Below are 57671 nucleotides of genomic sequence, written 5' to 3'. Positions count from 1 at the left end.
TTTTTCTGGCTGTTTCCTCAGATTCCGGGACTTCTATGGGCTGAACAACACGGATATGCCAGATACGGGAAAGGCCTTTTTTCAGATTCAACGATTGCTCCCGGACAGCTCTTCAGATTAAACAGGTCTGTCGCTCGGGCTGAAACCAAAATAAAGGACTTTTGGGGTAGTCATGAGGGGAAAGGCATCATCATTTTCTGTCAGAAAGAGTCCGAATTTGCCGGATTATGCGGATCGGGCAAAGGGGCTGGTTGCAGCATCGGTACCCCCTGGCGGTCGTGGATTGTTCTGAACGCAGATGGTTTAAATGAGGATGTTATTGCCCATGAAATGTGTCATATAGAGCTGATGACCCGCCTGGGTTGGTGGAACGTTAAAACGGATATTCCGACCTGGCTTGATGAGGGCCTTGCCTTGCAGGTAGATGACCGCTTTGTCAGCGAAAAAGACAGCATTCAACGCTACATTGATTATAAAGCCGAACTTGAAATGTACAGCAATGGAAATCAGTGGGAAATACCCCTGACAGAACTGGAGACCAATAAGCAGTTTTTCGGAGATGAGTACAGAACCCGACTCGCCTATCTGACAGCGGCGACGGAAGTCTCGAAAATCCTGACAAAAACCTCTAAAAAAGAATTCTTACAAACCCTCGAAAGAGATCGTACCTTCGTGCCTCGAGGCAGTACCTTCGTGCCTGAAGGCACGAAGCCGCGTAAACCCATGCCTTGAGGCACAAAAAATACCGTAAATCCATGCCTCGAGGCATGGATCGACAAAAAATAAGACCATGAAAATAGCCTTCTTCAGCACCAAGTCTTACGACAAAACCTCTTTCGGCAACTTCGTTGAAGGAAGCGGGCACGAAATCACGTTTTTCGAACTTGCTCTCAGCGAGATAACCGCCCCGCTGGCCGGCGGCTTTGACGCCGTTTGTGTTTTTGTGAATGACAAACTGGACGAAAAAACCATCGGCATTATCGCAGAGCAGGGGGTAAAGGTCATTGCGTTACGTTGTGCCGGGTTTAATAATGTAGACCTGGAAGCGGCAAAGAAACATGAGCTAAAAGTAGTAAGAGTACCGGCTTATTCTCCTGAGGCTGTGGCAGAACATGCCCTGGCTTTGATGATGACGCTCAACCGCAAGACCCACAAGGCCTTCAACAGAATCAGAGAAAACAACTTTTCGATCGAAAATCTGACCGGGTTTAACCTGCATGGAAAGACTGTGGGGGTTATCGGCACCGGATTGATTGGCTCGGCTTTCATCAGGATCATGCGGGGCTTCGGGTGCAGCATCCTGGCATCTGATGTCAGAGAATCTGAAGAATTGAAAAGCTTAGGGGTGACTTATGTTCCCGTTTCGGAGTTGTTGAGTAAAAGCGATGTCATCTCACTTCATTGTCCTTTGCTTCCGGATACCCATCACCTGATCAACGCTGCTTCTTTAGACCAGATGAAAGACGGGGTTATGCTTATCAATACCAGCAGGGGAGGTTTGGTCAATACAGGAGATGCCATAGACGCCTTAAAAACCGGGAAACTCGGATACCTGGGGATTGATGTCTACGAACAGGAAGCAGGGATTTTCTTCAAGGACAGCTCTGAAACCATATTGCAGGATGATGTGATCGCCAGGCTGATGACTTTTCCGAATGTGCTGATAACAGGCCATCAGGGTTTCCTTACCCATGAGGCCCTTGAGCAGATTGCTAAAATTACCCTGCAAAATCTGAGCGATTTTGAGCGGGGTGTTGAATTAAAAAACAAGATTTTTTAATTGATGTAGGTCGGTGCCTCGAGGCACCGACCTACATCAATCTTGAGGCACGGATCTACGAAGGGTTATCCATTTTTTTGAAATGCCGGATCATTCCCCCATAATCTAAACCCATCGCTAATCCTTTGACAGCCATGCTGATACGCTTGGTTTTGGTCTCTATGGTTTTGGCTGATTCTATCCAGTTGCTGAAATATTTCTGATGGCTGCTCGAAAGGCTGTTGAACTTTTCAGAGGCAGCTTCGTCCAGTTCGAGACATTCTATCAGGTCCGGGGAGATGATGAATTCATCTGTATCTTCTTCAAGAGAGACCTCCACGCTTGCTCCTTCCTCCTTTCTGATGCCTTTTCGCATGGTGGCGTTAACAGGGATAATATAGGCCCCTTCACCCATGGGCAATACCGCCACCATCTTGATTTTATGATGATCAATGCTTCCTTTGACCCGGTAAGAAACCTTCACGCCGGGTTTGACCTGAGCAGCAATGTCAGCCGGAATTTCAATGAAAGTCCAGCCCGTTTTTTCGCCCATCTTCTCAAACCTCAGCAGCGTTGTCCGAAATGTTATCATAATATTTTCTTAGCTGAAAAATCAGAATATTGGATGTAAATCAATGTAGATACATTAATATTGTGAATCCCAAATGGATATTTTTCCGTTTAAAAGTATTAAATCTCCACTAATATATAAAAAATAATATTTTACTTCTTTAGTCATACTTTTGTTATCTGAATCTGATTAATAAATTATTTAGTATTATGCTTCAATTCCTTAAATATGTTTTGGCCACCATCATCGGGCTATTTTTGTTCATGGTACTTTCCTTTTTTATACTTGTGGGGATAGGTTCTGCTTTTTCGAGCGGAAGTGAAGCAACAACTGTTAAATCCAACTCGGTTTTAAAACTGGAACTTAACCGTATGATTGCCGAAACGGCTGCTGATGACGATCCCTTTACAGAGATTTTCGATAACCAGCCTTCGAAAGTAGGTTTGAATAAATTGAAAGAGGCTATTGCCAATGCCAAACTGGACGACAATATCAAGGGGATCATGATTGACCTTCAGTATCCTATGGCCGGTTTTGCCACCCTCGAAGAAATCAGAAATGCCCTGATAGACTTTAAGAAATCAGGTAAGTTTGTTTATACCTATGGTGAAGTGATGACAGAGCAGGCCATTTACCTCGCTTCGGTAGCCGACAGAAGCTTTTTGAATACTGCGGGTGGTCTGGAGTTTAACGGACTGAGTGCCGAGATATCCTTCATGAAAGGCTTGTTCGATAAAATCGGTGTGAAGCCCGTGATATTCAGGGTGGGAGAGTACAAGAGTGCCGTAGAGCCGTTTATCAGGACAGACATGAGTCCTGAAAACAAAGAGCAGATATCTTCTTATATCAACTCGATTGCGAACCATATCTATGGTAAAATTTCAGAATCAAGAGGCATTCCGAGAGCTGAGCTGGACGAAATCCTTAACAAAGGCCTGATCCAGACTCCCCAGGATGCTGTAAAATATAAACTGATCACGGATGTAGGTTATGTCGATGAATTTGAAGCTGCTGTGAAAAAGAAGCTTGGACAAAAAAGCGACGATAAGGTAGCTTATATTACCCTTGGTAAATACCTGAAAGCTCCGAAAAAAGTGAAAGAAGGCGACCGTGATAACAGGATTGCCGTGATCGTAGGAGACGGTGAGATCGTTTCGGGTGAAGGCAGCAGCGAAAGCATAGGATCGGATACCTTCCTGAAAGAAATTCAGAAAGCGAGAAAAGACAAGAAAGTGAAAGCAGTGGTGTTGAGGATCAACTCTCCGGGCGGAAGTGCCCTGGCCTCTGATATCATGTGGAGAGAAATTGAGCTCACCAAAAAAGTGAAACCGGTGATCGCTTCCATGGGTGACTATGCGGCCTCAGGTGGTTATTATATGGCTATGGGTTGTGATACCATCGTGGCACACCCGACCACAGTGACCGGATCGATCGGTATCTTCGGAATGCTGTTTAATGCACAGGAATTGCTGAACAATAAGCTTGGAATTACTTTTGACGGCGTAAAAACCCACCAGTTTGCTGATTCTCCTTCGCTTACCCGCGAAATGAGTGATGCTGAGAAAATGATGATCCAGAATTCAGTGAACAGGGGCTATGAAACTTTTACCTCGAAAGCTGCTCAGGGCAGAAAAATGAACATTGATAAACTGAAATCCCTGGCGGGTGGTCGTGTCTGGACCGGACAACAGGCTAAAGCCAATGGTTTGGTTGACGTATTAGGCGGACTGGATGACGCCATTGCCATTGCTGCCAAAAAAGTGAAGCTGAAGCAAGGCGAGTACCAGGTAAAATACTTCCCGACACCTAAGAGTGACCTGGAACAATTCATGGAGAAATTCGGTAAATCAGGCGAAGAAGAAAGATTAAAAGAATACCTGGGTGTGCTGGCACCTTATGCAAAAGAAGTTAAGAACCTGGGTAAAATGGAGAAGTTGCAAACCAAACTGCCTTATACCCTTGTCATTAAATAAGTTGACGCTATCGGGCGAATCCCAAAAAAGTGAAAATGTGTTATTGATAAAAACCTCTTCGTTATGAAGGGGTTTTTTCTTTTGAGGAGGGCTGCGTTGGTCAATGTTTTGTACCTTACTTCAGGAAATTCAAAAGATAAGAGATGCCCGAAAGGGGGTTTTGCAGATGAATATGGGGGATTGGCAGAATCCTTTTTATGCAGGGATACTTTTCAATCAATTTTGGTGCAAATCAAATCAATTGTATCATGAAAAAAACATTCGTCCTTTTACTCTTGCTTGTGCTGAACCAGGAATTCGGACAGGCCAACTCATCTGATAAAGATGCCGTCAGGGATCCGGCATTTTCTGAAGCGATTCAGCGGGCCGGACATTTTATAGATTCTCTGAGGCTCAGACAGGATATTCCCGGGGTTTCAATAGGTGTCGGTATGAGCGGCGTAAACATCAATTTACCCGAAATGGAAAAGATTGCCAACTTTTTTCTCCTGATAAAAAGATGAAAAAATCAACTGTATTTCTGTTACACCTGGGCTACTGGTTGCTTTACTGCCTCATGTTCAGCGTGATGTTTACTCTTTCCAGGTCTACGATTCAGTCCGCATTTGCTGATTGGGATGACGGTCTTTTCTTAGGTATTTTTGGGGTAATCAATGGCCTTTTCGGCTTCTATATCTTTTACCTGTGGCTGGTTCCGCGATATCTCAACCATCAGAAAGTGAAGGCCTTTATCAGCCTGGGGCTGGGTGTGAGCCTGGTTGTGGGAGCTTTTTGTGCCTGGCTCATGTTACTGACCACCGGTCTTGTCATCTGGTTTGTGCTGGATGCTAATAAATTCTTTGTAATGGACTGGGAGTCTCAGCTGATTTTTGCCGGAGTTTTCACGCTTTTGTCGATGATCAACGGGGCCATCGGAACAGTCATGAGAGGGTTTATTACCTGGTATGGAGATATTCACCTGAAAGAACTTGAAGCGAATAGGACATTGAAAACAGAGCTGGCTTTGATAAAAGCCCAGATCAATCCTCATTTCCTGTTTAATACCCTTAACAACATCGATGTGCTGATCGAACATGATGCTAAGAAAGCATCTCTTTATCTGAATAAATTATCTGACCTGCTTCGCTTTGTATTGTATGAAACGCAAAGCGACCTGATCCCGCTCAGCCTTGAGATTGATCACATTAAAAAGTATGTGGAACTTCAGAAACTAAGGACCACTAATGATAATTACATAACTTTACACATAAGCGGTGAAACAGAAGGCCTGAAGATACACCCTATGCTGATTATTCCTTTTATCGAAAACGCCTTTAAATTTGCTACCAATAAAAAGCTTAATGAGGCCATTGAAATTGAGCTGGCAATCAAAGGGAAACAGCTTTCTTTCAGGTGTAAAAACCTTTTTGATCCTGAAAAATCATCAAATGAAAGCCACGGCGGGCTGGGAAATCATCTGCTAAGGCAAAGGCTGGATTTTTTGTTTAAACAGAAATATACGCTGGAAACGCTGAGCCATAAAAACAGCTATACCGTAAACCTGACTTTACCATTGAAATAATGATGAAATGCCTGTTAGTGGAAGACGAGCCGCTGGCGATGCTGAGGCTTAAAGAGTATGTAGGGAGAGTGCCGTTTCTGAGCCTGGTACACGCCGTCGACAATGGTCTGGAAGCCATTGCTTTGCTTCAGCATGAGCCTGTAGACCTGATTTTCCTGGATGTTGAAATGGACGGTTTTTCAGGGCTTCAGCTGTTGGAAACCCTGACAAAACGCCCCGCGGTGATCTTAACCACGGCTTTTGATCAGTATGCTCTGAAAGCCTTTGATCTGCAGGTGACGGATTATCTTTTAAAGCCTTACACCTTTGAGCGGTTTATGCAGGCAGTCGTCCGGGCCAGGGAAGGATTTGCAGTTCCTGAGAAACCGGCTGACAAGGCATTTATTTTTGTAAAGACAGAATACCGGCTGCAAAAAGTAAACACTGAAGAGATCCTTTATATAGAAGGCATGCGGGACTATCGCCGGATACATCTTGAAAGCGGGAAAATCATGACCCTCGAAACCTTCGGGGAGCTGGAGCAGAAACTTGGGTCTTCGCTTTTTTGCAGGGTGCATAAATCTTTCCTGGTAAACCTCTCCAAAACCGAGTCGGTAGAACGCGACCGGATCAAAATCGGGGAGGTACTCATTCCCGTCTCTGATACTTACCGGGAGCATTTTTATCAGCTGATAGGACGTTCTGCAAAGTCCTGATGCACCCACTGAAAAGCCTTTCCTGAAGGAGAGGCTTTTTGGTTTTCTGCCTTGTCCGCCTGTGGACATATTTTGTCCGGAATTGTACATTATTTCCTGATGTTTTCGTTGTAAATATTTGATAGTCATAGTGTTATAATATTGGCATTTTATTTGTACGACAAAATAGAAACTAATAAGAAGGTTTATGAAACGCACGTATTTGGGAGAATTTGAAGAGATGGTTTTACTGATGGTAGCCATACTGGATCAGGAGGCCTACGGAGTAACGGTCAATCAGGCTCTTGAAGAGCATACCGGCCGGATAGTAGCCTTCGGGACCGTTCATAATACCCTCATCCGCCTTGAAGAAAAGGGTTTTGTGAATTCAAAACTGGGTGGTGCCACCGCTGAAAGAGGCGGGAGGCGGAAACGCCTTTTCCAGGTGACGGCTCTTGGAAGCCGCACCTTGCAGGAAATGCATGAGCTTCGCCAGGACCTCTGGCAAATGGTGCCTCCACACACGCTTCGACTGAGCAGATTATGAAAATGAACGATACCCGACCACCACGCTGGGCACAATGGTTGCTCCGTCAGCTTCATCCGGAAGACACCCTCGAAGAAGTGGAGGGTGACCTGGAAGAACTGTATGATTATTGGTTCCAACGTAATGGTAAAACACTGGCGGTGCTGCGTTACCTCTTCAGTGTAATATCGGTACTGCCGCCCTTTGTAAGAAAAAGAAAAAATGAAAAAGACTATTATACACCTTCAAACCTTCATCCTGATATGATAAGGAATTATTTTAAAATTGCCTGGAGAAACCTCCTGAAAAACAAAGGCTATGCCTCCATTAACATCCTGGGCTTGTCTATCGGCATGGCCGTTTGTCTTCTGATCATGCTCTTTGTACAGCATGAACTCAGTTTTGACCAGTATCATACCAACGCCGGCAAGATTTACCGGGCTAACATGGAGATTAAGTTTGGCAATAACCATATTGATCTGGTGGTAGTCAATCCGAATTTCGGGGAAACCGCCAAAAATGACATTGCTGCCGTCGAAGACTTTGTAAGGCTGAGGTGGTCTGACGGATTTTTGATTAAAAAGGGGAATGAGAACATCCGTGAAAACCGGATAGCTTTTGCTGACAACTCATTATTTTCAATTTTTTCATTCCCGTTTCTTGACGGAAATCCTCAAACGGCTCTTACTGAGCCCAATACCATCGTTATCAATGAATCTATTGCCCGCAAATATTTCAACTCTACGCAAGCAGTAGGCAAAACACTCATCATCAATGATACCCAGCACCGCCGTGTTTCCGGGGTGATTAAGGACATTCCCGAAAACACCCACTTCCAGTTCAGGATGTTTATTCCGATGTTTGAAGATGGAGGTTCGAAAGAAAAAATATGGGCGGGAAGCCAGAACTACAATACTTATATACTGGCCCGGGAAGGCGTAAGTGCCGCCCATCTGAATACAGAATTAAGCAGGATGCTGGATAAAAACCTGGATTCAAATCTTCAGAAGGTCTTGGGGAAGTCTTTGTCGCAGTTTAAAGCCCAGGGTGATTTCTTTCATGTTTCGCTGACGCCCCTAGCTGATATTCATTTGTATTCCAATAAAACCGGCGAGCTGGATGGCAACGGAAACCTTCAGTATGTGTATGTGTTTTCTGCCATAGCCCTGTTTATCCTGGTAATCGCCTGTATCAATTTCATGAACCTTGCCACCGCCCGCATGTCGGGAAGGGCCAAAGAGGTAGGTTTGCGTAAAAGCATGGGCTCGCTGCGGAGTAGTCTGATTATGCAGTTCCTGTCCGAATCAATGCTCACGACTGTTTTTTCGATGGTCCTGGCAGTAAGCCTGGCCCTGCTGGCATTGCCGGTATTCAATGAACTGACAGACAAACAAATCCAGGTGGCCTTTCTGGCACACCCTGCGGTAGTTATTGCTTTAATAACACTTACGTTCATTGTGGGGCTGTTGGCAGGGGCTTATCCGGCCTTTTATTTTTCCGGTTTTCAGCCTGTAAAAGTACTGAAAGGCACCCTGGAGAATTCATTCAAAAAATCCATGCTGCGAAACGGACTGGTGGTTTTTCAGTTTTCAGCCTCTATTGTGCTGATTGTCGGAACGATCGTGGTATATCAGCAGATGGATTATATCCGGGGGAAAGACATCGGTTACAGCCGGGAGCAAATGCTGGTCATTAATAATACAAATCAGCTCGGTGACCAGGTGCAGAGTTTTAAAAATCAGTTGCTGACCGTTCCCGGGGTTCGGAACGTAACGGTAACGGGTTTTCTGCCCACCAATTATTACCGGAATAATAATTCTTTCTTCCCGACCCAGGCCCTTGATACCAAAGATGCCGTTTCGATGCAAAAATGGGAGGTAGATGAAAACTACATCAATACCATGAACATGAAGATCGTTGCGGGCAGAAACTTTGACAAAACCATGGGCACCGACAGCAACGCCATGATCATCAATGAGGCAGCTGCTAAGTTTATGGGGCAAAAAAATGTGCTCAACAAAGTATTCTATAACATCAGAGACGAAGAAACAAAGACCCTCAACGGCTACAGGATAGTCGGCGTGGTGAAAGATTTTAATTTTTCCTCTCTGCGTGACGAGGTAAAGCCACTGGCCATGATCTATCGTAAAAACAACGCAGGTATCAGCGTCAGGCTGCAGAGCAGCGACCTTCCGGCATTGATCGGGCAGATAGGCGATAAGTGGAAACTCTTTTCTCCGGGGCTGCCATTTGAATACAGTTTTATGGATGACGATTTCAACACACTGTATAAAGGGGAAGAGAAAGTAGGCAATATTTTTACCGTTTTTACCCTCCTGGCTTTGTTTATCGGTTGTATGGGCCTTTTCGGCTTAGCCACCTTCATGGCCGAGCAACGCACCAAAGAAATAGGTATCCGCAAGGTTTTGGGAGCCAGCGTGATGGGGATAACGTCCCTGTTGTCTATCAACTTCGTGAAATTGGTCTTTGTGGCGATTCTGATTGCCTGTCCGCTGGCCTATTATTTTATGGATAAATGGCTGGCCGGGTTTGCCTACCGGATCCACATTGAGTGGTGGGTGTTTGTGGTAGCGGGTGCTCTAGCCCTGGTCATTACCATACTGACGGTAAGCTGGCAGGCCATTAAAGCCGCCCTGATGAATCCGGTAAGATCATTAAGAAGCGAATAGTAATGAATAAGCAATCATCCCCGCCCCGCTGGGCCCAGAAAATGCTGGCATGGTTTCATCCGGAAGACACCCTAGAAGAAGTGGAGGGTGACCTGGAAGAACTGTACGGTTACTGGTACCAGCGTCACGGTAAAACGCCGGCGGTGCTGCGTTACCTGTTCAGTGTGATATCGGTATTGCCGCCCTTTGTAAGAAAAAGAAAACATGAAAAAGACTATTATACACCTTCAAAATTCAGCCCGGATATGATACGTAATTATCTTAAAGTTGCCCTGAGAAACCTGATCCGGAACAAGACTTACTCAGCCCTTAATATAGGTGGTCTGGCTACCGGAATGGCCGTGGCCATGATGATCGGTTTATGGATATATGATGAGTTATCCTTCAATAAACACCATGAAAATTATGACCGTATAGCCAAGGTGATGCAGGGTGCCACGGTCAACGGCGATTTTGGTGCCGGGGAATACATGCCCTTGCCGCTGGCTACTATATTAAAAACAGATTTTGCGGCTGATTTCAGCCATGTGGTTCTTTCTTCATGGACACAGGAGCACATCATTGCCCACGGCGAAAAGAAATTTACAAAGAAAGGCAACTTCATGAGTCCTGATGCCCCGGAGATGTTTACTTTAAAAATGGTCAGAGGCAGCCGGGAGGGTCTGAAGGATGTATCGACTGTTTTATTGTCGGAATCTGTTTCGCAAACGCTGTTTGGTGAAGATGACCCCCTGGGCAAAATCGTGAAGATTGACAACAAGCTGAATGTTAAAGTCACCGGGGTTTATGAAGACCTGCCGTACAATTCGGATTTTCACGAGATGACTTTTATAGCCCCTTGGGATTTGTATCTTTTATCTGAGCCGTGGATCAAAAACAATGGCGGTTGGGAGAATAATTCCTGGCAGATACTGGCACAGATTTCACCTGCGTCTGATTTTGAGGCTGTTTCAAATAAAATCAGGGACCTGAGGCGGATCAATGTGCCGGAAACTGCCTACATGAAGCCTGTGATTTTCCTGCAGCCCATGAGCCGCTGGCACCTGTATGGTGAATGGGACAAATCCGGTAATCCGGAAGGTCGCATCCAGTACGTCTGGTTGTTCGGGATCATCGGGGTGTTCGTATTGCTGCTGGCCTGTATTAACTTTATGAACCTCTCAACGGCCCGCTCGGAGAAACGGGCCAAGGAAGTCGGTATCCGGAAAGCCGTAGGGTCATTCCGTTCCCAGCTGATCAGCCAGTTTTTCAGTGAGTCCCTGCTCATGGTGGCCATTGCGTTTGTATTGTCGCTTGTGCTGGTGCTGGCGATGCTCCCACTTTTTAATGAAGTAGCTGACAAGCAGCTGTCCTTCCCATGGAAAGAACCCCTTTTTTGGGCATCCGGCTTAAGTTTCAGTTTACTGACGGGTATTGTTTCAGGAAGTTACCCGGCCATTTACCTGTCTTCATTCCAGGCGGTCAAAGTACTCAAGGGAACATTCAGGGCCGGCCGGTTTGCTTCGGTTCCCCGCCAGGCCCTGGTGGTGATGCAGTTTACCGTTTCGGTGACACTCATTATAGGTACTCTTGTGGTCTTTCGTCAGATTCAACACGCCAAAAACAGACCTGTAGGATATGAGAGAAACGGATTGATCACCGTCGGTATGAATACACCGGAGTTGTTTGGCGTTTACAATCCCCTCAGGGGTGAACTCCTGAAAACCGGGGCTGTGGTGGAAATGTCCACTTCTTCTTCCCCTGCCACGCGTTTGGGCTCACAGCAGATAGGATTCGAATGGGAGGGCAAAGACCCTGCTTTCAAGGAACAGTTCGGAATTGTTGCGATCAGTCATGATTTTGGTAAAACAGTAGGATGGCAATTTCTGGAAGGCCGTGATTTTTCGAGGTCTTTCTCCACCGATTCCTCAGGAGTGGTGATCAACGAAACAGCCGTGAAATACATGGGACTGAAAGACCCAGTCGGAAAGATCATTAAATGGAACGGGAGACCTTTGAAGATATTGGGCGTAATCAGGGATATGGTCATGTCTTCACCGTTTAGTCCTGTATATCAGACAGTTTTTATAATCGATTATGGCTGGGCCGGAGTGATCAACCTCAGGCTCAATCCTGAGATGAGCAGCAGCGAGTCCCTGTCCAGGGTAGAAACTGTATTCCGGAAGTTTAACCCGGGTAGTCCCTTTGACTATAAATTTACAGACCAGCAGTATGCCCTGAAATTTGCGGCAGAGGAACGCATCGGTACACTGGCTTCTGTTTTTGCAGCACTGGCGGTCTTTATCTCGTGTCTCGGTTTATTTGGTCTGGCATCGTTTATGGCCGAGCAACGGACGAAGGAAATGGGTGTCCGTAAAGTGCTGGGAGCTTCTGTCTTTAACCTGTGGGCATTACTTTCAAAAGACTTTGTGATGCTGGTTATGATCGCCTTTATGATTGCCACGCCCGTGGCCTGGTATCTGCTGGACAACTGGCTTCAGAAATATGAATACCGTACCGGGATTTCCTGGTGGATTTTTATCTTATCCGGGGCAGGTACGCTCCTAATTACCTTGCTTACCGTAAGTTTTCAAAGCATCAAAGCCGCCCTGATGAACCCGGTAAAAAGTTTGCGTAGTGAATGAAAATAGTAATGGCTCTCAAGGTTTGATATTATAAAAGAGAAAAGTGTGAAATGTCAAAAAAACCCTTCCAATCTGAAGGGATTTTTTTGTTTATTTAAAAAAAGCTCTCATTTCAGGCTTAAATTTTATTCATTCGTAAGTATAATTTTGAATTTAATCAATAATGCCATGTGTTATTGTAATGTATCTGAAGATGCATTAAAATAATTAGTAAAAATCGGTTGGAATTGAAATACGGATTACTAAATTTGGAATTATTAATACTAAACCAAAGAAAATATGCTAAGCCGCGTAGCGAATTCGATATACTGGATGAACAGGTATATAGAGAGAGTGGAGAATTATGCACGCTTCATGAGCGTAAACATCAATTTATCCTATGATGTGCCTGGCTTATTTGCAGATAAGTGGGACTCTATCCTCACCTCGACGGGTGATTATGAAAGTTTTCGTATGTGCTATGACAGGGCCGACAAAGACAAGATTGTCGATTTCATGACCTTTGACCTGAGAAATCCCAACTCCATGTTCAGGAGCCTGGGTGAAGCCCGCGAAAATGCCAGGACCATCCGTGAAACCTTACCCAAAGAAGTGTGGGAGCATCTCAACAGCTTTTACCTTGAAGTGAAAACCTTCTCTGAAAAGAAAGACCGTGAGATCGATAACAGCAATGACTTTTACGAGTACATCAAGAAAGGTTGCCAGCTGTTTTTCGGAATGATGGACGCCACTTATACCCGGAATGAAGGCTACCAGTTTGCCAGTCTCGGTAAATTCCTTGAGCGTGCAGACAAGACCTCCAGGTTTCTCGATATCAGGTATTTTCAGTTCGACGCCGCTTCAGAGATCAAGACCCCTACGCCGCAGGAACTGCTGATATGGTCTGCCGTTTTAAAGTCGGTGAGTGCCCTGAATATGTACCGCCAGCAGTACAAAACCCTCAAGCCCCAGTTTATCATCGAACTGCTGATCAAGGACCGGGATTTTCCGAGGGCCATTTGCTATTGCATCAAGAAAGCAGAGTATGCTCTTTATCGTATATCAGGGTACCGTCCCCAGGACAGCTACTCCAATTCAGCTGAAAAAGAGATCAGTAAGCTTAAGTGTGACATAGATTTTACCGAAACATCAGACATCCTGTCAAAGGGCATTCATAAATATCTGGATGAATTTCAGACCAGAAATAACAGGATTGACCTGGAAATTTTTAAAACCTATTTTGAACTTGAAAGCACAAAACAATGAATTTATTAGTCGATATTTGTGCATAACTTTGTAAATTAATAATAAGAGAATGACATTTTGTTTAGGAGTAAAAGTGGCTCAGGGTTTGATCGGAATTGCAGACAGAAGAATAACCTCGGGTAATGAAGTATCAAGTAAAAAGAAGGTTTTTACGCATCAGATAAAAAACCATTCGATGTTTATCATGACTGCAGGACTCAGGTCTGTCCGTGACAAAGCCATCACTTATTTTCAGGAAGTTCTTGCGGAAGAAGATCATCGTTTTGATAAATTATATAAAGCCGTTAATTCATTCGGCAACCAGGTAAAGCGGGTGGCTCACGAAGACAAGCAGTCGCTGGTAGGTGCCGGACTGAACTTTGACCTTTCAGCCATCGTAGGCGGTCAGCTTGAAAACGACGAAGAGCATAAGTTGTTCCTTTTATATCCTGAAGGCAACTGGATCGAAGTAACACAAGGTTCGCCTTTTATCATCATCGGGAATTCCGGATACGGCAAGCCTATACTTTACAGGAACATTAAATATAGCTCTACTTTTGAAGAAGTACTTAAACTCGGGTTTCTGGCTTTTGACTCTACCCGGGTAAGTGCCAATGATGTTGATTTTCCGCTCGATATAGTATTGTATGAAAAGGACAGTTTTAACATGATAGAGCATACCTATGAAAAAACAGACCTGGAGCATATATCTTATCAGTGGAATGCCCTCTTGAACGCCTCTGTGCAAAAACTCCCTAATGATTGGATTGATCCGATCTTAAGAAAAAAATAATTATGGTTCTGGAAATTGAACATCAATTGGTTTACAGCTATTCTGAAAGTGTCAGCCTGACTCCTCATATACTCTATCTTACACCCAGGCCGACACCGTACCAGTCGATTGTTTCACATAAAATTGACATCGATCCGAAACCAAGCCTTTTAGTAAAGAATATTGACCAGGAAGGCAATATACAGCACATTTGTTTTGTCAACGAAGGGGTAGAGCGGATCAGCATCAAGGCTACCATGACAGTGGACACCCAATTGTTCAATTCCTTTGATTTTGTGTTTTATCCTTTTGAATCCAATAAGCTGCCCTTTGTTTATCCCGACAAAGCCAAGCCGTTTCAGGAAACCTATATCAATAATAAAAAGGTAGATGAAAGCGTAAAAAAACTGGGTATTGAAATAGCGGAAAAAGTAAATTTCAGTACGATGGATTTTTTGATCAACCTCTGCCAATACATTAACGAGAACTTTCGTTATGAGATGCGTGAAAGGGGAGTGGCCTACGATTCGAAGGTTACTTTAGAGTTGAAATCCGGTTCATGCCGTGACTTTTCCGTGCTGATGATGGATGTTTGCTCGAGCATGGGCATCATGGCCAGGTTTGTGAGTGGTTATTTTTTCGGAAGCGAATTGCACGAACATGAGCTGCACGCCTGGGTGGAAGTATTGCTGCCCGGCGGAGGCTGGAGGGGCTTTGACCCGACAGAAGGGAAAGTAGTCAATCATAATTACATAGCCCTGGCGTCATCCATAGAGGCAGAATGGATCAACCCGGTTCGGGGAAATTTCAGATCGAAAAATGTGGTAAAATCCGAATTATCCACCCATGTAGCGATCAACAGAGTGGATATCTGAAGCCGGCTCCGGAGAGGACTGCGGTATATATATTAACAAAAAATGATGTGACTTTTCCTTCATCATTTTTGCTTTAATTCTAAATTTAAGTTGGTATTTCTTTGTATGTTTGTACGATTTTTAATTACTAAAAAAAATTCTGCGTGACCTTAATAAAATCAATTTCGGGAATTAGAGGTACCATTGGAGGGAAAAGCGGAGAGAGCCTCACGCCGTTGGACATTGTTAAATTTTCGGCGGGATTTGCTTCATTGATCCTGAAAAAGAATCCTCAGACAAAAAAAATTATTATCGGAAGAGATGCCAGGCCGTCAGGTAAAATGGTGACCGACCTGGTAAGTTCTACCCTGATCAGCATGGGTTTTGATGTGCTGGATCTCGGATTATCCACTACCCCAACTGTTGAAATCGCTGTCCCGGCTGAAAACGCCTGCGGAGGAATTATCCTTACTGCCAGTCATAATCCCGTGCAATGGAATGCCCTCAAGCTGCTTAACGAAAAAGGAGAGTTCATTTCAGGAACTGAAGGCGAAGAGCTGCTGAAAATTGTAGAGGATGAAGACTTTGTTTTTGCCGATGTAAAACACCTTGGTGCTTATTCAACAGACGATACTTATGTGACCAGACACATCGAAATGATACTGGCCCTTCCGGCCGTTGATGTGGAGGCGATCAGAAATGCGGACTTCAGTGTGGTGGTTGATGCCGTCAACTCATCAGGAGGAATCGCCGTGCCGCAACTGCTTGAAGCATTGGGTGTGACTAAAGTTAAAAAATTGAACTGTGAGCCTACCGGCAACTTCGCCCATAACCCGGAGCCGCTTCCTGAAAATCTCAGGGAAATATCCTTTGAGCTTCAGAAAGGGGACTATGACCTGGGTATAGTGGTTGACCCGGACGTTGACCGTCTGGCGTTGATTTGTGAGAACGGAGAGCCTTTTGGAGAAGAATATACCCTGGTGGCCATTGCCGACTATATATTAAGCCTGAACAAGAAGAAGAAGCAAACCACGGTTTCGAATATGTCTTCTACGATGGCCCTTAAGGATGTGACCGTTAAGCACGGCGGAGAGTATTTTTCTGCTGCAGTAGGAGAGGTTAACGTCGTTGAAAAAATGAAAGAAATGGCATCTATCATTGGTGGTGAAGGAAACGGCGGTATCATCTACCCTGAACTTCATTACGGACGCGATGCCCTGGTCGGAATAGCCCTGTTCCTTTCTCAGCTGGCCAAGTTCGACAAACCTGTCGGATTCCTGAGAAAGAAATATCCCAATTATTTCATTGCCAAGAAAAAAATCGAGCTTAATCCTGAGATCAATGTAGACGGTATCCTGGAAAGTATCAAAAAGAAATATGCCAAATATGAAATTGATACCCGCGATGGTGTGAAAATCTATTTTGACAAAGAATGGATACATTTGAGAAAATCAAATACCGAACCCATCATCAGGATTTATGCTGAAACCGAATTTGAAACCAAATCGGATAATCTCGCAGATAAGATCATCCTGGATATAAAAGAGCTGGTGACGAACCACGCCTGATTTTAAAGAAAAAAGCCCCCTGGTCGTTCAGATCAGGGGGCTTTTTTTTGTCTTTGCTACTCCGGACTACTTGCCGTTATCTCGAAAACCTTGATTGCTGAACCAGCAAAAAAACAGGCTGACTGCAGAGTTGCAGCCAGCCTGAATATTAGCTCAAGTGTCAGTATTACTGTTTTTTAGCCCACCACAGCGGGGTAAGTGTCGCATCTTCTCCGCCCAGGAAGCCCAACGCTTGCTGGTAGCCTTTTGCGTTGCTTGCAGGCAGGCTTGAAGGGTATTTCAAACGCTGGGGGAAGAATTTGACATTACTGGTCATATAATTGCTGCTGTTGAGAGCCGGTAAATTAACCAATGGGTTTTCAACTGCCGGGTTTTCAAAGAAAGGCAGTCCGAGTCTGCGGTGGTCACTCCACGCTTCCAGTGGCAGCCACGGGGTCTGAGCGATAAACTTCTGTGTAATGATCTTAGTCAGCAGGTCATTTTTAACGGCACCGGCTTTGTACAGGTCATTTTTAGGGTAAGTTTTTGTTGTAGTACCCGGAGTATTGGTGTAACCGTCAACATACGTTACCGCATAGCTTGCAGGAGGTTCTGCAGTATGCGTCCAGCTCACGGAAGTCCCTACTTTATTGTAGTCAGTAGAAGCTTTGTACTGGGCTCCAAGGTTTGAAACACCCCAGTAAGCAAGACTGGCATCGATACCGGCTTCATAGGCTGCTTGTCCGCTCATTGGCACACTCCATCCTCTCACAGCCGCTTCAGCCAGCAGGAAGTAAGTTTCCCACGAAGCGAAGAAAATTCTTTTGCTTGAACTGTTACGGAACTGTTGTCCGTGACGGGGAATAGCCCCGTTAAACGACCAGATGTTATTCTTGGATCCTTTGGTTCCCCAGTCTCCATTGGAAGGTGCGTTCCAGGTGTTTTTGGCGTCCAGGGTTTTTACGGTGGCACCAGCCGCATTTACCAGCGTACGCTCAGTGGTTTTAGCCGTATTGTCCCACGATGGATACGCGTTGAAATCAGAGTTGCTGATATCTCCCGGAATAATATAGGTTTTATATGCCCTTGGGTCAATAGAATAAGGAAGACCATCAAGCCAGTAGCCAGCAGAAGGGTCGTTGGTCATCGTAGTGAAGTGATCAGACAGTTTCAGGCCGATATAATTCTGTGGCTTTACGAAAGGAACCTGATCAGCTTTCACAAGGCTTGCTGATTTAATCCCACCTAATCCCTGGTAAAGGTTATTGATCGTAGATGACATCAGGAAGGAGTTCCACTCACGGGTCATGACGCCGGTAAGGGCATCCCAGCCTGGTTTTTCTGCTATCTGGAAGGTTTCATCCGCACCGGTAAGCAACGGTTTTGCAGCAGCAGCTTCAAATTCCGATTTAGCCTTGGCAGGATCTACCTCTGAAAGACGCATAGCCAGTCTCAATCGCATAGAGTTGGCATATTTCTGCCATTTGGCAAAGTTAAATCCATAAGCCTGGTCATATTTGGAAATAGAACTGCCGCTCACCGAAACATCCATCTTCGTAGAAGCATCTTTCAGCTCTTCCAGAAGGTAATAGTATACCGTCTTCACATCAGAAAACTCAGGGTTGGAGCCCTGGAATCCGTTGATAGGAATAGGTCCGAAATTGTCGGTAAGCTCACTTAAAAGATAGGCTCTCCAGATACGCGAAACCTGCAGCAGGTTATTGGTATAAGGCTTGATGTTGCCGTCTTTGATTTGTTTCTCGGCGACCTGCACCGCTGCATAAATGCTGTTTAACCATCCACCCAGGTAACCTGAGCCGTAGTAATCGCTTGACCAGCCGTCGTTATAACCACCGGTGGAAATTCCGCCGCCAAATTGCTGGTGACCGGCTGTTTTCCAGTACAGTACAAAGATCCTTTCAGCGATATGCGGGTCTTGCTGACTTCCGATAATTGACCCGTTTATAAAGTATTCAACCTGTACCTGGCTTTCGGTGGCCAGGTAGGGGTCGGCGTTGATCTCGTCAAAATCCGAACAGGCGGTAGCAGACAGCATCAGTACTGCTGCTGGAATAATCGCCCTTTTTAAAAATGCTTTCATATTAATAATGTTTTATATAGCCAAAAATGCTGAATTAAAAGCCAAGGGTTAAAGAAACAAGGAAAGATCTCATGGTAGGGAATGCACCGTTTTCAAACCCTACGGCATTAGAACCGGTAGCGAAAACAGATTCAGGGTCAATACCATTAAGATGGCTCTTTATCATCCAGACGTTGTTGCATGATGCACTGATCTTGCCTTTCTGAAGGCCTTTGCCCAACAGTTTTTTCGGAAGTTCATAGCTCAGCATAACATTCCTTAAGCGGATATTGGTAGCATCATAGATATATGCCTCACCAACACCAAGGTTGTTTAAGGTAGATACCGAGCTCCAGTATTGCTGCTGGGTGATAGATTTGGAGTTGGAAGCAAGTTTTCCGTCATTGGCTAAAACAACACCGCCCAATACAAAATCAGGTCTTGCTCCTCCCGGTGCTGTCACTGCTGCAGTTCCGGCAGATTGAAGTCCTACATTAGAGGCCGAGAATATTTCTCCACCCAAACGGGCGTCTACAAGGAACGACAAGCCTATTCCTTTATAAGTGAAATTGTTTGAAATACCCAACAGCCCTTTTGCCTGCTGGTTACCCAGCTTGACAATCTCAGCGTCACGTTGCGGAAGTCCGTCAGCCGTCAGTAGCAACTGACCGAAATACGGGCTGGCAGCGTCTTTAACACGAAGGAATCTTGTACCGTAAATGTCACCGTACAAGCCATCTGTAGCGGCTCTGATAAACAAGTCGTCAAATGCACCTAATTGGTATTGATTCACCCCCAATCCGCTGGCGATATCGATGATTTTGTTCTCATTTTTAGAGAAATTGGCGGTAAGATTCCAGTTTACAGAACCCGGGCTGTTTAAGATGCTGACATCAGCCATTAACTCTATCCCTTTGTTCTGGATATTTCCGGCATTCACTTTCATGCTTGAGTAACCACTCAGCGGATCCATAGGAATGTCGATCAGTTGTCTGGTGGCATTGGATTTATACCAGGTAAAATCAAATCTCAGACGGTTTTCAAAAAACCTGAGTTCTGTTCCTAATTCTAGGTTTTTGATCAGCTCACTTTTTACATTAGAGTCTTTCAACAGCGACTGTCTTACGGCAATAGTGTTGCTCAGAGGATCCTTTGAAATGGTGAATCCGTTAAACAACTGGTAAGGAGCAAGGTCATTACCCACTGTAGCGTATGAGGCACGCACTTTAGCATAATTCAACCATGAAGGAGATCCCGAACCCAGGTTTTCCAGCATGTCTGTTATAACATAAGAAAGGCTGTAAGAAGGATAGAAATATGATCTGTTCTGTTCGATAAGAGCAGATGACCAGTCGTTTCTGGCGGTTACATCAAAGTAGATCCAGCCGTCATAGTTCAGGCCAAGGGAGCTGTAAACCGAGTTGATTTTTTTCCTGCTGTAGCCCGGGCTGATCGTTGCTGCACCTGCGGCGTTGGTAGGAGAAAAGAGGTTCGGTACTTCCAGAGCACCGGTATTTACTGATAATGAGCTGAATTTCTGCTCCATCAGGTTGCCTCCGACAGTGAATACACCACCAAGTTTACCGATAACATTCTCTTTTCTTGCTTTGATGAGACCGCTATAGTTAAGCTCACTGAATGTTTGCTTGCCCATGGCATAAGAGTTGGCAAGCGGTCCGCCTGCATACGTTTTTCTTTCGGTATTGGTGGTATACAAGTCACCACCCGCTTTGATTTCAGCATCCAGCCAATCGGTAAAGGCATATTTCAATGACCCGTTCATGATATAACGGTTTCTTGTATCGTTGTTCAGGTTATACTGACTCAGCCAGTAAGGGTTTGACTGTGAACCCGGAGCACCAGGGTACCAGAGCATACCCCCGAACTTGTTGGTGGCGGCACTGAAATCCGAGACATCCAGACTTCGCGGTAACATATACAGGACATACACGCTGCTGTTGTCCCTTCCGTTAATAGGGCGGTTGTAGCCGGATGTATTGTTGTAAGACATTTTTACATCACTGGTCCAGCGGTTATCCTTGCCAAAGTGCGTAGTTGCTTTTGACGTAAAATTGGCACGGGTCAACTTGTTGCCGGGGATAATACTCCTGTCTTCCAGGTAGCTGAGAGAGGAGAAAACCGCAGTAGAACCATATTGCTGCTGTAAGGCAAGGCTGTAGTTCTGATTTGAACCTGAACGCAGGGCCTGGTTTACATTGTCATAAATTTTCAGAGGCGATTGTGTCCCGTCCCATTTGGTAACGTTCTGGCCTTCTGCCTTTGGTCCCCAGCTGGTGGTACTCATCGGGTTAAAGATGTTGTTTAAACCTTGTCCGAATGTATTCTGAAGTTCCGGCTTCACAAAGATGCCTTCAGTTCCGAGGGTAGTTGAAAACGTAATACCCAGACCAGGCTGCTTGCGTCCGGATTTGGTAGTAATCAGGATTACCCCGTTTCCGGCCCTTGAACCGTACAAGGCTGCCGCTGACGGACCTTTCAATACGCTCATGGTTTCAATGTCGTCAGCACTGATATCTCCGAGACCGTTACCCATATCAAGGCCGGCACCCCAGTAACCGTTTTCGGTTGTACCTGTAAAGTTATCAATAGGAATTCCATCCACCACAATTAGTGGCTGGTTTGTACCTGTAAGAGAAGTATTTCCCCTCAATACTATTTTGGAAGACCCTCCGGCACCATTACTGGAACGTACCACCTGCAAACCAGCTACTTTACCTGTCAGGGCATTGGCAAGGTTGGTTTCGCGGGCATCAGTCAGAGTAGAACCCTTAACTTCCTGGATAGCATACCCCAATGATTTTTTCTCACGCTGGATTCCCAGGGCAGTTACGACAATTTCAGAAAGCTGATTTTCATCTTCCACCAACGAAATCTCGAAATAAGTTTTGTTTCCGACAGGAATCTCCTGCTTTGTAAAACCGATAAAAGAAACAACAAGGACACTTTTAGAAGGATCGGCCACACTCAGACTGAATTTTCCCTCAGCATTAGTTGAGGTGCCAAGGGTACTCCCCTTTAACAACACACTCACACCTGGCAGTGGAGGACCGTCGGTTCCCCCCGTGATTTTTCCTGTAACTACCGTCCCTTGGGCGAAGATCCGGGAGGCACTCAGGAACAAGAAAATAAATAGACTTGCTCTCATTAATTAAATAATTTAGGTTTGAAATAGAAAAATATACATTTTTTTAATTTGTACAAACTGATTTTGAAAATATATTTTTTTCTGGCCTTAGTTTTTAATAAAACTAAGTAATTGATTGATAGCGTCCAATTTCATGTTGGAAAAGTCTAATGCAGGTGAAAACGTGTTATTTGCGGCTGAACGAATATATGTATTCTCCTTCACCCGGCAAATTTATGTGGGATATTCCCGGTTATATTATCATTCATAACTGCCTGAGTCCAATTTTGCAGCAGTAATATATTCTTTATCAGTGTCCGGGCCATTTCTGAGATGACCGAACGCTTGTCCGGGACAGTTTTCTCCCGGCACCTGTCTGATGATTTGTTCAGAAACTCCAGAAATCACAGTTTTATAAAATGCAGGAGATGGTTCGCAGCCAATAATCGTCAGTTGAAAAACCCCTCTTTTTCATCCGGTTTCTCTGATTTCTCATTTTCTTTTCTGCGGTCTGAAAAGGCTTATTTGTGTAATTGTTTTATTATCAGTGTTTTAGTTGTTTTCCTTGTTGATGATAAACGGCATTCTCATTTTCATCTTTAAGTTAATATGAAAATATTAATATCAAAAAGTATTTTTTAGAATATATTTTTTAACAAACATTGATTTTTTATTAAAAAAAATTAATAATTTTACCGGGTTAACAATTTTAAACCCAAAACTGTTTAGTATGAGAAATCATTTACCCAAGTTGGTGCTATTCCTGCTCATGGTCATGAGCTTACCGGCATTAGCCCAAACCATTACCGGTAAAGTAACCTCCAATGGAGAGGCTTTGCCTGGTGTATCCGTCGTTGTAAAAGGGAAATCCGCTGGTACAATCACAGATACGGAAGGAAAATTCTCACTGAGTGTTCCTGATCTCCAGAGTACCCTTGTGGTATCATTCATCGGCTTTACTACACAAACTATCCCTGTGGCAGGCCGCTCGATTATTGACATAGAAATGGTAGAAGATTCAAAGCAACTGAACGAAGTCGTTGTAACGGCTTTGGGCATTAAGCGTGAATCTAAATCTATCGGTTATTCAGCTCAGAAAATTGCTGCAAAAGACCTGGTAAAAGCAAGTGCTCCGGACATCGCTTCAGGTTTGATGGGTAAATCAGCCGGTTTGAACATTTCAGCTTCAAACGGTGTGCAGGGCGGTTCTCAGAGGATCGTCATCAGAGGTAACAACAGCATCCTGGGCAGTAACCAGCCTTTGATCGTTATCGATGGTATCCAGGTTCAGAATGATCCTGTAGGCGGAACGCAAGGTAAAAGCAGTGACGTAACCAGCCCTAAGGACTGGGGTTCATTCCTGAACTTTGTCAACAGCGACGAGGTAGATGATATTACTGTTTTGAAAGGAGCCAATGCTGCTGCCCTTTACGGAGCCCGCGGTTCTAACGGTGTGATCTTAATCACCAGCAAAAAAGGTGGTAAGAGAGAAGGTCTTGGTCTGGACTATAACTTCTCTTCATTGTCCACTACGGCGTATCGTTTTCAGGATGTACAGAATGAGTACGGTTATGGTGCGGCTTCCGCATTGTGGTCAGCTACACAACCATTCCCTACCGTTAACGGACAACCACGTTATCCGGGTAACTACCCATGGGATGCTCAGGACGTAAACAATAACTACAGAAGTGGCGGAGCAATTCCCGGCGGATATTCTTCATGGGATATTTTCAGCTGGTATGGTCCTGCAGCTTCATGGGGTCATAAACTGGACGGTACCGAAATTACCTGGTGGGATGGTGTGAAACGTAAATGGGAAGCACAGCCTGATAACAGAAAAGCATATTTCAATACCGGAAATACCAATACTCATAACCTGTCGTTCAGCGGTGGTGGAGACTATGGTACTATCCGTGTCGGTTTGACAAGACTGGATAACAAAGCGATTGTTAAAAACAGTAACTATGATCAGACCAATATCAACATCGGGTCGGCTTTGACGATCTCTAAAAAAGTAAAGGCGGAGATCACGACCAGTTATACCAACTACAACCGTCTGAACACGCCTGAATCGGCCAATGACAACGGATGGGCTAACTTCATGATTCACGGTATGTCGCGTGATTATATCCCTCTTGAGTTTGATAGCTATAAACTGGCTGACGGAAGCAAGAACTTCTTTGATCAGACGTCTCCGTTCAAATACTATCCTTATAACAACAATGCATTTAAGGACATGTTCTGGAAACTGTTTGAAAACAATCAGCAACTGACCAGAAACCAGCTTTTGGGATCACTTCGTCTTTCTGCTGATGTTACTCCGTGGTTAAATCTTGCGGGACGTGCCTCGGTAAACAACGCCGTTACAACTATTGAGAGTAAAAATACGCCGACTGACGTAGCGGGTGTTCAGGGATTGTATGGCTTTGAGAGCATCAACAACCAGGACCTTAACTTTGAAGCGTTTACTACCCTTCATAAAGACGGTATCTTCGGTTCTAAATTCAATACCAGTTTACTGATCGGTAATTCTGCCCTGAGAAGCCGCAGCCATGGTGTAACCAACACCAACAACGGTCCTTTTGATGTGCCTTTCAAATATTACATCAACAACACACTGGATAAGACCAAGATCTCTCACGGAGAAACCAGGTATGATTTCAATCTGAACTCATTATTCGGTATCCTGGATGTGTCTTATAATGACTACCTGTTTATGCAGTTTACCGGAAGAAATGACTGGTCATCTACTTTACCGATCGCTACTTCTTCTTATTTCTTCCCTTCAGGAAGTTTGAGTTTTGTATTTACTGAAGCTATTCCTGCTTTCAAAGATCAGAACTTCTTAAGTTATGGTAAATTGAAATTGTCATTGGCTCAGAGTGCTAACGGTGCTACGCCATATATGACACAGTATACCTACAATACTACAACGATCACCAACACGATCAACGGTGATGCTGCTACATCATTTGGTGGTGTGCCTGTTCGTAGTTTGCAGACTACACTTCCTCCGGCTGGCTTATTGATGCCTCAGAGAAACAAGTCATTTGAGATCGGTACTGAATTAGGGTTCCTTGCAGGAAGACTGAGTGCCGAACTGACTTACTACCAGACCAGGGCTACGAGCCAGATCCTGAGCTCTTCACTGGCTACTTCTTCAGGAGCCAAAGCGGTTACTTTCAACACCGGTGAGTTATCAAACAAAGGATTTGAATTTATCGTAAGGGCTACGCCTGTTCAGACTTCAAGCTTCAGATGGGATATCGCTCTTAACGGTGCTCATAACCAGAACAAAGTTGTCTCACTGGCCGACGGAATCGACAGATATCCTGTGGCTGACCTTTGGGGAACCAACGGTGCTCTGATGTATGTGAAAGCCGGTGAAAACTACGGAACGATCTACGGTTATGATTACACGTACAAAAACGGACAAAAAGTAGTTAAGAGAGTATTGGATAAAACCACAGGTGCTGTGGTAGGTACACAGTATGTAACTACTGACGATCCTGTGGCCATAGGAAACACTACTCCTAAGCTGACAGGTGGTTTAAGCAACACATTCAAATATAAGAACTTCAGCTTATACTTCCTGATTGACTTCAAAGTGGGCGGAGATATTTATTCAGCGGATTACGGTGCATCTGTAGGACATGGTTTGTCGCCAAGCACACTGGCTGAAAGAAACGGTGGTGGCTTGCCATACACTTATCCTGACGGAAGCACGGCTAATCACGGTGTGATCCTGGATGGTGTGTTTGAAAACGGCGAAGTGAACAAAGATGTGGTACATTACATGTACAAATATGCCGGAGCTTATGCCGGATGGTCTAACGTTAAAATGCCGAGAAGAGACCTGGTTCTTGAAAACTCATGGGCTAAACTCCGCGAGTTGAACCTGACTTACTCTATTCCTTCGAGCATTGTGAAACGCACTAAATTCCTTCAGGGACTTGATGTGTCATTCGTTGGCCGTAACATGTTCTACCTGTTCAGCTCACTGCCTGATAATCTGAACCCTGAGGCTATCAACGGTATTGGTAATGCTTATGGTTTCCAATGGTCGCAATTCCCGGGAACACGTGATCTTGGTGTCTCACTTAAAGCAAGATTGTAATCCTTTAAATTAAGAATCATGAAATATATATCTAAAATATTTATCATTACCTTATTGGTGTCTGCGGCGTCATGTAAGAATGACTTCGAAGAAATCAATGCCCCGTGGGATAAGCCGAGCAGTGCTTCTACTCCCGAAATGTTTAACGCAGTCGTCAGTTCACTGCCTCTTACCGGAGGTGAGCAGTCAGTGATGAATGCCTGGTTGTATCCTATTACCCAGCAGGCAGCAATCACCTCGGGTTCATATCCGTTTGATAATGCCAAAGGTGCTTTGTGGGAAAACTACTATTATACATTGGCTAACGTGAGGGTTCTGGAAGACCGCATCGCCAAAAGTTCTGATGCAGCTTCAATGACCAACATGTCTGCGATGCTGAAAACGATTATGGCTTACAAAAGCTTTAAGATGACCAACTACTTCGGTTCAATGCCTTATAAAGATGCAGGTTATGCTGCTTTGGCGGCGGATAAAGGTACAGGCGTTTACAAAGCGGCCTACAATTCTCAGCAGGAGATTTATACCAATATCCTTACCGAACTGAAATGGGCGGTTGACAATCTGAGCACCAGTTCTACCCAATACAACCTGGCTAAATACGAGACTCTGTTTAACGGCGACGTAAACATGTGGATCAAGTTTGCCAACAGTCTTCGTCTTTATGTAGCGGTAACTGTGTATGAAAAAGATCAGACTTTGGCGAGAACGCACATCACCGAAGCTTTGGCAAAACCATTGCTGGGTGATGCTGACAACGTAGGTATCTGGCCTTCTAAACTTGGTTTGTCTTTACAGTGGCGTGAGTGGTCGTTTTCGGCCAACTGTTACCTGAGAATGGGATCAACCATGTGGGGACTGATGTCTTCAAGCAACGCCAAAGACGGAAGCGGTATTTTTGACCCGCGTGCTAAAATCTTCTATGAACCTAACAATGCCGGAGAATGGGTAGCATATCCGCAAAACCCGGCGACAGGTACGCAGACCGAAGGAGGTACGCCATATGACAAGAAGCGTTATACGGCCTGGGCTGACAAAGGGGCAACCAATTTTTACTCACCGGTTAACTTATATTTTGAGCAGGATCTGACCACCATTCCTGAATTAATCCTCACAGGAGCCCAGGTGCACTTCATCAAGGCCGAGGTTTATAACAGAGGTTTAGGTGTAACAGCCAGCCCTGCTACAGCCAAAGCTGAGTATGAAGCAGGTATCAAAGCCTCTCTTAACATGTGGAAAGGTATAGCGTTTGCATCAGGAGTATGGACCGTAGGCAAGCCGGCTTCGGCTACTGCCACTGATGCAGAGGTAACGAAACTGATCACCGCACCGGGAGTAGCGTTTGATGCTGCCAATGCTGACAACGCTCTGAAACAGATCTACGCTCAATTGTGGATTGATCAGTTCAGACAGCCGTTTGATGCCTGGACTCTTTTGAGAAGAACAGGAGGGAAAACGCCTATGTCAACCGTCAATACCCAATATTATACCAGTAACTTCGGAACTTATAACCGCTTTGTTTATCCTGACGATGAACTAAGCTATAACGCAGATAATTTTAAGACTGCTACAGGTGGAACGAACTTGAATTCTACTAAACTCTGGATAACTAAATAACCGGTTTTCTTACAAAAAGGCCGCCCGGGCATATTGCTTGGGCGGCCTTTTTATTTTGGGACAAATCAGAGAGCTGATACTGAAATATGATCAGATCCGGATTTGCTAACCTGTATTTTTAATGAGAGGTCTTTTCTTTGGGGGCAACAGAGCCGAATATCCGCTCCAGGGTCGTCACAAGGGTATCAAAACTCGCAGGCTTGACAATGTAGTCAAACGCTCCCAGTTTTTTAGACTCGTTAATGTCTTTGATGTTGGAAGAAGTAGAGTAGATGATGATCCTGATATCTGACAGGGTTTCATCATTCACGAGAGCCGCCAGGCATTCCTTGCCGTTCATTTTGGCCATATTAAGATCAAGGAAAACAAGCTGAGGAAGAGGTTCGTCTTTTTGATGCAGGGTGTCAAGCAAAGCCACACCATCATCAAAACACCGGAGTGAAATTTCATAGTTGACGTCTTCCAAAGCCATCATAAAGATTTCCTGATCTTCACGATCGTCGTCAACCAGAAAGCAAGTTATTTTCTGTGCCATTGAATTATCTTAAATTAAGGATAGTAGTTAAAGGGGCGTCTACAGAATTCAACAGCAAAGTTAAGTTTTAGTTTTGGCTTATTGTTCAAAAATATGGAAAGTTGGGATTTAAATATAAAGAGATCTTAAATTAATTCATTGATTTTGAAAAAACTAACCGGTTTTTCAAGGAAATAATTAGCCCCCTCGCTCAGCGATTCTTCTTTAAGATATGACAAGGCAGAAATCATAATAAGGTTGATGTTAGGATCAATTTTTTTGATTTCTTTTATTCTGTCCAATCCGAATCCGTCCGGAAGATTATTGTCCAGGATGACGATGTCGGGATAGTAGTTCTCGATTTTTTTAAGTCCGTCAGTCAGGGTGTGTGAATAGTCGACCTCATATTTTCTTCTTTCAAAATATGTTTTTACCAATCTGCAAAGGTCTTCTTCATCGTCAATGATTAATATCTTTTTCATCTTTTTGAGTTTGATAAACTAAAATTAGGAATTGTTTTTATTAAATACGAAAAAACCGTTCCATAATTTTAGGTGACTATGATTTGTGAGGCTTGCTAATAAATGGGGAAATTACGCTCGGTTTTTATCTTATGATCAGCCAATTATATCCTTCAGCCGGAATACTGATCTCTATTTCCACAACATAATCTCTCGTTAAATTGTATCTCCCGGGTTTTTCTTCCCCGACGCTGATTTCTGCCTGACCGGTCAACCCGGTGTAATAAAGCGGAAGTCTTATTTTTCTTTTTACCGGTTCTTTCAGCGGATTGTAAAGCATGACCAGTCCTTTTTCCTTCAGATTGGGGTTGACATGCATGATCCCGTCCCAGTCCCTGCCGTCCGGCCTTCTCAGGTGGACAACATCTGAGTTTAGTATGTCACGGTATTTCTTATACCAGTCTATCGTTTGTTTTACGACCGTTTTGGTTTGTTCATTATCATACAACCTTGGCCCGCGATAACATGCCTGGACACCCGCACCGTAATATTGCACCATTAATTGCCGGTAATCTTCCAGGTGTTCGCTCAATGGTTCAAGCACTGCTTCAGGTCCGCCGCCCTGATATTTGGTTAAAGGTACAAAACCCCAGCCCATTGACGGCGTTTTATCCCATGTTCCGTCATAAATATTTTGGCGGTTCAATATTCTTTGCTGGTCCCGTGACAAAGAGAAGTTGACTTCCCTGTATCCGAGGGCTATTTTGTGGGTGCCATCCAGGAAATACCAGTCCGGGGCATTGATGTAAACGCCGCGGGCATTGAGCCAGCGATAGAATTCCTTTTGCATTTCCATCTGGGCCCACTGCGAATCTTCGAGGCCTTTATGCCCCGGATGTTTTACAGAAGCACAGACATCCCCGGGATAAGGGCCGTCATGTTCCAGCAGATCAAAGCCCGTTTCTGAAATGAACTTCTTCAGTTTTCTCAGATAGTCAATGCCCCACCGGCTGGCCAGGCAGGGGGCATGTCCAAAGAAGGCCCCTTTGTCGGGTAGTCCTGTTTTGGGGTCAATAACATCATTTTCATCGTCAATTCTCCTGCTGCTGAACAATGAGTAACCGCCGAGTTTGATACCTTTGCTGTGGGCATAGTCTGTCAGGGCCTTGAATTTGGCAATGTTTTTCGGTGAGTCGTCCTCCATATTAAGTCCGCTCCCGAAACTCAGGATGACCATTTCGTAACCCGTTTCCACACATTGATCTATGGCCTCTTTTACCTTCTGATCATCTGTGCTGATCAGGTGCATAAAAATCGGATTTTGGGTTGTCCACGGAGCTATGGTCCGGTACATTTTTCTGCGGGCCAGGCCGTTGCGTTCCCTGTCGTAGGAATCAAGCAGCAGCTCATAGCTCCTGATGGATGTAAAAGAGCCACCAGGGCTCAGGTCAATGCCTACACCCAATCCGGGATAAATTTCGACCAGACAAGGGGTTTCAAAATTGTAGTTGACCTGGGAGGTATAAGTTGAGTCAATTTTCCAGTGGGTAGCCTGGTCAGACAATTCGTACCGCATGGCATTATTGAAAGCGAAGTTGTTTTCAATGTATAATTTCTGCGGCTTTTTCATTTTATCGGGAGCTCCTACTACGGCCGATTCTTCTTCCGGGGTAGCCAGGATCTCGTTTACCACCTGGTCGATCTTTACAGCCTTGCCTGATTTGTTTTCTATGCTCACCCATTTACTTATCAAAGGGATACCATCGAAGATTTCGTAGTGAACCGCCACTTCAACACCGTTGAGCCCGGGGTTGCCGGAAGTGAAATGTAAGGTGACTTCCGAGCCTTCAGGGAGCTTTCTGTTGGCCGTCCAGGTCGTGGGTTTCCAATCAAAATGCGGTTTTAGTTTCGTAATTGCATATTTCTGAAACATGAAGTCCTGTTCACCAGCCTTTAACTGATCTGTCCATTCTTCGCGTAGGTAAGCGTGTTCTTTCTGTCCGTAAAGTCCTCCGACCTGGTAAGTTTTGCCGTCGAGGGTAATCCTGGCTTCCGGTCTCACTGATCTTACAAACTGCTCGTTGGTGACCAGGTTTTTAAAACTGGTCGTAGAAGCATTGGGCTTCAATTGAATTCTTCGTGAAACCAAGCCGTTGGTTATCTCTATCTCTTTTCCGTTTTTAAGAACTTTTATCTCACTCTTTTGTGAGAATGGGGAAGTCAGCCAGTCTTTCTGAGGAAGCTGGGCAAAGGTCAAAAAAGGGAAATTCAGACAAAAAAGGAAAAGAAACTTCAATGGCTTCATACGGATTATTATTTCAGGGCGTCGGTTAATTCATAAGTCCAGGCAAACTGGCAGGGGATGGTTTCGGGATCAACCTGCGGAGCAATAATGGTCAGCGTTCTGTTCTTATAGCTGAATCTGACATCGCCTTTAAAGCCCACCAGTTTTACGGCAGATGGCTTTTCTATATTGTCTACCGTGAAAGTTTTCTGCCATTTGCTGTTGATAGCGAATAGCTTTTTGTCTTTTTGAGTAAAGAATACTTTCGAGTCTTTATCATAAAGCGGAGCGGCGTCCCATTTTCTGGTCCTGTAGATGGCGTCACCGTTTACTTTTAGCCATGTGCCTATTTCCTGCAGTCTCTGCTGCATGATTACCGGAATTCTCCCGTCTGCTGTGGGTCCGATGTTCAGCAGGAAGTTGCCTCCCCTGGCTACAATATTGATCAGCTCATGTACCAGTTGTTCGCCTGTCTGATAGTTGGCCAGGTTTTCATTGCGGTTGTAGCCAAATGATTCGCCGATGCCGCGGCATTCTTCCCAGGGTTTCTGAAAGCCGTTGGTCAGTTTTTTGTTGTCGTTTCCGCCATGACCATATTCTGAGGTGGAAAAACTTCCGTGGGCCCCTTTGGTGTCATTGCCCCAGCGGTCATTGACCACAATACTGTTTTTTACGGGAGAATCATTGAACAGCCATGCGAGGAATTCTTCACTTTTCCAGGTTTTCGCGGGATGGTCCCACTCGCCGTCTGTCCAGAGCACATCAGGCTGATATTTCGTAACAAGATCTTTCATTTGCGGGATCATTCTCTCATTCACGTACTTGTGAACATCGTTTTTGTAGACCGGGTTAAACCATTCATACAGCGAATAATAATACCCCATTCTCAAATTTTTAGCTTTCACTGATTTCATCAGGTCGCCGGCCAGGTCTCTGTGTGGGCCAACATCCACCGCATTCCAGTTCCATGATTCCTGGCTTGGCCACATCGTAAAGCCCTCATGGTGTTTGGAAGTCAGTACCACATATTTTGCCCCTGCTTTTTCAAAAATATCTGCCCAGTCATCCGGTCTGAACAACTCAGCTTTAAAGTCCCTGGCAAAATCCTGATAGCTGATCTTTCCATAGTTTTTTTCATGGAAAGCCACAAATTCAGGATGGATTTTCAGGTTGGGAGCATGCAGTCTTTGCCAGTACCATTCAGCATAGCCGCTGCCGAAACCATCTGCGTTGGAGTTGGTGGCCCAGGCCGGAACAGAGTAAATGCCCCAGTGAACAAAAATGCCGAATTTGGCATCTTCAAACCAGGCCGGGGTCTGACGCTGGTCAAGGCTGGCCCAGTCTGCTTTAAACTGGGCATGGATCTGAAATGAGAATAAACAAAATAACAGGACGAGGACTTTTTTCATAAATTTTAAGGTATCAGGCCGGTGGTTATTGCCGGCCTGAAAGAATGGATATTTTGAATAATTGATTATTTTTTAGCAAAATGACTTTCTGCCATGTAAACCTTACCGCCGTCGTCTGCTTTGGTCACGGAATAGCTGAATCCCGGTTGGATAGAATAGGCCCCGTATTCACCATTTTTGTTGATCGCAATAAAACCTACCTGGAAGTCTCTGGCCTTTTCCGGGTTGATTTTGATGATACGCTCTACTGCGATTTTGCAGGCTTCTTTAGGTGTTTTACCCGCTCTCATCATTTCTACTACCAGGTGAGTGCCGCAAACCCTGATGACTTCTTCACCCTGTCCTGATGAGGTGGCAGCACCAATTTCGTTATCGACGAACAACCCCGCACCGATGATGGGAGAGTCTCCGACCCGGCCTCTCATTTTGAAGCCCATACCGCTCGTGGTGCAGGCTCCCGAAAGGTCTCCCGAATTGTCAAGGGCAATAGTACCCATGGTATCGTGGTTAAATGAGCCGTCTTCAAAATAATTCGGAGCAAAAGGCCCGTGCCCCTTTTTCGCTTTGATCTGCTGTTGCTCTATATTCATCACAGGCTTGTATTCTGATTTCTTAAGCCATTCTTTATAGGTCTTTTCCGCATCTGCAGAAAGTGCCCCTGACTCTTTGGTAAACCCGTTTTCCAAAGCAAACTGCTGGGCTCCTTCACCTACCAGCATGACGTGCGGTGTTTTTTCCATGACCTTGCGGGCTACAGAAATAGGATTTTTGATTTTTTCCAGGAAGGCCACAGATCCGCAGTTGGCTTTTTCATCCATGATACAGGCGTCAAGTGTCACTTTGCCGTCACGGTCGGGGTTTCCACCAAGACCTACGCAACAGTTGATGGTATTTTCGATGGAGTTGGCCGCTACTTCGACCGCGTCAATTGCTTTTCCTGACTTACCCAATACTTTCCAGGCTTCAGCATTCACAGCCAGACCACTGTCCCAGGTTGAAACCACGATAGGTTTCGTTACCGCCGCTTTCTTCGCAAATGAAAGCATCGGGATGCTCAGAGCCGACCAGCTGAATGCGGCCCCGCGGATGAATTTTCTTCTTGATTGCATAATACTCTCTTTGATTTTAGTTTAGAATTTATCGAACAGATATGGTCTTTCTTTTTCAATTTTGAGGATCAGTTCACCGAAAAGGGTATTAGCCCAGGCAAACCATTTTCTTGTAAACACGGAAGCATTGTCTTTGTCAAAGGATTCATGCATAAAACCTGTGCCGGCATGGGTTTTCCTGAGAAGTTCTACCTGGGCAAGTATCTCAGCGTCTTCAGTAGAGGTCATCGCTCTCATGATGATGCCCATCGGCCAGATCTGATTGATGAGGGTATGCGGACTTCCGAGGCCTTCGGCAGCCCTGCCTTTGAAGAAATAGGGGTTGTCTTCGCTCAGCACAAACTTGCGGGTGTTCTTATAGAGTTTGTCTTTATCCGAAACTACTCCCAGATAAGGCAAGCTCAGCAAATTGGGTACATTGGCATCGTCCTGAAACAGGGCATTGCCAAAGCCGTCTACTTCCATGGCGTAGATTTTTCCGTATTTCGGATGGTCCACTACTGCATATTTTTTAATGGCGGTTTCGACTTCATTGGCCAGTTCTTTACACTCGGCAGCAAAAGCAGCATCCTTCAGTACAGTTTCTGATATCTCTGCCAGCTGGCGGAACGATACCACGGCAAAAAGATTGGAAGAAACCAGGAAAGGATACAAGGTAGCATCATCAGAAGGCCTGAAAATACTATGGATCATGCCCACAGGTTTAGTAATGTTACCATAACCGTTACCAGGCACAGTGTCAGTAGACCATGAGGTGGTACGGCCGAATTTATAAGGCCCTCTCACTACTTTTCTCTGCTGTTCTTTACAGGTTTTGATGATCAGTTGAGCCGCCTTTTTCCAGTTTTCATCAAAACAGGAAACATCTCCCGAGGTTTTCCAGTAATGATAGGCCAGCCGCACGGTATAACACAGGGAATCGAGCTCCCATTTACGCTCATGAAGTTCCGGTTTCATGTCGGTATGATCCGTCAGCCATTCTGATTTGCCGGGGCCGTCATTGAAGGCATTGGCATAAGGGTCGATAAGGATACAGGCCGTCTGACGGTTGATTACACCTGCCAGAAGGTCTTTGAGCCTGGCGTCTTCATTAATGAGCGGCAAGTAAGGCCAGACTTGTGCCGTACTGTCTCTCAGCCACATGGCATGTATATCTCCGGTGATGACAAAGGTGTCCGGACGGTTATTTTTCTGAGAAAAATTAACCGTTGTATCCAGTGTATTCGGAAAACAGTTCTCAAATAACCAGCCGATCTCCTGGTTCTTAACTTTTGACCTGATCCTTTTTATCGTCGATTCAATGATTTCGCTGTTGAACTTTCTCTGAGCCTGGACTATCCTCACCTGGGGGAAGTCTGCGGCGTATGAAAATCTTGATAAAAGAACACCGGAGGCTGATAATGCTGCTGTTTTTATGAAATGTCTTCTGTCTTGTGTCATTTTGAATATTGTCAGGCTACTGCAGTATTGAAACTTTAGGAATGGTGTAAATAAATATGAAATAATATGTGACAAGTTATCAAGTTTCACGTCAAATAAAAAAAATATTTTAATAAATGGGAATACACAAATTTGTCAGATCGGGATTTTTAGTCTTCGGACTTTTTCTTAGCCAGTTTTCTTTTGCTCAAACGGCAGATCTTATTAGGTTACTGGACAGTGCCACAAGCCTTCAGGCCAAAGGCGATAAAGACAACCTGGCGAAAGTTTTAACTTCAGCAGCCTCGGGGGTAGAGGCTCAGGCCGGCGAAACAAAGAATTCTTTTGGTAAAAAACTGCTGAGCCAGGCCGGGTTACTTAAGCAGCTCATTCCGCTGGCCTCAAAGGGGCTTGTTCAGAAGAACGCATTGGGAAAGATTGTGAGTACCATAAAAGTGTTGCTGGGAGCGGGTAAAATAAGCAGTTTGCTGGGAAGCGGCTCCAGTCTGATTGGTCAGGCCGCCGGACTGAAAAGTAACCTAGGGTTGATTCAGGCCGGAATGTCTGTTCTGGGGAGTGGCTCCGGACAAAAACTCGGTACACTTGTAAGCACTGCCCTCGGGACGGTCGGTAAGATGGAGAAGGGCGGGATTGCAGCCAAAGCTACAGAGCCGTTATTGAAAAATCAGTTGACCGGTATCACCGATACTATAAAGAATCTTTTGTAAGAAAAGTAATGAAGCACAACTCAGAAGGGGCAGGAAATTTTTCTGCTCTTTTTTTATTTTATATCTTAGCATAAAATATGAATGTAACAAAAGTCAGATTTTGCAGGATAAATTTATGTTGCAGGTGGGTAAGTGAGTTTTTTTGAGTTCCGGATACTAAAAGCAGGACCTGAAAAAGGGGGTTTACATCAGGAACCGGAAACATATGGGCTGCCTCCGGAGTTAAAATTCAGGAACAGTTTTTTACCATTTCCCACCATAAAATAATAATAACAGCATGAAACCTTCAAACATTCTTCCGCTTATTGTGTCTATCGCTATTCCGCTTGCCCTCGGTGGCATTGCGGGTGTGGTTACTACTGATAATATTTCAGGTTGGTATTCAACGATCAACAAACCTTCTTTTAATCCTCCCAACAGCATCTTTGGCCCTGTCTGGACGGGTTTATATCTTCTTATGGGCATAGCTATGTTTATTGTCTGGAAATCATCTTCTGATGGTATCCGGTCAAACGCCACACAAATTTACGGCGTTCAGCTGATCCTGAATTTTGCCTGGAGCTTTATGTTCTTCTATTTCCATCGCCCCGACTGGGCTTTTGTGAATATCGTCCTGCTGTGGCTGGCCATTGTGTATACCATCTTTACTTTTTATAAAGTGAGAAAAGTGGCGGCTTATTTATTGATTCCCTATATTTTATGGGTTAGCTTTGCTTCGGTGTTGAACGCAGCCATCTGGAAATTAAATTAAAAAATGGAAAACCCTGATATTGATGACAAGATTCAAAAGTTCTGGAGGTGGTTCGTCAAAAACGACGAACTGATCCGCAAGGCTCTTGAACATGGAACGGAAGCCAACAAAGAACATCTTGTCAGGATATTTGACAACAAAGTGCTGGAAATCGGGACTTTTACGTGGGATATTGAACCGGGGTTTTATAAACAATATTCATTTACCATCTCTCCGAACAGGAGCAGGGAATTGCTTAAACTCTCAAGAAAACTGATCAGTTATTCGCCTGAACTGACACATTGGGAGTTTAAGTACTGCCGCCCCGCAGAAAACTGGGACCTTACTTTCGGTATTTATGACGAAAAACTGGCGTATCGTGAAATAGATGCTTCCGGATGGCGGTTTATGCTATTGCCGGATCCGGGACAAACCGTCAGTATAACGCTGGAAGCAGAAAACCTATCTGAAATAGATGAAGAAACCTGCCTTGAAGCAGCAGAAATTGTCGTAACCGGGCTGCTGGGGGAGGAGTCCCGGATCATCCATGTGACGGATATCGGACTTACCCGCAGGTTTGGTACTGAGTTTGAAGAAATTGCCCGGCCAGTGACTGAATTAAAGCAAAGGGTGGAGCAGATCCTCGGATTCTGATTATTCAGGTAAAAATGTCAGACGGCTCATCTGTGACTCGGCAAACATCTCATTGGCCAGTTCCAGTAGTTTTTCTGATTTAATGGCATTGATATCGTCAAAAATATCCTGAAGGCTTTCTATTTTTTCCAGGTCAAGAATACTCTTCGCCATCATCAGCATATAACCCTGGTTGCCTTCTTCGGCCATAGCGAGCTGTCCCATCAGCTGGTCTTTCAGGGATTTAAGCTGCAGTCCGCCCAGTTTCTTTTCTCTCAGGAGTTTCATTTCCTTATCAATCAGTTTATGGGCTTTTTCAAGGTTCTGAGGGTCGGTTCCGAAATAAATGCCCAGGAAACCGCTGTCAAGATAGGTGGTGAAATTGGCTTCTATGCTGTAAACAAGACCGTATTTTTCTCTCAGGCTGAGGTTAAATCTTGAATTCATCCCCGGTCCGCCCAAAAGGTTGATAAGGGTGAAAAACGGCAGTCTGTTTTTATCTTTTAATGAATAAGAAGGTCTCCCGATGGCAGAATGAGCCTGGTTGATCTGTTTTTTGATGAATTGCTGCTGAGGGACATACAGGCTCGGGGCCAGCCTGGTTTTAGTGTTTTTCACTTTAGGAATATCTCTCAGGTATTTTTCGATGACCTTGAAAGCTTTTTTGGCATCAATATTTCCGACTACCGAAAAGATGATTTTCTCAGTATCCAGGTTTTCTGCGATGAAATCCTGCAGGTGCTTTTTTGAAAAAGACTTCACACTCTCCTGGGTACCGAGGATATTGGCACCTAACTGGTGTTCCGGAAAAAGCAGGGCATCGAAATCATCCTGGATCGAGTCTTCCGGAGAATCAAGGTACATAGACATTTCTTCCAGGATCACCCCTCTTTCTTTCTCAATCTGTTTTTCAGGAAAAATGCTGTTGAAAGTGATATCACAAAGTAATTCCACCGATTTCTCAAAATGGATATCGAGTAGGGAGGCATAAAAACAGACCTTTTCTTTGGTGGTATAGGCGTTTAATTCACCGCCTACCGCTTCCAGCCTGTTGATAATATGGTATGATTTACGTTTTTTTGTACCTTTGAAAGCCATGTGTTCCCAAAAGTGGGCCAGTCCTGTTTGATGGGGCAGTTCATCACGGCTACCGATATCCAACATGATACCACAATGAACGATTTTTGTATTGGTCACTTGCCTGTGGGCAATTCGTATGCCGTTAGACAAGGTATAAAGCTGATATTCAGACATTTTCAGTATTCAAAATTCCAAAAAATAATTAACAAAGGTACGGCTCAAATCTTGATTTAGATAAAAAAAATATGATATTAATTGCCGAAAGTGGCTCCACAAAAACTGATTGGAGACTTATAGATAAGAACAAATCTGTACAAAAGGTTCAAACTCCGGGGTTTAACCCCTATTTTCAAACCCGTGAAGAAATAACAGGGGTGTTGCTTGAGACTTTGAAGCCCTTTATCAGCGAGGTGGAAGGTGTGAAGGAAATCTATTATTACGGCACAGGGATTACCGACGAAATAAAAGGTAAAATTATGGCGGATGCCCTTACCGATGTTTTCACGGGTTGTAAAAAAGTAGAGACCTACAGCGATGTGGTGGCGGCAGCCAGGGCAGTATTCGGAGAAGGGCAGGGCATTGCCTGTATTTTAGGTACCGGTTCCAACTCCTGTTTTTTTGATGGTGAAAAAATTGCTTTCCAGGTACCACCACTCGGTTTCTGGCTGGGAGATGAAGGCAGCGGGGGGCACCTCGGCAAGAGCCTGATCCTGGCTTATCTGCATAAAGAACTGCCTGAAAGTCTGAGAACAATTTTTGAAGAAAAATATGGGGTAATAGACCGCATTACTATTATTGATCATGCCTACCGGCAGCCTTTTCCCAACCGGTATTTTGCTTCTTTTTCAACTTTTGTTTCTGAACACAGGACAGACGCATTCATGCATTCACTGATCATGAATTCATTCCTGTTGTTCCTGGATAAATACATTGTCAAATACCCGGATTATCAGAAACATGAAGTAGGTTTTGCGGGCTCTATTGCCCATTACTACGCAGATTTTATCCGCGAAGCCGCAGCTCAGAGACAAGTCTCCGTAGGCAAAATAGTCAAAAGCCCTATTGAAGAGTTGGTGGAGTTTTATCTGGGGAAAGGATAAGACTTGAAACCGGTGATGGGTTTTAATTCCATCGCTCCGGGATGCTCTTCTTTCAGGGGGCAGGTTTAGTGTGATGGCCGCTCAGGTATATCAGATGGTCCCCTTTGATTTCGTAAACATATGTCGACAGATAGTCAATGGCGAGGTCGGGAGTGCCGTCGGAGTGGTGTCTCACGGCATGTTCTTTTCCGGTGACGATTATTATCAGGCCGGTTTGCCTCACTTTCAGATTTGTAAAACTGACGGACACAGAATTCACATTTTTAAAGATAGCTTCAGTTTTAGCCTTGTCTATCATGTAACCGCTTGATGAGATGAGAACATAATCATCGGATGCCCTTTCGCGAATCGCTTTGGCCGGATTCGCCTGGAATTCACTGACTGTCGCCTGAAACATTTGCTCTGCCTTGCTTTGGGCAAATGTTGTTTTTATCGCGGTAAGAAGAATAAGAGAAAAGATAATTTTTTTCATAATGGATGATGTATTAAAATAAATGGAAGTTATTATACAAGACTTTACATGTGCCCTTCGCTTTTCAGACAGGTCCAGGTCCATATGGCCCCTAGCAGATCAATAAGACCAAAGGCGATAAATACCGACGGGGCAATTTTGAAAACCACGAGACCTGCAGCCGAAAGGAAATAAAAAGAGCGTCCGAGAATAGAGGCCTTTAAAAACGGAATGAGATTGTTTTTGGCAGATTGATGATAATACAGACCTATAATGAAGGCCAGGGCCCCAACCACCCTGATATAAGGTTCATTGGCCTGTGGTAACCGGGCTGTTTTGGTGAAGAAGTCGGGGATAAAAAGCAGTTCGAGTCCGACAATAAAAAGGTAGTAGCTGAAAAACAGGACAGATTTGGCTGATTTAGTCATGTTTATGAGGTTTAAGGTGAAAAAATAGACTTTCACCAAAAGTATAACCTCCTGTGTACTTAAAGCAACTCCGTTTTCTGAACTGCGGGAACTACTTTCTAAACGGCATGCTGCTCCCGCGTTAACCTCTGCAGCAGTTCACTTTTCAACCTCCTGGAAACCGGTATCTCACTTTTGTCCTTCATCTCTACCCATCCTCCTTCACCCCTGATGTACCTTACGATATTATTGAGGTTAACGATATGAGACTTGTGGATCCTCATAAACTGAGTATTATCAATCATTTGTTCGAAATGCACCATTGGCTTTGAAGTCATGATTTTCTTATGGTCACTCAGGTGTATGGTGCAATAACTTCCCATAGCTTCCAGACGGTTGATATCCTGCTCGGGAAACATGATTATCCCCTCAACTGTCGGTATCGAGATTTTTCGGATCATCAGGTTGCTGTGCTGCACCTGTTCCATTACCCTGCCCAGGTCTTTTTCCGGATGATAATTCCTGAATGTTTCTTCTATTTTCAGTTTTTCTGAGAGCAGCTGGTTGTTTTTATATAGCAGCTCTTCATGTTCCTGCGAACGTCTGAGGGCAAGTTCACGGGCGTCTTTAGCTTCCTTGCGGTAGGTATTGAACCTGTATGCTACTGCCAGGGCAAAAAGCAATGCTTCAAGAGCCGAGCATATCTGGTAAATGTAAGCGGAACGCAGTTTGTCCATGGGTAATACACCCATAAAACCCAGGAGGATGCTCACCACCCCGAAAATGTAAACCCCGAAAGCTAAAATAAAGAACCTGGCAGGTTTATATCCCAGGAAATGAATGTAAATACTTGCAGAAAGGAGAACCAGGACCAGGAGGATATAAAGTAACTGGTAAATGTCATTGATCCATGGCCTGTAAGGAAGCCATTCACTGGGCAGCAATAAAATCCCGACGGACATCATGACCACCAGGATACGGTAAAAAACAGGGGCCAGCTCTTTTATCTTAAGATAAGCGTTGGCAAATACCAGGGTAAAAAAGATCGTAATGGTGGACGAAAGGTTAATGTCGAAACCATAATAAGGAATTTGACCGAATATGAACTCATGATGATGGTTGTCAGCCCTGAAAATGACGTAGGCGGAAGACAGGATATAGAAGAAATAATACAGAAAAAGTTTATCTCTCACCACTACATAAACAAACAGGTTGTAAACGATGAGAGCAATCATGAGACCGTAAAGGCTGCCATAAAGTAAGTCATAACGATGGAGATAACTGTCAACTGCCCGGAGATTCCCTATTTTAAGCGGAATGTACACATTGGGATTTTGTATTTTCAGGAAGACCTTTTCCGGGAATTTCCCGAGATCAAAGACGGTGATATTGCGTTTAAGGAAACTGGCACCAAACGGACGCATGGAGCCTGCAGCCCATGACCGTACCCCAAGTTCATTGATCACATAAACATCCAGCATTCTGACATCGTGAAGTTCCTGGATGAGATAAAGGTCTTTGTCTGAATTGTTTTTCAGGTCAATCCGTACCCATACCGGATATTCTGTGTTTCCGAAATTAAGAAAGTTCCGGGTGTTGCGGACGAAACCAGTGTCTGAACCGGCCCTTATCTGTTCAAAAGTCAGTTTCCCGCTCGAATCAGTCAAGTAAGAAGTGTATGCTTCAACAGAGACCAGGCCGGAAGTATCCCTGTATGAAAATACGTTTTGTGCGAAAGATGAACAGCTGATCAGAAAAAGAATCAACCCTGAAAAGTATTTCATGGCATGGGGTTTAGGTCTATTTATCAGCAAATTATGAAATAAAAGAAGAATTGCAAAAAAGCGTTTTTGGTTTGAAGTTCACTTGCCTTTAAAGCAAAAAAGCCGCAGGTGTTGACCCGCGGCTTTTGTTTCAGATAAATATTCTTAATTCACCTTAATAATATGATTTTTTTTACCCTTACCGACCAGCAGGTACTTGCCCTGCAGTAAGGTGATTTCAGAAACCGGGAGTTTTTCATCACTTACCTTCTCCTTGTTAAGGCTGACGGCATTTGACTGAAGGGCCCTTCTGGCTTCGCTTTTAGAAGGATAAATTTCATTTTCAGAAGTCACTGAAATCAGGTCGAGCAAGCTCGGACAGTTGTCATAAGCCTCTCTTGTGATCTCTGTCTGAGGCACACCTTCAAAAACACTGGTGAATGTCTTCTCGTCCAGGCTTTGCAGGGTTTCCAGAGTCGCTTTTCCGTAAAGTACTTCCGAGGCTTTTACGGCCAGTTCGTATTGCTCGAGACCATGCACCCTGATGGTAACATCTTTGGCAAGGGCTTTCTGGGCTGTTCTGAGGTGAGGGGCCTGGTTGTGTTCGGCCTCAATAGCCTCAATCTCAGCTTTTGAGTACAAGGTAAACACCCTGATCAGTCTCGGGCAGTCCACATCGGTCTGGTTGATCCAGAACTGGTAGAACTGGTACGGAGAAGTCATCTCCGGATCCAGCCAGACGTTACCTGACTCAGACTTCCCGAACTTGGTTCCATCAGCCTTGGTCACGAGCGGAGTCGTAAGAGCAAACGCAGAGTACGACGCGTTTTCGTCGTTGTCGTTTTCTTTGCGTCTGATCAGTTCTGTTCCGGTGGTGATATTGCCCCACTGGTCAGAGCCTCCCATCTGAAGTCTGACACCTTTATTTTTGTATAACCAGTAGAAATCGTATCCCTGGATTAGCTGGTAAGAGAATTCCGCAAAAGAAATACCGGTCTGAAGACGGTTTTTAACGGAATCCTTGCTCATCATGTAGTTGACGGTCAGGAATTTCCCGGCCTCTCTCAGAAACTGAAGGAAGCTGATTTCTTTAAACCAGTCATAATTATTGACCATTTCAGCCGAATTGGCACCACAGTCAAAGTCCAGAAAACGCTCCAGCTGCTTTTTGATGGCATTCTGGTTTTCTTTCAAAACATCTTCTGATAAAAACTGTCTTTCTGCAGATTTTCCCGATGGGTCACCCACCATACCTGTAGCTCCTCCGACCAGTGCATAAGGTTTATGTCCTGACAACTGGAACTGCTTAAGCAGCATTAAGGTGGCCAGGTTTCCGATGTGAAGTGACTTGGCAGTAGGATCAAAGCCGATGTATGCCCCCGTAATTTCCTTGGAAAGTTGTTCTTCGGTACCGGGCATCATGTCCTGGAGCATTCCTCTCCAGCGTAATTCTTCTATAAAATTCATTGAAAATGTGATCTTGTATAATACTTCAGGCTTTGGCGCCTTTTATAAATTCTCCGTTTACCGGGATTGATTATTTCTTCTTTGTTCTTTCCTTGTCTTTTTTATACCATCTGTAATATTCCGAAAAAGTATAGGTTACAGACAGCTGGAAAGTACGGGTTCTGAAATCAAGCGGGGTGGTGTTACTCAGTCTTTTCGTTGTATTCTGAAGACCATGGGCGTACCGCAGGTTCAGACTGAAAAGAGAAAACATATCCAGCATGTTGATGCGTGCACCAACTACCATGGCTACATCCCTGTCCCTGTCCGGTCCGTAGATACTCGTACCGTCTTTTTTGTAACCTGCATTCAGGGCCCAGCTGTATTCAGGACCTGCTTCGAGATAAATACCTTTTAGCGGAGTATAGCCCAGTAACACCGGGGTAGAAAGATATCTGTAAGTATGTTTTTCGCTTGGAGATTTAAAAGTGGCTCCCTTTTGCTGATAGATAACTTCCGGCTGAAGACTGAATCTCCCGTAGTTAAAACGGGTGAATATTCCGCCCTGGTAGTTGATGGCCAGTTTGGGATCAATGGTGGTCGGGTTATTAGGGATAGAAATTGTCGTTACATTCAAACCTAATTTTGGTCCGTATTCGAAAAGCCTTGGCTTCAATTGTCCGTAAGAAAGTGTGGTCAGGGAAATAAAAATAAGAACTAAGGTTTTCTTCATGATATTTTGTTTTCAAAATTAACGACTTGGCGTCCCGGTATATTCAAAAATGAGGGACAAAATTAAGGAAAAGACGGCTTAAAGCAAAGAAAGAGGAGGCTAATAAATAATAAACCCGGGAATTGTATTTTTCCCGGGTTTATCTCTGTCTCTCAATGCTTTATTTTTTACCGAGATCTATTTTCAATGAAGCATTTATACCGAATTTTCTCGGGGCATTTCCATAGGACAAATTCCTGAAAGGAAAGTCAAAATAAGGCGAGAACTGAGCCACAAGCCGTTTATGCTTATATTGGAGTCCGAGTCCATAGAACAAACTGTTGAAAGTGGCCGGCTTCGGTGATGCCTCAAACCTGTTGATCAGCTGATCACCCAACACTCCACTGGTATAACTTACGTCCTGGTAAACCGACAAATCGAGTTTGGTCCCTGCAGAAACCGCAAACGCAATGCTTTTAGACGCCGGTATATAATAGTTAAAATACAGCGGAAGTTTGATAAACGAGGTTTTGATCGAGATATTTTCAATCCGTGCAGGCTTGGCATGGATATAACCTTTGTATTCATCCTCAAACGTTTTACCGGTAATGACATTAAAGTCTTTGGCAAAAGTATGGGTTTTGGTTTGCTGTCCTGAAATCAGCAACCCGGTGTTGAAACTGATCCTGTCGTTCAGGAAAATCTCGATATCCGGGCCGATGGCCGGCAAGTTAAAGCCGAGATAATCAGAACCGATACCCACCCTGGCATGAATGGAAGGGAACCTGAATTTCTTCTTCTCTTCCGGCAATTCCTCTTTGACCGGGATTTTCAGTTCAGGCACTTTAACCTCGTCTTTATTCTCTTTTTCCCTGAATTCCTCAGGCTCTTTCTTCGCGGCTTTTTCTTCGTTTCCGGAAGTGCTTACCACGCCGTCAGATTTGGCGGCGTCTTTTTCAGGAGCCACTGCGGCTACCTGCTCATCATTGTTTACCGGCAGTTCACCTTTACGGGTCCTGAGGTTCGTACGATTGTTTTTGCCTGACGGATTGCTGCTTTCATCAGCCTCAGACTGAGCTATGTTCTGCTTTTGGACAATATATTTGACAACATACACGGTATCCACTCTTGAGTTTTCAACAAGAACAGTATCGGTTTTTGAAACAGGGTTATTTTGTAGAGTAATTATCTTATCATGCAACAGTTCGTTTTCTTTGTTAGTCAGGTAATTGGTATATATCGTTCCAAGCAGGGCAATACTTGCCAGCCCGCCATAGATCCATCCGCCGAAGTCTTTAATGAACGGTATATACCACGGCAGCGGCATTGAAGATCGGAATTTACGCCAGGCGTCTTCGCTGAAGTCCGGTTTGACGGACTGCAGTTTCTTTCGGATGTTGTTATCAAAATTTTCCTCAGACATGATTATTTTGATTTACGGATTCTTCTAAATAAATTTTTATCCATTCTTGTAATTTTAAACGGGCCTTCGAAAGATTAGATCTTGAAGTCCCTTCGTTGATTCCCAACATTTCGGCGATCTCAGCATGAGAAAAACCTTCGACAACGTACAAAGAAAACACAGTACGGTAGGAAGCAGGCAGCTTCTGAACCAGTTCCAGGATTTCTTCCGCAGTCAGTTTCTCAATCAGCCCGTCATTATGTTCAAGATACGGAGCATCCTGAATATCAATGAATGAGAACTTTGAGTTGTTCTTTCTGTAATAATCAATGCAGGTCCTGACCACGAGCGTTCTGAACCATGCGTCAAAAGACTGATCAGGATTATACTGGTCAATTTTAGCGAAGACTTTCAAAAAGCCGTCGTTGAGCATTTCATCTACCTCGTCCCGGTTGCCTGCATATCGCATGCTGATGCTTCTGGCCAGTCCATAGTATTGCTCAAAGAGCTGTTTTTGAGCAGACGCACGCCCTGCCTTACAGCCCTCCAATACATTTCGAAGGTCAAAAGTTTTACTTTTTTTAAAAAACACGAGAAATTTGTTAAAATAAACCGATAAAATTTTAAACTATCTTTCCATCAAGACATACGATAAGGGGTGTCTTAAACGTTGCCTGTGGTTTCCCACATTCTGAATTAAATATCATTTCCGGGCTAATTCATTCAGATCCAAAAGGCTATCTTAAAAATTTTCATGCCCAAATGTAAAAAGATATGCCCGCTGAAACGACACTTTCCTTACAATTCATGAATATTTTTTTATAACAGGCAACGACGCATAAACACCTTTTCGTATTGATAATTAAACCGAGTAAGGAAAGTTTTGGGGCCTCATTAACTTTCTGACTTTGACCTTATTGACAGAAAACCGAAAAAATACCTTTGCATGCCTATGCAGCACTTGTACTTGTAAGAAACCCTTGCAGTTTATTTAAACTTAAAACCTTTTTCAAACATGAGAAAAATTAATTTAGTGTGGCTGATGGTACTCGGACTGTCAGTGGCTTTTGTAGCATGTAACAACGATGAAGTGTCTCCTGGGGACGATTCTGAGCTGTTTGATTTTTTATTCCTTGCTACCACAAATGATTCGACAGGAACCCATACCCGCGGGAAATGTAACCTGACGGCTGTTGATGTAAGTGCTCTTTCGGCCACCATCACCAGTTACGTCACCACCAATTATCCTGGTGCTACTATTGAAAAAGCTGGCACAACCACCGACGGATCATTTGTTCTGCAGATTCTGAAAGCAGATGGTACCAAAGCCGGCCTGGTTTTTACCGCAGCGGGTGCTTTTGTTAAAGAACACAAGGGTAAAGGCCTGAAAGGAACTGAAGTGGCAGTGGCAGATTTGCCTGCGGCGATTACCAGCTATATTTCTGCAACCTATGCCGGGTCTGCCGTAGAAAAAGCAATGAAAAGTGAGGACGGGAAATATGGAGTGTTAGTGAAGAAAGCAGACGAAACCAAGGTTTTGCTGGGTTTTGATGCTGATGGAAAATTCATTGCCGAGTTGAGTCTGAAAGATGGACATGGCGGCAAAAAAGGAGGAAAAGGTAAACGTAAGTGATTTTTTTTATATCTTAAAGAGGCGGGTTTTTAACCTGCCTCTTTTTTTATGCTCAGTATCTCGATTTCAGATGATGTTCGGTTGACAACCCGAAGCAAACCAGTCCTAAATCCAGGAGGTAATGATAAATGTCTATGTTGACAGAAGGTGACTTGATCAGGCTGCCGCTGAAAGAAGCCAGGGCCATACAGGCAACCCCTCCCAGAAGCCAGGCTCCTGCTTTTGTCTTTCCTTTGAAAAGCCCGTAGATGCCCGCAAGGGCTACCAGAGGCATAGAAATTAACGGGGTAAACTTCAGGATCACCGGGATGTTAAATCCGTCGGATATCGCAAAAACCAGGAAACCTGCAGTCAGCAAAACATAACAGATGGTTTTGCTGAGGGTGCAGTTCGTAACCAGTGCCCATGAAGCTGCCACGATACCCACTGCCCCCACTGTAATAGCCATGTGCTGAAAGAAAACAGAAGCATTCTCTGCCTGTTTGTAACCCGCAAACCTGATACATCCGAAAAGTGCCGCACAGGTAACAGAGAGTACGAATGATTCCCACAGGACAGTATGCGTAAGGTTTAACTTCAGAAGATATTTAAAAAAAACGTAAAGGCCGGCAAGTGTCAGAATTCCATCTGAAATCATGTGAGAAATTTCCATAAATGTTTTAAGGTTTAATAGTGATGCTAATTTATTGGATAATGGCTAACATTGGATCATTTTAACTCATCTTATTTTACTTGTCCCACCAGAAAATCGAGTTCTTTTTTCAGCAAACCGGGTACTGCTTTCGGAGAATCTGTAAATTCCATAATAACTCCGGTTGTTTTGTTATAGGGCTGCCATTCGGGAAGTCCTTTCCCGTTAGGATTGCCTGTTCTGGCAAAATTGACCCAGTAATCAGACATCGCATTCTCAAGGTTAAGGTCCTCAGTTTTCCAGGCCCTGTCCCACATCTTAAGTGTTTTTAACGCATAAGGCACCTCTGCAGTATGAAATGCCCCGTAATTCGGAAAGTTCGGTTTATCCGGTGGTACATGGTTAAACTGGTAAATATACACCGGCTTTTCATTATAATCGGAAAGCAGCCTTGAAGGCAAAACCCCGAAAGAGATCAATCCCAGTTTTGACTGGGTAGCTTTCAGTTCTTCATCATTATCCGCTTTGAACAGCGTCAGGAAAGTATTCGACTGGTCTCCGTATTTGGCCACGGCTTCCTGTCTGAATTTCTCCGGGGTAGAAGGCTGAATGCCGGCCAGTGCCCCGTCGCCGGTTACCCAGCCCGTCATAATGGCTACATTGTTTTGTTTCTTTTGCTGAAAATATTTTACGGGGTCAAGGGGCAATACGTAATCATCCAGCACCGGACCAAATCTTAAACCGGGGGCAGAAGCTGCTTTCTGGATTTCTTCTGCAGATTTTGACCGCAGTTCTGCTATTGAATTAGCCGATAGTTGCTTTGAAACTGCCTCCCCTGTCTTTTCAGCTTCTGACAATTGCCTTGAAATACGCCCGCCCAATATACCGCCGCTTTGGGCAATGGCTTTTTGAAACAATCCTTTGGCTAAAGGAGAAGCAATTAACGCATTGACACTCATGGAACCGGCTGATTGCCCGGCAATGGTGACATTTTCAGGATCACCACCAAATTCTCCGATATTCTGCCTGATCCATTTCAAGGCTTCTATCTGGTCCAGCAAAGCATAATTCCCGGAACCGTGACCAGACTCTTTGCTCAGTTCAGGATGGGCAAGGAATCCGAAAATACCTACCCGGTAATTGATACTGATAAAAATAACTCCCTTTTTTGACAGTTCTTCTCCGTCATAAATAGGGCAGGCGGCAGAACCCGAAACAAACCCGCCTCCGTAAATCCACACGATCACAGGCAGTTTGGCTTTGTTTGAGGCCGCGGGTGTCCAGATATTCAGATAAAGGCAGTCTTCGCTGAGGGGCTTGGCCGGGGCAATGAACTCCTGCGTCCACATCATGAACGGCACAGGATTGTTCTGAACAGGGCTGGCAGAGAAAGTATCACAATTTAATAATCCGTTCCATTTTTTTGGCGGCTGGGGGGCTTTCCAGCGTAATTCGCCCACCGGCGGTGCCGCAAAAGGCACTCCTTTAAATATCGAAACATGGTCTTTGATGATTCCCGTAACCGATCCGTAAGCCGTTTTTACCTTCTTCAACTGGGCTTGTGCCAGCGAAGTACAAAAGATTAAAAAGGTAAACAATATTGGTTTTAAGGACGTTAAAGTTTTCATGAAGCGTTTCAATTAGTTGAATACAGGTTTTTAATCGAAAAGTACAACATTTTATTTAATTTGTATTATCAGGTGAACGCTAAATTCTGAGAATCTTTTTCCGCACAGGAATCTGATTTGACCTGGCAACGATTTCCCGGCATTGTACAAGTGTTCGTTCTGAGGAGTTTGCCGGCATTTTACCGATTTTGATTTAATTTGTAGTTTTGTCAAAATGTTTACGTATTATTGAGTTTCAGATAAAACAACATGAGATCACATACCCCACCTTTTTCCATCAAATTTGCCGCATCACTGATTGTATTGGTCGTGTTGGTATTTGTTCTTTTTCTGTTAAAAGACGTGTTGGTGCCCCTCTGTTTTTCAGGTCTGCTGGCCTTTATTCTTTTACCCATCTGTGTATTTTTTGAAAACAGGAAAGTACCCAGAGCCCTGGCCATTGTTTTTGCCCTGATCATCGCCCTTTCCTGTATCTTCTTTGTGTTTTACCTGGCTTACATCCAGATTGCCGATCTGAACACCCTGGTGCCGCTCTTTACCCAGAAAGCAGAAGTCTGGATGAAAGATTTTCAACACATGGTTAACCGCAATTTCCATATCCGGAAAGCAACACTGTTTGCAGAAGGCCAAAAATACCTGACCGAAATACTCAAAAACAGCTCGTCCTTTATTTCATCTACCTTGAGTACGACCTCCGGTTTTCTGGTCAACCTCTCGTTGATTCCCCTGTATGTTTTCCTGTTTTTATTGTACCGCGATTTCCTGAAAATATTCCTTTATAAACTCTTCAAGAAGACGAGTGTACACAAGATCAATGCCGTCATCAAACGCATCAAAGAAGTGGTTTTGAGCTACATGACCGGGTTGATTCTCGTTATCATCATCATCGGCTCGCTGAATACGATCGCTTTATTGTTTCTCGATATCCCCAATGCGGTCTTTTTTGGTTTTTTTGCAGCCATCCTGGTCCTGATTCCTTACATCGGGATTGCCATCGGGGCGTTGTTGCCGGTTTTGGTGGCTTTGATTACCAAAGACTCCTCTCTTTATGCTTTGGGAGTAGCCATTTCCTTTGCAGTAGTGCAGTTTCTTGAGGGGAATTTCATCACGCCTTATATCGTAGGGTCAAAAGTGAGCATGAATTCGCTTGCAGCCATTATCTCCATCATCCTTTTCGGAAACCTTTGGGGGATTTCCGGGCTGGTGCTCGCATTGCCGATCACCGCCATACTGAAAGTCATCTTCGATTCTGTAGATGAGCTCAAAGCCTGGGGTTACCTGTTGGGAGACGTCGGTAAAGTAGAAGAGTTTTAAAAATCAGATCAGCTTAATGATTTCTTCGAGATATTCTCTTGAATTGCTCAGGCGTGGCACTTTATTCTGTCCACCCAGCTTACCTCTTTTATTCATCCAGTTGTAAAACGTGCCGGGCTGTACAAAATGCACTTTAGGCAGTCTGAGTGCCATGTCTTTGTGGCGTTTGGCGTCATAATCAGAATTGACTTCACGCAGGGTTTTGTCCAGGGTGTCGATGAAGAGCTCCTTGCTTTTCGGAATGGTATTGCATTCTATTACCCATTCGTGGCCGCCTTTTTCTCCCTCGCTCATGTAAATCGGTCCTGCAGTATAATCTTTGATGTCCACTTCTGATGCTTTGGCCGCTGCAGTAATGGCTTTTTCGGCATTTTCAATAATGACTTCCTCACCGAAAGCATTGATGAAATGCTTGGTTCTTCCTGATACCTTTATTCTGAAAGGAGACTTTGAAGTAAACTTGATGGTATCTCCGATCTTATATCGCCATAGGCCTGAATTGGTGGAAATCACCAGGGCATAGTTCTTATCTGTTTCAACTTCTTCCAGGGTCAGGGCTTTCGGGTATTCCTTGTCCCATTCTTCCATAGGGATAAATTCGTAGAAAATGCCATAGTCAAGCATCAGGAGCATTTCGTCCTTAAGTGACAGGTCATCCTGGATGCCGAAAAATCCTTCTGAGGCATTGTACGTTTCAAGATAATTAACCTCGTCGGAAGGGAACAGCTTATTTCTGAATAAGTCGCGGTAAGGCCCGAACGATACCGCTCCATGAACAAAGAGCTCAAAATTAGGCCAGATTTCCAGCATATTTTTCGCTCCGGTCCGTTCCATGATGTTTTCGAGCAGGACCACTGTCCAGGTAGGGACACCCAGGATACTGGCTACGTTTTCCCTGGAGCAGATTTCTATCATCTTGTCCATCTTTTCTTCCCAGTTGTCCATCAGGGCCACTTCAATGGAAGGGGTCCTGAGGTACTCAGCCCAGGTGGGAAGGTTATGCATGATCACCGCAGAGATATCCCCGGCAAAAGTATTTTCATTGAACGGATTAGGATGTAAGGTTCCCCCGATAGACAAGCCTTTGCCATCAAACAGGTTAGACTTAGGGTGCTCCATCAGGTAGAGTGTCATCATATCTTTGCCCCCCCTGTAATGACAATCTTCAAGAGATTCGGCAGAAACAGGGATGAATTTGCTGCGGGCGTTGGTTGTTCCGGATGACTTTGAGAACCATTGTATTTCTGTAGACCACAATACGTTCGGCTCCCCTTTCAGCATTCTTTCTATGTACGGGTAGAGGTCTTCATAGGTTGAAACCGGGACCCTCTCCTGAAAATCCCTGATGGTGTTGATGTCATCAAAATAATATTTCTTTCCGTACTCCGTATTTTTACCCTTGCTGATCAGGTCAAGAAACACCGATTGCTGTGTTTCTATAGGATAAAGTTTAAAGTCTTCTATACGCTCTGACCGGCGTTTAATAAAGAAAGCAAGAATGTCATTTAACAGTCCCAATATGATCAATGTTTTGAATGCAGATGTAAACTAAATATGATTTTACCAATTTCACAAATCTTTTGCCCTATTCGGGTAATCTGTGATTAAACCGTCACAGCCCATGGCTTTGATTTTTTTCAGGTCATCAGGCTTGTTAACAGTCCAGGGAATGACACGGATGTGCATTTTGTGGAGTTGTTCAAGCCGCTCCGGAGTAACTTGCATAAAGTTAGGGCTCCAGATCTCAGGTTTGAATCCGAGGCGATCCAGGTTGTAGGTAATGTCATTGTTTTCTTCCGGTTCGATCAGAACAGAAAGAGTTACTTTAGGATACTTTCCGGCTTCTATCCTGGCATGCCAGTGCTTGAGAACATTAAAGTCGAAACTCTGGATGGTCACCCTTGCAGGGGAGACTTCATCCACCAGAACTTCTGAGACCAGGTCGGAAAATACTTCTATGTCAGGTTGTGAAATGCCGTATTCTTTGACTTCGCTTTTGATCTCAATGTTGTATTTCAGGCCGCTTATGTTTTTGCTTCTGGCATATTTATCTGTTTCCCTGAGGACTTCACGCAGCAGCGGTTTATGAGCTTCCATTTTTTGCTGTTCCGGAAATGCCGGGTTGCCCTTTTTCCCTACATCATATTTTTTAATTTCGGCATAAGTGAGATGGTAGAGGTTGACAGAAGTTTCTCCTGTCACTTTTTTGCCGGAGGGATCGGTAGAAATGACCGGGTTAAAATAAGGTTCGTGTGAGACCACTACTTTTTTGTCTTTCGAAATCACAACGTCCATTTCAAGCGTATGTACACCTTCGTCAATGGCTTTCAGGAAAGCAGGCAGGGTATTCTCAGGTCTTAAGCCCCTGGAACCTCTGTGTCCCTGAATTTCGAAAGAAGTTGATTGCTGAGCCATTAACGACTGAAAATTAAAGAGAATTACAAATAGTAAGGCTGACTTTTTTTTCATGTATCCATGATTTGTAAAATGCTGTCAAAAGTAAAGTAATTTTTTTAATTCGAGACATGTAATTAACTTTGTTTACCTTTTCACATTCACAATTAAAGAAGTTTTCTAATTCTTATGAAAATCCCGATTCTGCTTATTTTTAGTTTTGTTCTCTTGATTTCCTGCAACAAAGAGGAAAAAACGGCCACACAAAATGAAACCGGCTTATTTACCGAAAACAATAGTTTTATCACAACTGAAGGCATTTCAATCAAAGACAGCGAACTTGAAATAACCCTTTTTGCCTCTGAACCCATGATTGCCAATCCGACCAACATGGATATCGATCAGAAGGGCAGGGTCTGGATGTGTCAGGCCTATAATTACCGCAATGATTTCAACAAAATCCCCTATGAGAAAAAAGGGGACAAAATCCTGATTCTTGAAGATACAGATAATGATGGCAAAGCCGATAAATCCAAGGTTTATTACCAGGGAGAGGATGTGAATTCGGCTTTGGGTATTTGTGTGACAGGTAATAAATTGATTGTGTCCTGCAGTCCGAATGTACTGGTTTTTACGGACACCAACGGTGACGATGTGCCCGACAAAAAGGAGATCTTGTTTAAAACGGTTGGCGGCCTTCAGAGTGACCATGGTCTCCATGCCTTTGTTTTCGGACCAGACGGCAAGCTTTATTTTAACTTCGGAAACTTCGTCAAGGGGCTGACCACTGCAGACGGCAAGCCTATGAATGATATTTACAATACGCCGATCTCCGATGATAGCAAACCGCTGCGTGAAGGAATGGTACTGAGGATTGATCCGGACGGAAAAAATCCTGAGGTTTTAGGCTGGAACTTCAGAAACAATTATGAACTGGCACTCGACTCATTCGGAAGGATATGGCAGTCAGATAATGATGATGACGGCAATCGCGGAAACCGCATCAACTTTATAGTGGACTATGGTAATTACGGCTATAAAGATGAAATGACGGGGGCCGACTGGCGGGTTAAGAGGACCAACATGGAAGATTCGGTTTTTCTACAGCACTGGCATCTGAACGATCCGGGTGTTATCCCGAATTTAAGACAAACCTATGCGGGCTCACCGACGGGGATGCTGGTTTATGAAGGAGACTTATTGCCACCAAAATATAAGGGAGAGCTTATTCTTTGTGATGCGGGCACCAACCTCGTCAGTGCTTATCCATCCATACAGGACGGAGCAGGTTTTAAGGTGAGTAAACTGCCTATCGCTGACGCTTCGGGTAAAGACCAGTGGTTCAGGCCATCTGATGTGACCGTGGCACCTGACGGCTCTCTTTTTGTGGCCGACTGGTATGATGGCGGGGTAGGAGGGCACGGTATCGGAGACCTTAAGAAAGGGCGTATCTACCGGATTGCCCCGAAAGGATCAAAGTTCAGCAAGCCGGTTTTTGACTATAAATCAATTAAAGGGGCCATTGAAGCTCTTAAAAATCCGAACCTGGATGTCAGGTACCTGGCTTTTCAGGCTTTGCAGGGATTTGGCGTGAAAGCTGAGACTTCGCTGCTGGAATTGTATGAAAAAGGTGAGCCTGCTTACCGGGCGAGAGCCTTGTGGCTGCTGAGCAAGATCAAGAACCGCGAAACGCACTATATTCAGAAAGCAGGTCAGGATGCCTACGAAGACATCAGGATGGTGGCAGTTAAAATAGCCAGGCAATCGAGAAAATTTGACAAGGCCTTTTATCTGAAAATGTCAAAGGATAAATCATTTGAGGTCAAAAGAGAAGTAGCCCTGGCCATCCGTCATCAGAATCAGCCTGAGATATGGGCCAGCCTGGCGGAAAGCTACGTAAGCGGAGATCGCTGGTACCTCGAGGCCCTGGGTATTGGTGCTGATCAGGACTGGGATAATTGCCTGAAAGCCTATCAGGAATTGAAAGGTGAAAGATGGCTGGAAACGGATGCGGCAAAAGATATCGTCTGGAGGAGCAGGGCGACGAACACACCGCAACTTTTGGCAGAGATCATCGGGAAATCGGGTTTTGCGAGCAAAGCCAGGTATTACCGTGCCTTTGATTTCCAGGAAAATAAATCGAAAAATGATGTTTTGATCAGCTTACTGAAAAAAACGGATAATGCCCAGGAGAAGGTCATCATTTTCCGGCACTTTGATAAAAACACCATCACCCGGAATGCTGAATTCAATAAAATCCTTCCTGAAGTAATCAAGTCTATTGAAGATCCGTACGATTTCCTGGACATTATTTCCAGGTATGAGATTAAAAGTGAATCTGCCCGTTTAAGAAAGTTATTAATGGAAAGCCAGGATGATAACCTGACCCTTGAAGCTGCTGTAGTTACTGTTGGCCTTTACGGAATAGTACCTTTGAAAGAAGCTGTCACTGATCCCGGAAGAAATAAAAAGGAAGTGGTGAAATTGATAGAAAGGATCGGTATGGTGGATAATGAGAACATCAACCGTCAGCTGGTTTTGATCTTTACATCAGAGAAATACCCGATGAGTTACAGGAAAGCGGCCCTTTTGGCTATGCGTGGGTGGGTTGGTGAAGTTACGCTGTGGGATCTTTATAAAGTAAATAAAATACCTGCTGAGTTTAAAGAAGACGTCAGGAAGATGCTGACGATGTCTTTCAGAAGTAACATCAGGACAGAAACCGTGAAAATGTTTGGTAATAAGCAGGTAGAGGAAGTAAAAGGAGACCAGCATTTACTTGCTCAGAAAACAGGCGATGCCGGATCGGGAAAAACGATATTTGAGACTTATTGCAAAGGCTGCCATATGGTTAATAAACAAGGAGTTGATTTTGGTCCGGGACTGAGCCAGATCGGAAAGAAACTGACCAAGGAAGGCTTGGTTACCGCCATTCTGAAACCCAGTCAGGGAGTAAGCTTCGGCTATGAGGGCAGTATAATCACCCTCACTGACGGATCGCAGGTTCAGGGCATCATTACGAGCAAGACAGCTACGGAATACATGGTCAAATATGTCGGGCAATCAGATATTAAAATACTTAAGAAAGGTGAAGTAAAATCAGTTGAGCCTATGAAAGACTCGCTGATGCCTGATTTCGGGCTGAAAGACCAGGAGGTGATAGACCTTGTCGAGTACCTTCACCTGCTGAAATAAGCTTTCAGCAGCTTTCCTGAGAGACGCGGGGTTACCGGATAATGTCTGTGATACGCGTGAGGATTGTTTATCAGAAAAGCATGTAATCGTTAACATAATCCTTTTACCCCATTAAAAAAGCCACCCGACGGGTGGCTTTTTATGTTATAAGAAGTAAAAATGTATCTTATTCTGTAATGTCGGCTTCCGTCTCTTTAACCGTTCCTTTAGACTTATTCGGAAGGTTGATGTTGAAACTCAATCTCCAGGTATTGGCCAGCGGGTTACCGGCATTGGTCGGGATCAGATAAGCCAGGTCGATGCTGTAAGTTTCTTTGAGTTTAATTCCTGCACCCATCGTAGCGTATTTTCTGCCGCCTTTTGAAATAGGTTCGAAGAAATAACCGCCTCTGATGGCAAAGAAATTGTCATAGTTGTATTCTACACCTACAGATCCCATGAACTCCCTGATCTCTTCTTTAAATCCGTCAGGAGCATCTGAGAAAGAACTGAACACGGCCGAGAACGAACCGACATTCGGCACTTTTCCGGTAGAATCAGGTGTGGGCACTAGTAATTTATTAAAATCAATTAAGAAATTGAAATTATTGTGGTTATCCGGTTTGATAGAAATGCTTGTACCTAGCTTAAGATTGGCAGGAATATAGTATTCTCCGAAGCCATAATTGATTTTACCTCCAAGGTTCTGCAAAACCAACCCGAATGCATAATCTACCTTTTTAACGTCTTTGTCGGTAGGTCTGTTCTTGTTGTAATATATGCCGAGGTCAAACGCCGCGGTTCTGCCCGGCTTACCTGCCTGACCACCGATAACATTCGTACCTACAAGGTTTGAACTGATATACTTAAGATTTAAACCCATAGAGAAATCCTGGTTCAGCTTCTGGGCGATCCCCGCAGCGAAGACAAATTCTCTTGAGGTGAATTTACCGTTGGTATTACCCTGGGCATTGGTAAATTCGATCTCTCCCTGGTTAAAATAAGTCAATCCGGCTGTAAGTGTTTGTTTATCAGATATTTTGTGATATCCCACAGCGTTAAGAAGGCTCATGTCCTGTACCAGGTCGCGAAGCCATGGGGCATACGATAAACTGGCCCCGGTTTTGTTTTCTATGAATGCCAGCTTTGAGGTGTTCCAGAAAAGTGAACTCGCGTCAGGAGTTGAGGCCACACCCGCGTCACCCATCGAAGCAGCCTTCGAGTTAGGAGAGATGGTCAGAAAAGGAACAGCTGATGAGACAACCCTGTATTGTTTTGTAAGAGCTTGTGAATAACCCAAATATGGAAGAAGTAGAATTATTCCAAAAATTCTGAAACTTTTGATTTTCATAAATGAAAAATAAAAAAATATATCGTTTAATGTGTATTACGTAAAAATTACCCCAATTTGAATCCTCAAATTAATGGGTTTTTATTCTTATTTCCAAAACAACAGTTTACCGCTGGCAAATCCGGAAATGTTTTCCCTTAATGATTTAACATCAATTTTATAAAATA

The 57671-nt window shown here is 44.2% G+C and carries 45 protein-coding genes (2 of these 45 running past the window's edge); 22 read left to right on the top strand and 23 right to left on the bottom strand.

Translation table 11 applies throughout. From position 1 onward, the window contains the following. Both GVN16_RS14365 and GVN16_RS14360 read left to right on the top strand, forming a co-directional pair. Positions 1-732 carry the 3' portion of a hypothetical protein gene (locus tag GVN16_RS14365; RefSeq protein ID WP_166564594.1) on the top strand. 51 nt of this gene lie to the left of the window's left edge, so only the last 732 of its 783 coding nucleotides appear in the window; its start codon lies beyond the left edge, outside the window; its stop codon occupies positions 730-732. A gap of 58 nt (positions 733-790) precedes the next feature. After that, positions 791-1780, top strand: a complete 990-nt coding sequence (locus GVN16_RS14360; RefSeq protein WP_166564593.1) for a 2-hydroxyacid dehydrogenase — start codon at positions 791-793, stop codon at positions 1778-1780. A 55-nt stretch (positions 1781-1835) separates the two neighbouring features. Here GVN16_RS14360 and GVN16_RS14355 read toward each other — a convergent pair whose 3' ends face one another. Continuing rightward, positions 1836-2351, bottom strand: coding sequence for a YdeI/OmpD-associated family protein (locus GVN16_RS14355; RefSeq protein WP_166564592.1), 516 nt, complete (start codon positions 2349-2351; stop codon positions 1836-1838). Between the two features lie 188 nt (positions 2352-2539). Here GVN16_RS14355 and sppA point away from each other — a divergent pair, with 188 nt between their 5' ends. From sppA to glmM, 11 genes are all read left to right on the top strand, one after another. Beyond that, positions 2540-4303, top strand: a complete 1764-nt coding sequence (sppA, locus tag GVN16_RS14350; protein ID WP_166564591.1) for a signal peptide peptidase SppA — start codon at positions 2540-2542, stop codon at positions 4301-4303. Positions 4304-4551: 248 nt separating this feature from the next. Then, positions 4552-4806, top strand: coding sequence for a hypothetical protein (locus tag GVN16_RS14345; RefSeq protein ID WP_166564590.1), 255 nt, complete (start codon positions 4552-4554; stop codon positions 4804-4806). Next, a complete protein-coding gene (locus GVN16_RS14340) occupies positions 4803-5864 on the top strand; it encodes a sensor histidine kinase (protein WP_166564589.1) in 1062 nt (353 codons plus the stop codon). Before GVN16_RS14345 ends, GVN16_RS14340 begins: the two co-directional genes overlap by 4 nt. Then, complete coding sequence (locus tag GVN16_RS14335; protein WP_166564588.1) at positions 5864-6559, top strand: LytTR family DNA-binding domain-containing protein; 696 nt, start codon at positions 5864-5866, stop codon at positions 6557-6559. Before GVN16_RS14340 ends, GVN16_RS14335 begins: the two co-directional genes overlap by 1 nt. A gap of 187 nt (positions 6560-6746) precedes the next feature. Next, complete coding sequence (locus GVN16_RS14330) at positions 6747-7085, top strand: PadR family transcriptional regulator (RefSeq protein WP_166564587.1); 339 nt, start codon at positions 6747-6749, stop codon at positions 7083-7085. A 2-nt stretch (positions 7086-7087) separates the two neighbouring features. Beyond that, positions 7088-9754 (top strand): ABC transporter permease, encoded by a 2667-nt coding sequence (locus GVN16_RS14325; RefSeq protein WP_166564586.1) that lies wholly within the window; start codon positions 7088-7090, stop codon positions 9752-9754. Positions 9755-9756: 2 nt separating this feature from the next. After that, entirely contained in the window at positions 9757-12378 is a 2622-nt protein-coding gene (locus GVN16_RS14320; RefSeq protein ID WP_205748863.1) for an ABC transporter permease, read from the top strand. Positions 12379-12657: 279 nt separating this feature from the next. After that, positions 12658-13623 carry an alpha-E domain-containing protein gene (locus tag GVN16_RS14315; RefSeq protein WP_166564585.1) on the top strand — a complete coding sequence of 322 codons (966 nt, stop codon included), beginning with the start codon at positions 12658-12660 and terminating at the stop codon, positions 13621-13623. A gap of 49 nt (positions 13624-13672) precedes the next feature. Further along, a complete protein-coding gene (locus tag GVN16_RS14310; RefSeq protein WP_166564584.1) occupies positions 13673-14395 on the top strand; it encodes a peptidase in 723 nt (240 codons plus the stop codon). 2 nt (positions 14396-14397) lie between these two features. Further along, positions 14398-15249: a transglutaminase family protein gene (locus GVN16_RS14305; RefSeq protein ID WP_166564583.1), complete on the top strand. Its 852-nt coding sequence runs from the start codon at positions 14398-14400 to the stop codon at positions 15247-15249. A 143-nt stretch (positions 15250-15392) separates the two neighbouring features. Then, on the top strand, positions 15393-16796 hold the full coding sequence (gene glmM / locus GVN16_RS14300) for a phosphoglucosamine mutase (RefSeq protein ID WP_166564582.1): 1404 nt from the start codon (positions 15393-15395) through the stop codon (positions 16794-16796). 166 nt (positions 16797-16962) lie between these two features. On the opposite strand, the gene GVN16_RS14295 is transcribed toward glmM, so the two are convergent. Beyond that, positions 16963-18876 (bottom strand): SusD/RagB family nutrient-binding outer membrane lipoprotein, encoded by a 1914-nt coding sequence (locus GVN16_RS14295; protein WP_166564581.1) that lies wholly within the window; start codon positions 18874-18876, stop codon positions 16963-16965. Positions 18877-18910: 34 nt separating this feature from the next. Then, on the bottom strand, positions 18911-22021 hold the full coding sequence (locus GVN16_RS14290; RefSeq protein ID WP_166564580.1) for a SusC/RagA family TonB-linked outer membrane protein: 3111 nt from the start codon (positions 22019-22021) through the stop codon (positions 18911-18913). Between the two features lie 709 nt (positions 22022-22730). On the opposite strand from GVN16_RS14290, the gene GVN16_RS14285 reads away from it, so the two are divergent. Both GVN16_RS14285 and GVN16_RS14280 read left to right on the top strand, forming a co-directional pair. Then, positions 22731-26117, top strand: a complete 3387-nt coding sequence (locus tag GVN16_RS14285; protein ID WP_166564579.1) for a SusC/RagA family TonB-linked outer membrane protein — start codon at positions 22731-22733, stop codon at positions 26115-26117. Between the two features lie 18 nt (positions 26118-26135). After that, complete coding sequence (locus tag GVN16_RS14280; protein WP_166564578.1) at positions 26136-27731, top strand: SusD/RagB family nutrient-binding outer membrane lipoprotein; 1596 nt, start codon at positions 26136-26138, stop codon at positions 27729-27731. A 118-nt stretch (positions 27732-27849) separates the two neighbouring features. Here the strand turns inward: GVN16_RS14280 and GVN16_RS14275 are convergent, their stop codons facing one another. From GVN16_RS14275 to GVN16_RS14250, 6 genes are all read right to left on the bottom strand, one after another. Beyond that, positions 27850-28266: a response regulator gene (locus GVN16_RS14275; protein WP_166564577.1), complete on the bottom strand. Its 417-nt coding sequence runs from the start codon at positions 28264-28266 to the stop codon at positions 27850-27852. A gap of 125 nt (positions 28267-28391) precedes the next feature. Continuing rightward, the gene (locus tag GVN16_RS14270) at positions 28392-28727 is read right to left on the bottom strand and encodes a response regulator (RefSeq protein ID WP_166564576.1); all 336 of its coding nucleotides are present in this window, start codon (positions 28725-28727) and stop codon (positions 28392-28394) included. Between the two features lie 124 nt (positions 28728-28851). After that, positions 28852-31011: an alpha-galactosidase gene (locus GVN16_RS14265; RefSeq protein ID WP_166564575.1), complete on the bottom strand. Its 2160-nt coding sequence runs from the start codon at positions 31009-31011 to the stop codon at positions 28852-28854. An 8-nt stretch (positions 31012-31019) separates the two neighbouring features. Beyond that, positions 31020-32399 (bottom strand): alpha-L-fucosidase, encoded by a 1380-nt coding sequence (locus GVN16_RS14260; protein WP_166564574.1) that lies wholly within the window; start codon positions 32397-32399, stop codon positions 31020-31022. Positions 32400-32464: 65 nt separating this feature from the next. Then, the gene (locus GVN16_RS14255) at positions 32465-33508 is read right to left on the bottom strand and encodes an isoaspartyl peptidase/L-asparaginase family protein (protein WP_166564573.1); all 1044 of its coding nucleotides are present in this window, start codon (positions 33506-33508) and stop codon (positions 32465-32467) included. Between the two features lie 21 nt (positions 33509-33529). After that, positions 33530-34948, bottom strand: a complete 1419-nt coding sequence (locus GVN16_RS14250; RefSeq protein ID WP_166564572.1) for a glycoside hydrolase family 125 protein — start codon at positions 34946-34948, stop codon at positions 33530-33532. 116 nt (positions 34949-35064) lie between these two features. Here GVN16_RS14250 and GVN16_RS14245 point away from each other — a divergent pair, with 116 nt between their 5' ends. From GVN16_RS14245 to GVN16_RS14235, 3 genes are all read left to right on the top strand, one after another. Beyond that, the gene (locus GVN16_RS14245; RefSeq protein WP_166564571.1) at positions 35065-35655 is read left to right on the top strand and encodes a hypothetical protein; all 591 of its coding nucleotides are present in this window, start codon (positions 35065-35067) and stop codon (positions 35653-35655) included. Between the two features lie 277 nt (positions 35656-35932). Beyond that, positions 35933-36406, top strand: a complete 474-nt coding sequence (locus GVN16_RS14240; RefSeq protein WP_166564570.1) for a TspO/MBR family protein — start codon at positions 35933-35935, stop codon at positions 36404-36406. A gap of 3 nt (positions 36407-36409) precedes the next feature. Then, on the top strand, positions 36410-37039 hold the full coding sequence (locus GVN16_RS14235; RefSeq protein ID WP_166564569.1) for a hypothetical protein: 630 nt from the start codon (positions 36410-36412) through the stop codon (positions 37037-37039). On the opposite strand, the gene GVN16_RS14230 is transcribed toward GVN16_RS14235, so the two are convergent. Beyond that, positions 37040-38272 carry a pitrilysin family protein gene (locus GVN16_RS14230; protein ID WP_166564568.1) on the bottom strand — a complete coding sequence of 411 codons (1233 nt, stop codon included), beginning with the start codon at positions 38270-38272 and terminating at the stop codon, positions 37040-37042. A 71-nt stretch (positions 38273-38343) separates the two neighbouring features. Here GVN16_RS14230 and GVN16_RS14225 point away from each other — a divergent pair, with 71 nt between their 5' ends. Then, the gene (locus GVN16_RS14225; RefSeq protein ID WP_166564567.1) at positions 38344-39198 is read left to right on the top strand and encodes an N-acetylglucosamine kinase; all 855 of its coding nucleotides are present in this window, start codon (positions 38344-38346) and stop codon (positions 39196-39198) included. A gap of 52 nt (positions 39199-39250) precedes the next feature. On the opposite strand, the gene GVN16_RS14220 is transcribed toward GVN16_RS14225, so the two are convergent. The 7 genes from GVN16_RS14220 to GVN16_RS14190 all read right to left on the bottom strand — a co-directional run bounded on the left by GVN16_RS14220 (position 39251) and on the right by GVN16_RS14190 (position 45971). Next, the gene (locus GVN16_RS14220; RefSeq protein WP_166564566.1) at positions 39251-39670 is read right to left on the bottom strand and encodes a nuclear transport factor 2 family protein; all 420 of its coding nucleotides are present in this window, start codon (positions 39668-39670) and stop codon (positions 39251-39253) included. Between the two features lie 44 nt (positions 39671-39714). After that, the gene (locus tag GVN16_RS14215) at positions 39715-40077 is read right to left on the bottom strand and encodes a hypothetical protein (protein WP_166564565.1); all 363 of its coding nucleotides are present in this window, start codon (positions 40075-40077) and stop codon (positions 39715-39717) included. 98 nt (positions 40078-40175) lie between these two features. Beyond that, positions 40176-41840, bottom strand: coding sequence for a 7TM diverse intracellular signaling domain-containing protein (locus tag GVN16_RS14210; protein ID WP_166564564.1), 1665 nt, complete (start codon positions 41838-41840; stop codon positions 40176-40178). 144 nt (positions 41841-41984) lie between these two features. Then, positions 41985-43286 (bottom strand): tyrosine--tRNA ligase, encoded by a 1302-nt coding sequence (gene tyrS, locus GVN16_RS14205; RefSeq protein ID WP_166564563.1) that lies wholly within the window; start codon positions 43284-43286, stop codon positions 41985-41987. Between the two features lie 70 nt (positions 43287-43356). After that, positions 43357-43998: a porin family protein gene (locus tag GVN16_RS14200; RefSeq protein WP_166564562.1), complete on the bottom strand. Its 642-nt coding sequence runs from the start codon at positions 43996-43998 to the stop codon at positions 43357-43359. Positions 43999-44158: 160 nt separating this feature from the next. Next, positions 44159-45400, bottom strand: coding sequence for an outer membrane beta-barrel protein (locus GVN16_RS14195; RefSeq protein WP_166564561.1), 1242 nt, complete (start codon positions 45398-45400; stop codon positions 44159-44161). Then, on the bottom strand, positions 45393-45971 hold the full coding sequence (locus GVN16_RS14190; protein WP_310587432.1) for an RNA polymerase sigma factor: 579 nt from the start codon (positions 45969-45971) through the stop codon (positions 45393-45395). The genes GVN16_RS14195 and GVN16_RS14190 overlap by 8 nt, the downstream gene beginning before the upstream one ends. 423 nt (positions 45972-46394) lie before the next feature. On the opposite strand from GVN16_RS14190, the gene GVN16_RS14185 reads away from it, so the two are divergent. After that, complete coding sequence (locus tag GVN16_RS14185) at positions 46395-47012, top strand: PepSY-like domain-containing protein (protein ID WP_166564560.1); 618 nt, start codon at positions 46395-46397, stop codon at positions 47010-47012. A 52-nt stretch (positions 47013-47064) separates the two neighbouring features. Here GVN16_RS14185 and GVN16_RS14180 read toward each other — a convergent pair whose 3' ends face one another. After that, positions 47065-47664 carry a hypothetical protein gene (locus GVN16_RS14180; protein ID WP_166564559.1) on the bottom strand — a complete coding sequence of 200 codons (600 nt, stop codon included), beginning with the start codon at positions 47662-47664 and terminating at the stop codon, positions 47065-47067. 71 nt (positions 47665-47735) lie between these two features. Continuing rightward, a complete protein-coding gene (locus GVN16_RS14175) occupies positions 47736-49271 on the bottom strand; it encodes a carboxylesterase/lipase family protein (protein WP_166564558.1) in 1536 nt (511 codons plus the stop codon). 249 nt (positions 49272-49520) lie between these two features. On the opposite strand from GVN16_RS14175, the gene GVN16_RS14170 reads away from it, so the two are divergent. Next, a complete protein-coding gene (locus tag GVN16_RS14170) occupies positions 49521-50585 on the top strand; it encodes an AI-2E family transporter (RefSeq protein WP_166564557.1) in 1065 nt (354 codons plus the stop codon). A gap of 3 nt (positions 50586-50588) precedes the next feature. Here the strand turns inward: GVN16_RS14170 and GVN16_RS14165 are convergent, their stop codons facing one another. Both GVN16_RS14165 and GVN16_RS14160 read right to left on the bottom strand, forming a co-directional pair. Continuing rightward, a complete protein-coding gene (locus GVN16_RS14165; RefSeq protein WP_166564556.1) occupies positions 50589-52103 on the bottom strand; it encodes a GH3 auxin-responsive promoter family protein in 1515 nt (504 codons plus the stop codon). A 51-nt stretch (positions 52104-52154) separates the two neighbouring features. Further along, positions 52155-53054 (bottom strand): glycerophosphodiester phosphodiesterase family protein, encoded by a 900-nt coding sequence (locus GVN16_RS14160; RefSeq protein ID WP_229244182.1) that lies wholly within the window; start codon positions 53052-53054, stop codon positions 52155-52157. Between the two features lie 114 nt (positions 53055-53168). On the opposite strand from GVN16_RS14160, the gene GVN16_RS14155 reads away from it, so the two are divergent. Next, positions 53169-56174 carry a PVC-type heme-binding CxxCH protein gene (locus GVN16_RS14155; RefSeq protein ID WP_166564555.1) on the top strand — a complete coding sequence of 1002 codons (3006 nt, stop codon included), beginning with the start codon at positions 53169-53171 and terminating at the stop codon, positions 56172-56174. A 166-nt stretch (positions 56175-56340) separates the two neighbouring features. Here the strand turns inward: GVN16_RS14155 and porV are convergent, their stop codons facing one another. After that, positions 56341-57453 (bottom strand): type IX secretion system outer membrane channel protein PorV, encoded by a 1113-nt coding sequence (gene porV / locus GVN16_RS14150; protein ID WP_166564554.1) that lies wholly within the window; start codon positions 57451-57453, stop codon positions 56341-56343. 138 nt (positions 57454-57591) lie between these two features. After that, positions 57592-57671, bottom strand: the 3' portion of a protein-coding gene (gene porU / locus GVN16_RS14145; RefSeq protein ID WP_166564553.1) for a type IX secretion system sortase PorU. The gene runs 3277 nt beyond the window's last position; 80 of the gene's 3357 nt are visible here — the last part of the coding sequence; the start codon falls outside the window, past its right edge — the gene reads right to left on this strand; its stop codon occupies positions 57592-57594.

Source organism: Emticicia sp. CRIBPO, from assembly GCF_009905725.1.
GTDB lineage: Bacteria > Bacteroidota > Bacteroidia > Cytophagales > Spirosomataceae > Leadbetterella.
The sequence above is the reverse complement of the archived record's forward strand: the minus strand, read 5'-3'. Positions and strand labels throughout refer to the sequence as shown.

Coding starts and splice junctions, on each gene's coding strand:
- GVN16_RS14325 (WP_166564586.1), top strand. CDS start 7,088: ATGAACGATACCCGACCACCACGCTGGGCACAATGGTTGCTCCGTCAG.
- GVN16_RS14245 (WP_166564571.1), top strand. CDS start 35,065: ATGGGAATACACAAATTTGTCAGATCGGGATTTTTAGTCTTCGGACTT.
- GVN16_RS14200 (WP_166564562.1), bottom strand. CDS start 43,998: ATGAAGAAAACCTTAGTTCTTATTTTTATTTCCCTGACCACACTTTCT.
- GVN16_RS14335 (WP_166564588.1), top strand. CDS start 5,864: ATGATGAAATGCCTGTTAGTGGAAGACGAGCCGCTGGCGATGCTGAGG.
- GVN16_RS14315 (WP_166564585.1), top strand. CDS start 12,658: ATGCTAAGCCGCGTAGCGAATTCGATATACTGGATGAACAGGTATATA.
- GVN16_RS14250 (WP_166564572.1), bottom strand. CDS start 34,948: ATGACACAAGACAGAAGACATTTCATAAAAACAGCAGCATTATCAGCC.
- GVN16_RS14355 (WP_166564592.1), bottom strand. CDS start 2,351: ATGATAACATTTCGGACAACGCTGCTGAGGTTTGAGAAGATGGGCGAA.
- GVN16_RS14235 (WP_166564569.1), top strand. CDS start 36,410: ATGGAAAACCCTGATATTGATGACAAGATTCAAAAGTTCTGGAGGTGG.
- GVN16_RS14345 (WP_166564590.1), top strand. CDS start 4,552: ATGAAAAAAACATTCGTCCTTTTACTCTTGCTTGTGCTGAACCAGGAA.
- GVN16_RS14320 (WP_205748863.1), top strand. CDS start 9,757: ATGAATAAGCAATCATCCCCGCCCCGCTGGGCCCAGAAAATGCTGGCA.
- GVN16_RS14230 (WP_166564568.1), bottom strand. CDS start 38,272: ATGTCTGAATATCAGCTTTATACCTTGTCTAACGGCATACGAATTGCC.
- sppA (WP_166564591.1), top strand. CDS start 2,540: ATGCTTCAATTCCTTAAATATGTTTTGGCCACCATCATCGGGCTATTT.
- GVN16_RS14215 (WP_166564565.1), bottom strand. CDS start 40,077: ATGACTAAATCAGCCAAATCTGTCCTGTTTTTCAGCTACTACCTTTTT.
- tyrS (WP_166564563.1), bottom strand. CDS start 43,286: ATGAATTTTATAGAAGAATTACGCTGGAGAGGAATGCTCCAGGACATG.
- GVN16_RS14225 (WP_166564567.1), top strand. CDS start 38,344: ATGATATTAATTGCCGAAAGTGGCTCCACAAAAACTGATTGGAGACTT.
- GVN16_RS14180 (WP_166564559.1), bottom strand. CDS start 47,664: ATGGAAATTTCTCACATGATTTCAGATGGAATTCTGACACTTGCCGGC.
- GVN16_RS14305 (WP_166564583.1), top strand. CDS start 14,398: ATGGTTCTGGAAATTGAACATCAATTGGTTTACAGCTATTCTGAAAGT.
- GVN16_RS14160 (WP_229244182.1), bottom strand. CDS start 53,054: ATGAAAAAAAAGTCAGCCTTACTATTTGTAATTCTCTTTAATTTTCAG.
- GVN16_RS14295 (WP_166564581.1), bottom strand. CDS start 18,876: ATGAAAGCATTTTTAAAAAGGGCGATTATTCCAGCAGCAGTACTGATG.
- GVN16_RS14170 (WP_166564557.1), top strand. CDS start 49,521: ATGAGATCACATACCCCACCTTTTTCCATCAAATTTGCCGCATCACTG.
- GVN16_RS14210 (WP_166564564.1), bottom strand. CDS start 41,840: ATGAAATACTTTTCAGGGTTGATTCTTTTTCTGATCAGCTGTTCATCT.
- GVN16_RS14280 (WP_166564578.1), top strand. CDS start 26,136: ATGAAATATATATCTAAAATATTTATCATTACCTTATTGGTGTCTGCG.
- GVN16_RS14285 (WP_166564579.1), top strand. CDS start 22,731: ATGAGAAATCATTTACCCAAGTTGGTGCTATTCCTGCTCATGGTCATG.
- GVN16_RS14260 (WP_166564574.1), bottom strand. CDS start 32,399: ATGAAAAAAGTCCTCGTCCTGTTATTTTGTTTATTCTCATTTCAGATC.
- GVN16_RS14275 (WP_166564577.1), bottom strand. CDS start 28,266: ATGGCACAGAAAATAACTTGCTTTCTGGTTGACGACGATCGTGAAGAT.
- GVN16_RS14265 (WP_166564575.1), bottom strand. CDS start 31,011: ATGAAGCCATTGAAGTTTCTTTTCCTTTTTTGTCTGAATTTCCCTTTT.
- GVN16_RS14270 (WP_166564576.1), bottom strand. CDS start 28,727: ATGAAAAAGATATTAATCATTGACGATGAAGAAGACCTTTGCAGATTG.
- GVN16_RS14290 (WP_166564580.1), bottom strand. CDS start 22,021: ATGAGAGCAAGTCTATTTATTTTCTTGTTCCTGAGTGCCTCCCGGATC.
- GVN16_RS14240 (WP_166564570.1), top strand. CDS start 35,933: ATGAAACCTTCAAACATTCTTCCGCTTATTGTGTCTATCGCTATTCCG.
- GVN16_RS14340 (WP_166564589.1), top strand. CDS start 4,803: ATGAAAAAATCAACTGTATTTCTGTTACACCTGGGCTACTGGTTGCTT.
- GVN16_RS14155 (WP_166564555.1), top strand. CDS start 53,169: ATGAAAATCCCGATTCTGCTTATTTTTAGTTTTGTTCTCTTGATTTCC.
- GVN16_RS14330 (WP_166564587.1), top strand. CDS start 6,747: ATGAAACGCACGTATTTGGGAGAATTTGAAGAGATGGTTTTACTGATG.
- GVN16_RS14255 (WP_166564573.1), bottom strand. CDS start 33,508: ATGCAATCAAGAAGAAAATTCATCCGCGGGGCCGCATTCAGCTGGTCG.
- GVN16_RS14175 (WP_166564558.1), bottom strand. CDS start 49,271: ATGAAAACTTTAACGTCCTTAAAACCAATATTGTTTACCTTTTTAATC.
- GVN16_RS14360 (WP_166564593.1), top strand. CDS start 791: ATGAAAATAGCCTTCTTCAGCACCAAGTCTTACGACAAAACCTCTTTC.
- GVN16_RS14185 (WP_166564560.1), top strand. CDS start 46,395: ATGAGAAAAATTAATTTAGTGTGGCTGATGGTACTCGGACTGTCAGTG.
- GVN16_RS14310 (WP_166564584.1), top strand. CDS start 13,673: ATGACATTTTGTTTAGGAGTAAAAGTGGCTCAGGGTTTGATCGGAATT.
- GVN16_RS14220 (WP_166564566.1), bottom strand. CDS start 39,670: ATGAAAAAAATTATCTTTTCTCTTATTCTTCTTACCGCGATAAAAACA.
- GVN16_RS14195 (WP_166564561.1), bottom strand. CDS start 45,400: ATGTCTGAGGAAAATTTTGATAACAACATCCGAAAGAAACTGCAGTCC.